This window comes from Selenomonas sp. oral taxon 149 str. 67H29BP (assembly GCF_000146365.1).
Lineage (GTDB): Bacteria > Bacillota > Negativicutes > Selenomonadales > Selenomonadaceae > Centipeda > Centipeda felix.
In genome coordinates, this window is the sequence record NZ_GL397087.1 from 1708002 (window position 1) to 1764298 (window position 56297).

Annotated in this window: 56 protein-coding genes and 1 tRNA gene (1 of these 57 only partly in view); 45 read left to right on the top strand and 12 right to left on the bottom strand. The window is 57.2% G+C overall.

Annotated features, from left to right (window positions below):
- Positions 1–24 precede the first annotated feature (24 nt).
- From HMPREF9166_RS08075 to glpT, 5 genes are all read left to right on the top strand, one after another.
- The gene (locus tag HMPREF9166_RS08075; protein WP_039981234.1) at positions 25–3192 is read left to right on the top strand and encodes a type I restriction endonuclease subunit R; all 3168 of its coding nucleotides are present in this window, start codon (positions 25–27) and stop codon (positions 3190–3192) included.
- A 205-nt stretch (positions 3193–3397) separates the two neighbouring features.
- Complete coding sequence (locus HMPREF9166_RS08080; RefSeq protein WP_009753511.1) at positions 3398–4300, top strand: PhnD/SsuA/transferrin family substrate-binding protein; 903 nt, start codon at positions 3398–3400, stop codon at positions 4298–4300.
- Positions 4300–5700 (top strand): histidine kinase, encoded by a 1401-nt coding sequence (locus HMPREF9166_RS08085; RefSeq protein WP_009753512.1) that lies wholly within the window; start codon positions 4300–4302, stop codon positions 5698–5700. Before HMPREF9166_RS08080 ends, HMPREF9166_RS08085 begins: the two co-directional genes overlap by 1 nt.
- Positions 5678–6316, top strand: coding sequence for a response regulator transcription factor (locus HMPREF9166_RS08090; protein WP_009753513.1), 639 nt, complete (start codon positions 5678–5680; stop codon positions 6314–6316). Before HMPREF9166_RS08085 ends, HMPREF9166_RS08090 begins: the two co-directional genes overlap by 23 nt.
- Positions 6317–6492: 176 nt before the next feature.
- Positions 6493–7821, top strand: a complete 1329-nt coding sequence (glpT, locus tag HMPREF9166_RS08095) for a glycerol-3-phosphate transporter (RefSeq protein ID WP_009753514.1) — start codon at positions 6493–6495, stop codon at positions 7819–7821.
- Positions 7822–8127: 306 nt separating this feature from the next.
- Here the strand turns inward: glpT and HMPREF9166_RS08100 are convergent, their stop codons facing one another.
- A complete protein-coding gene (locus HMPREF9166_RS08100) occupies positions 8128–9309 on the bottom strand; it encodes an MFS transporter (RefSeq protein ID WP_009753515.1) in 1182 nt (393 codons plus the stop codon).
- A gap of 424 nt (positions 9310–9733) precedes the next feature.
- On the opposite strand from HMPREF9166_RS08100, the gene HMPREF9166_RS08105 reads away from it, so the two are divergent.
- From HMPREF9166_RS08105 to HMPREF9166_RS08115, 4 genes are all read left to right on the top strand, one after another.
- A complete protein-coding gene (locus tag HMPREF9166_RS08105; RefSeq protein WP_009753516.1) occupies positions 9734–10606 on the top strand; it encodes an ADP-ribosylglycohydrolase family protein in 873 nt (290 codons plus the stop codon).
- A gap of 69 nt (positions 10607–10675) precedes the next feature.
- On the top strand, positions 10676–11194 hold the full coding sequence (locus HMPREF9166_RS08110) for a cysteine hydrolase family protein (protein ID WP_009753517.1): 519 nt from the start codon (positions 10676–10678) through the stop codon (positions 11192–11194).
- 111 nt (positions 11195–11305) lie between these two features.
- Complete coding sequence (locus tag HMPREF9166_RS13300) at positions 11306–11551, top strand: hypothetical protein (RefSeq protein ID WP_009753518.1); 246 nt, start codon at positions 11306–11308, stop codon at positions 11549–11551.
- Positions 11484–12113, top strand: coding sequence for an Rpn family recombination-promoting nuclease/putative transposase (locus HMPREF9166_RS08115; protein WP_009753519.1), 630 nt, complete (start codon positions 11484–11486; stop codon positions 12111–12113). The genes HMPREF9166_RS13300 and HMPREF9166_RS08115 overlap by 68 nt, the downstream gene beginning before the upstream one ends.
- A 58-nt stretch (positions 12114–12171) precedes the next feature.
- Here the strand turns inward: HMPREF9166_RS08115 and HMPREF9166_RS08120 are convergent.
- The 5 genes from HMPREF9166_RS08120 to HMPREF9166_RS08140 all read right to left on the bottom strand — a co-directional run bounded on the left by HMPREF9166_RS08120 (position 12172) and on the right by HMPREF9166_RS08140 (position 16991).
- Positions 12172–12245 (bottom strand) — tRNA-Gly (locus HMPREF9166_RS08120).
- A gap of 45 nt (positions 12246–12290) precedes the next feature.
- Positions 12291–12722, bottom strand: coding sequence for a hypothetical protein (locus tag HMPREF9166_RS08125; RefSeq protein ID WP_039981238.1), 432 nt, complete (start codon positions 12720–12722; stop codon positions 12291–12293).
- A gap of 20 nt (positions 12723–12742) precedes the next feature.
- On the bottom strand, positions 12743–13378 hold the full coding sequence (locus HMPREF9166_RS08130) for a hypothetical protein (RefSeq protein ID WP_009753521.1): 636 nt from the start codon (positions 13376–13378) through the stop codon (positions 12743–12745).
- Between the two features lie 188 nt (positions 13379–13566).
- A complete protein-coding gene (locus HMPREF9166_RS08135; RefSeq protein ID WP_009753522.1) occupies positions 13567–15597 on the bottom strand; it encodes a TonB-dependent copper receptor in 2031 nt (676 codons plus the stop codon).
- Positions 15598–15818: 221 nt separating this feature from the next.
- Positions 15819–16991 (bottom strand): phosphoribosylaminoimidazolecarboxamide formyltransferase, encoded by a 1173-nt coding sequence (locus HMPREF9166_RS08140; RefSeq protein ID WP_009753523.1) that lies wholly within the window; start codon positions 16989–16991, stop codon positions 15819–15821.
- 206 nt (positions 16992–17197) lie between these two features.
- Here HMPREF9166_RS08140 and HMPREF9166_RS13085 point away from each other — a divergent pair, with 206 nt between their 5' ends.
- From HMPREF9166_RS13085 to dhaL, 8 genes are all read left to right on the top strand, one after another.
- A complete protein-coding gene (locus tag HMPREF9166_RS13085) occupies positions 17198–18205 on the top strand; it encodes an SEC-C metal-binding domain-containing protein (RefSeq protein WP_009753524.1) in 1008 nt (335 codons plus the stop codon).
- A gap of 35 nt (positions 18206–18240) precedes the next feature.
- Entirely contained in the window at positions 18241–18891 is a 651-nt protein-coding gene (deoC, locus tag HMPREF9166_RS08150; RefSeq protein WP_009753525.1) for a deoxyribose-phosphate aldolase, read from the top strand.
- A 361-nt stretch (positions 18892–19252) separates the two neighbouring features.
- The gene (locus HMPREF9166_RS08155) at positions 19253–19708 is read left to right on the top strand and encodes a PTS sugar transporter subunit IIA (protein WP_006690683.1); all 456 of its coding nucleotides are present in this window, start codon (positions 19253–19255) and stop codon (positions 19706–19708) included.
- Between the two features lie 101 nt (positions 19709–19809).
- A complete protein-coding gene (locus tag HMPREF9166_RS08160; RefSeq protein WP_006690682.1) occupies positions 19810–20091 on the top strand; it encodes a PTS sugar transporter subunit IIB in 282 nt (93 codons plus the stop codon).
- 29 nt (positions 20092–20120) lie between these two features.
- Complete coding sequence (locus HMPREF9166_RS08165) at positions 20121–21479, top strand: PTS galactitol transporter subunit IIC (RefSeq protein WP_006690681.1); 1359 nt, start codon at positions 20121–20123, stop codon at positions 21477–21479.
- A 41-nt stretch (positions 21480–21520) separates the two neighbouring features.
- Complete coding sequence (locus HMPREF9166_RS08170) at positions 21521–22189, top strand: class II aldolase/adducin family protein (RefSeq protein ID WP_006690680.1); 669 nt, start codon at positions 21521–21523, stop codon at positions 22187–22189.
- Between the two features lie 38 nt (positions 22190–22227).
- Entirely contained in the window at positions 22228–23232 is a 1005-nt protein-coding gene (locus HMPREF9166_RS08175) for a dihydroxyacetone kinase subunit DhaK (protein ID WP_009753526.1), read from the top strand.
- Positions 23233–23240: 8 nt separating this feature from the next.
- Positions 23241–23876 carry a dihydroxyacetone kinase subunit DhaL gene (gene dhaL / locus HMPREF9166_RS08180; protein WP_009753527.1) on the top strand — a complete coding sequence of 212 codons (636 nt, stop codon included), beginning with the start codon at positions 23241–23243 and terminating at the stop codon, positions 23874–23876.
- A 411-nt stretch (positions 23877–24287) separates the two neighbouring features.
- On the opposite strand, the gene HMPREF9166_RS13090 is transcribed toward dhaL, so the two are convergent.
- From HMPREF9166_RS13090 to HMPREF9166_RS13100, 3 genes are read right to left on the bottom strand one after another with little or no spacing between them, the layout of a single operon-like run.
- Positions 24288–24704 carry a hypothetical protein gene (locus HMPREF9166_RS13090; RefSeq protein ID WP_009753528.1) on the bottom strand — a complete coding sequence of 139 codons (417 nt, stop codon included), beginning with the start codon at positions 24702–24704 and terminating at the stop codon, positions 24288–24290.
- Positions 24705–24712: 8 nt separating this feature from the next.
- Positions 24713–25057 carry a hypothetical protein gene (locus tag HMPREF9166_RS13095; RefSeq protein WP_009753529.1) on the bottom strand — a complete coding sequence of 115 codons (345 nt, stop codon included), beginning with the start codon at positions 25055–25057 and terminating at the stop codon, positions 24713–24715.
- On the bottom strand, positions 25054–25785 hold the full coding sequence (locus tag HMPREF9166_RS13100; protein WP_254655022.1) for a serine hydrolase: 732 nt from the start codon (positions 25783–25785) through the stop codon (positions 25054–25056). The genes HMPREF9166_RS13095 and HMPREF9166_RS13100 overlap by 4 nt, the downstream gene beginning before the upstream one ends.
- 733 nt (positions 25786–26518) lie before the next feature.
- Here HMPREF9166_RS13100 and HMPREF9166_RS08190 point away from each other — a divergent pair.
- From HMPREF9166_RS08190 to HMPREF9166_RS08210, 5 genes are all read left to right on the top strand, one after another.
- A complete protein-coding gene (locus HMPREF9166_RS08190; protein WP_009753531.1) occupies positions 26519–27349 on the top strand; it encodes a menaquinone biosynthesis protein in 831 nt (276 codons plus the stop codon).
- Positions 27350–27503: 154 nt separating this feature from the next.
- The gene (locus HMPREF9166_RS08195) at positions 27504–28211 is read left to right on the top strand and encodes a peptidoglycan-binding protein (protein WP_039981239.1); all 708 of its coding nucleotides are present in this window, start codon (positions 27504–27506) and stop codon (positions 28209–28211) included.
- 11 nt (positions 28212–28222) lie between these two features.
- Positions 28223–30085 carry a phosphoethanolamine transferase gene (locus HMPREF9166_RS08200; RefSeq protein ID WP_039981240.1) on the top strand — a complete coding sequence of 621 codons (1863 nt, stop codon included), beginning with the start codon at positions 28223–28225 and terminating at the stop codon, positions 30083–30085.
- A 10-nt stretch (positions 30086–30095) separates the two neighbouring features.
- On the top strand, positions 30096–31085 hold the full coding sequence (locus tag HMPREF9166_RS08205) for a pyridoxal-phosphate dependent enzyme (protein ID WP_039981242.1): 990 nt from the start codon (positions 30096–30098) through the stop codon (positions 31083–31085).
- Between the two features lie 4 nt (positions 31086–31089).
- Complete coding sequence (locus HMPREF9166_RS08210) at positions 31090–31989, top strand: phosphatase (protein WP_009753535.1); 900 nt, start codon at positions 31090–31092, stop codon at positions 31987–31989.
- A gap of 156 nt (positions 31990–32145) precedes the next feature.
- On the opposite strand, the gene HMPREF9166_RS08215 is transcribed toward HMPREF9166_RS08210, so the two are convergent.
- The 3 genes from HMPREF9166_RS08215 to HMPREF9166_RS08225 form a co-directional block, all read right to left on the bottom strand.
- Positions 32146–33381, bottom strand: a complete 1236-nt coding sequence (locus HMPREF9166_RS08215; protein ID WP_006690659.1) for a serine hydroxymethyltransferase — start codon at positions 33379–33381, stop codon at positions 32146–32148.
- Positions 33382–33795: 414 nt separating this feature from the next.
- The gene (locus HMPREF9166_RS08220) at positions 33796–35055 is read right to left on the bottom strand and encodes an SLC13 family permease (RefSeq protein WP_009753537.1); all 1260 of its coding nucleotides are present in this window, start codon (positions 35053–35055) and stop codon (positions 33796–33798) included.
- 136 nt (positions 35056–35191) lie between these two features.
- Positions 35192–35440 carry a DUF1653 domain-containing protein gene (locus HMPREF9166_RS08225; RefSeq protein ID WP_009753538.1) on the bottom strand — a complete coding sequence of 83 codons (249 nt, stop codon included), beginning with the start codon at positions 35438–35440 and terminating at the stop codon, positions 35192–35194.
- A gap of 251 nt (positions 35441–35691) precedes the next feature.
- Here HMPREF9166_RS08225 and HMPREF9166_RS08230 point away from each other — a divergent pair, with 251 nt between their 5' ends.
- The 23 genes from HMPREF9166_RS08230 to HMPREF9166_RS08330 all read left to right on the top strand — a co-directional run.
- Entirely contained in the window at positions 35692–36183 is a 492-nt protein-coding gene (locus tag HMPREF9166_RS08230; RefSeq protein ID WP_254655023.1) for a PTS glucose transporter subunit IIA, read from the top strand.
- Positions 36184–36207: 24 nt separating this feature from the next.
- Positions 36208–37038, top strand: a complete 831-nt coding sequence (locus HMPREF9166_RS08235) for a PRD domain-containing protein (protein ID WP_039981247.1) — start codon at positions 36208–36210, stop codon at positions 37036–37038.
- A gap of 11 nt (positions 37039–37049) precedes the next feature.
- Positions 37050–37469: a PTS transporter subunit EIIB gene (locus HMPREF9166_RS13105; protein WP_009753541.1), complete on the top strand. Its 420-nt coding sequence runs from the start codon at positions 37050–37052 to the stop codon at positions 37467–37469.
- Positions 37420–38085 (top strand): PTS transporter subunit EIIC, encoded by a 666-nt coding sequence (locus HMPREF9166_RS13110; RefSeq protein WP_254655024.1) that lies wholly within the window; start codon positions 37420–37422, stop codon positions 38083–38085. The genes HMPREF9166_RS13105 and HMPREF9166_RS13110 overlap by 50 nt, the downstream gene beginning before the upstream one ends.
- Before the next feature lie 81 nt (positions 38086–38166).
- A complete protein-coding gene (locus HMPREF9166_RS13115) occupies positions 38167–38430 on the top strand; it encodes a hypothetical protein (protein WP_254655025.1) in 264 nt (87 codons plus the stop codon).
- Positions 38427–39062 (top strand): HAD family phosphatase, encoded by a 636-nt coding sequence (locus HMPREF9166_RS08245; protein ID WP_009753544.1) that lies wholly within the window; start codon positions 38427–38429, stop codon positions 39060–39062. Before HMPREF9166_RS13115 ends, HMPREF9166_RS08245 begins: the two co-directional genes overlap by 4 nt.
- 164 nt (positions 39063–39226) lie before the next feature.
- Positions 39227–41020 (top strand): sigma-54-dependent Fis family transcriptional regulator, encoded by a 1794-nt coding sequence (locus tag HMPREF9166_RS08250; protein ID WP_009753545.1) that lies wholly within the window; start codon positions 39227–39229, stop codon positions 41018–41020.
- 214 nt (positions 41021–41234) lie between these two features.
- Positions 41235–41684, top strand: a complete 450-nt coding sequence (locus tag HMPREF9166_RS08255; RefSeq protein ID WP_009753546.1) for a tripartite tricarboxylate transporter TctB family protein — start codon at positions 41235–41237, stop codon at positions 41682–41684.
- Positions 41685–41725: 41 nt separating this feature from the next.
- Positions 41726–43246 carry a tripartite tricarboxylate transporter permease gene (locus tag HMPREF9166_RS08260; RefSeq protein ID WP_009753547.1) on the top strand — a complete coding sequence of 507 codons (1521 nt, stop codon included), beginning with the start codon at positions 41726–41728 and terminating at the stop codon, positions 43244–43246.
- A 32-nt stretch (positions 43247–43278) separates the two neighbouring features.
- On the top strand, positions 43279–44277 hold the full coding sequence (locus HMPREF9166_RS08265; protein ID WP_009753548.1) for a tripartite tricarboxylate transporter substrate-binding protein: 999 nt from the start codon (positions 43279–43281) through the stop codon (positions 44275–44277).
- Positions 44278–44322: 45 nt separating this feature from the next.
- Positions 44323–45348 (top strand): PdxA family protein, encoded by a 1026-nt coding sequence (locus HMPREF9166_RS08270; RefSeq protein ID WP_039981250.1) that lies wholly within the window; start codon positions 44323–44325, stop codon positions 45346–45348.
- Between the two features lie 24 nt (positions 45349–45372).
- The gene (locus HMPREF9166_RS08275) at positions 45373–46653 is read left to right on the top strand and encodes a TRAP transporter large permease (protein ID WP_009753550.1); all 1281 of its coding nucleotides are present in this window, start codon (positions 45373–45375) and stop codon (positions 46651–46653) included.
- A 31-nt stretch (positions 46654–46684) separates the two neighbouring features.
- On the top strand, positions 46685–47767 hold the full coding sequence (locus HMPREF9166_RS08280; RefSeq protein ID WP_009753551.1) for a DctP family TRAP transporter solute-binding subunit: 1083 nt from the start codon (positions 46685–46687) through the stop codon (positions 47765–47767).
- 60 nt (positions 47768–47827) lie between these two features.
- Positions 47828–48508: a cyclase family protein gene (locus HMPREF9166_RS08285; protein ID WP_009753552.1), complete on the top strand. Its 681-nt coding sequence runs from the start codon at positions 47828–47830 to the stop codon at positions 48506–48508.
- Between the two features lie 25 nt (positions 48509–48533).
- The gene (locus tag HMPREF9166_RS08290) at positions 48534–49064 is read left to right on the top strand and encodes a TRAP transporter small permease (protein ID WP_039981252.1); all 531 of its coding nucleotides are present in this window, start codon (positions 48534–48536) and stop codon (positions 49062–49064) included.
- Positions 49061–49894, top strand: coding sequence for a sugar phosphate isomerase/epimerase (locus tag HMPREF9166_RS08295; protein ID WP_009753554.1), 834 nt, complete (start codon positions 49061–49063; stop codon positions 49892–49894). Before HMPREF9166_RS08290 ends, HMPREF9166_RS08295 begins: the two co-directional genes overlap by 4 nt.
- The gene (locus tag HMPREF9166_RS12545) at positions 49894–50556 is read left to right on the top strand and encodes an aspartate/glutamate racemase family protein (protein WP_009753555.1); all 663 of its coding nucleotides are present in this window, start codon (positions 49894–49896) and stop codon (positions 50554–50556) included. The genes HMPREF9166_RS08295 and HMPREF9166_RS12545 overlap by 1 nt, the downstream gene beginning before the upstream one ends.
- 14 nt (positions 50557–50570) lie before the next feature.
- Positions 50571–51398: a transketolase gene (locus HMPREF9166_RS08305; RefSeq protein ID WP_009753556.1), complete on the top strand. Its 828-nt coding sequence runs from the start codon at positions 50571–50573 to the stop codon at positions 51396–51398.
- Positions 51395–52333: a transketolase family protein gene (locus HMPREF9166_RS08310; RefSeq protein WP_009753557.1), complete on the top strand. Its 939-nt coding sequence runs from the start codon at positions 51395–51397 to the stop codon at positions 52331–52333. The genes HMPREF9166_RS08305 and HMPREF9166_RS08310 overlap by 4 nt, the downstream gene beginning before the upstream one ends.
- 28 nt (positions 52334–52361) lie before the next feature.
- Positions 52362–53258, top strand: coding sequence for a sugar phosphate isomerase/epimerase (locus HMPREF9166_RS08315; RefSeq protein ID WP_009753558.1), 897 nt, complete (start codon positions 52362–52364; stop codon positions 53256–53258).
- Between the two features lie 61 nt (positions 53259–53319).
- A complete protein-coding gene (locus tag HMPREF9166_RS08320; RefSeq protein WP_009753559.1) occupies positions 53320–54174 on the top strand; it encodes an aldo/keto reductase in 855 nt (284 codons plus the stop codon).
- A 12-nt stretch (positions 54175–54186) separates the two neighbouring features.
- A complete protein-coding gene (locus HMPREF9166_RS08325) occupies positions 54187–55149 on the top strand; it encodes a D-2-hydroxyacid dehydrogenase (protein ID WP_009753560.1) in 963 nt (320 codons plus the stop codon).
- A gap of 407 nt (positions 55150–55556) precedes the next feature.
- On the top strand, positions 55557–56297 hold the 5' portion of the coding sequence (locus tag HMPREF9166_RS08330) for a glycerate kinase (protein WP_009753561.1). The gene runs 495 nt beyond the window's last position; 741 of the gene's 1236 nt are visible here — the first part of the coding sequence; the start codon lies at positions 55557–55559; the stop codon falls past the right edge of the window.

The following is a 56297-nucleotide window of genomic DNA, read 5'->3' on the forward strand; positions in this document are numbered from 1 at the left end:
TCCACCCACAAGGGAGTGAATCAAATGTCTACATTCTACACAGAGGCGGACTATGAGAAGTCTGTGATGGAACTCTTTGCGGAGCTTGGTTATACGCCTCTCTATGGTCCTGAGGTGGAGCGCGATATCCGAAGCCCTCTCTATGATGCGGTACTCGCGGAGCAGATACGGCGGCTCAATCCCTCCCTTCCTGATGAGGCACTGGTGGATGCCCTTGATCAGCTGAGGAACATTGAAAACGGGGAGCTCGTTCAGCGCAATAGAGTCTTTATGGACTACCTTCAGAATGGCATTTCCGTGCGTTATTTTGCCGATGGTGAGGAGCGTTCTGCGCTCGTCTATCTCGTGGACTATCAAAATCCTGCGACCAATTCATTCATTGCGGCGAATCAGTGGACGGTAGTTGAAAACAGTGAGAAACGCCCCGACATTATCCTCTTCCTCAACGGGCTTCCCGTTGTCGTGATTGAGCTGAAATCTCCTGCGCGTGAGGAGACGAATGCGAGCGAGGCATATCTCCAGCTTCGTAACTATATGCAGGAGATTCCATCACTATTCGTCTATAATGCGATCTGTGTCATGAGCGACATGGGCACGTCAAAAGCCGGCACGATTACCTCGAATGAGGAGCGCTTCATGGCATGGAAGACGGTGGATGGCAGCTATGAAAATACGGCATACGCCCAGTTTGATACATTTTTCGAAGGGATCTTTGCGCGGGCGCGTCTGCTCGACATCATCAAGAACTTTATCTGCTTCTCGAATGAGGGGCAGAAGTCAGTCAAGATTCTGGCGGGCTATCATCAGTATTTTGCCGTGCGCAGTGCGATTGCCTCGACCGTTCGTGCCGCTGACGGCGATGGAAAGGGCGGTGTTTTCTGGCATACGCAGGGGAGCGGCAAGTCTCTCTCGATGGTCTTTTATGCACATTTACTGCAAACGGTGCTTGAGAGCCCGACGATTGTTGTGCTGACAGATCGCAATGATCTGGACGATCAGCTCTATGGGCAGTTTGCAAAATGCAAGGCGTTCTTGCGGCAAGACCCTGTGCATGCGACGAGCCGCGCACATTTGCGAGAGCTTCTGGCGGGGCGGCAGGCGAACGGCATCATCTTTACGACGATGCAGAAGTTCGAGGAGTTGGATGATGCACTCTCGGAGCGGCGCAATATCGTCGTGATGGCGGATGAGGCGCATCGCGGGCAGTACGGGCTGACGGAGCGGATCCGCCTGACACATAACGAGGCGGGTGAGGAGATTGCAAAGCGCGTGGTTGGGATCGCTCGCATTATTCGCAGCAGTCTGCCGAATGCGACGTATATCGGTTTTACAGGAACGCCGATTGCAGCAAAGGATCGCAGTACGCGCGAGGTATTCGGCGACTATATCGATATCTATGATATGACGCAGGCGGTGGAAGATGGCGCGACGCGTCCCGTGTACTATGAGAGCCGTGTAATGCAGCTGAAGCTGGATGCAGAGACGCTTGCGCTGATTGATGCCGAGTATGACCGCATGGCGCAGGAAGCGGATGCGGAGGTCATCGAAAAGAGCAAGCACACTCTCGGTCAGATGGAGGCGGTACTTGGGAATGACACGACGATTGACTCGCTCGTGCAGGATATTCTCTATCACTACGAGAACTACCGCGCCGACCTCCTCACGGGCAAGGCGATGATTGTGGCGTATTCCCGCGCGATTGCGATGAAGATTTATGAGCGGATTTTGGAGCTGCGTCCCGGATGGGGGGAGAAGGTCGCCGTTGTGATGACAGAGAGCAACAAGGATCCCGAGGAATGGCGGAAGATCATCGGGAACAAGCATCGGCGCGATGAGCTGGCGAAGATTTTCAAGGACAATGAGAGTCCGATGAAGATCGCGATTGTTGTGGATATGTGGCTGACGGGCTTCGATGTGCCGTCACTCGCGACGATGTACGTCTACAAGCCGATGAGTGGGCATAATCTGATGCAGGCGATTGCGCGTGTGAACCGCGTGTTCCGCGATAAGGAGGGCGGTCTTGTCATCGACTATGTGGGGATTGCCTCCGCACTTAAACAGGCGATGAATGACTATACGGTACGTGACCGCAAGCACTATGGCGATACGGATGTTGCAAAGGTCGCCTATCCGAAGTTCGTCGAAAAACTGGAGGTTGTGCGCGATCTTTTCCATGGGTATGATTATGCTGCATTCCGGACGGGCAGTGATCTCGCACGTGCAAAAACAATCAGCGGGGCAGTGAACTTTATCCTTGCTCCGTCGAAGGAGGAGAAGAAGAAACGTTTTGTAAAGGAGGCACTTCTCCTGCGTCAGGCGCTCTCGCTCTGTGCCTCGCTTGCACCTGAGAATCTGCGCTTTGAGGCGGCGTTTTTTGAGGCGGTTCGTGTCCTCCTCGCGCGCCTGATGAATGCGGGTGGTGAACAGCGACTCTCTTTGCCGGATATGAACGCGCGCATCAACGAGCTGTTAAAGCAGAGTATCAAGAGTGAGGGGGTTATCAATCTCTTTTCAGATGTGGATCGAGAGTTCTCGCTGTTCGATCCGAAGTTCCTCGAGGAGATCGCGAAGATGAAGGAGAAGAATCTCGCGATTGAGCTTTTAAAACGCCTGATTGCAGAGCAGGTACAAGTCTACCGACGGACGAATATTGTGAAGTCGGAGAAATTCAGTGAGATTATCCAACGCGCGATGAATGCCTATTTGAATGGAATGCTGACGAATGAGCAGGTGATTGAGGAGCTGCTGAATCTGGCAAAGCAGATTTCGGAGGCCAATGCGGAAGGTGCAGCGCTTGGGCTGACGGCAGACGAGCTTGCCTTTTATGATGCGCTGACGAAGCCACAGGCAATCAAGGATTTTTATGAGAATGAGGAATTGATCGCTATCACAAAGGAGCTGGCAGATACGCTGCGGAAGAATCGGACGATCAATTGGCAGCTGCGCCAGAGTGCACGTGCAAAGATGCGAATGTTGATCAAGCGACTTCTCAAAAAGCATAAATACCCGCCAGAGGGTATGGATGATGCCGTTCAGACAGTAATGCAACAGTGCGAACTCTGGACGGACAATACGGATGTGGCTGCTCCCTCGTTCTCATCGATGCAGGGCTATGGATATGTGCCCGCTGCAGATTTGATGGCAGCCGAGGAGATTCATGAAATGTATGGGAAAGGGCATTCAGTGAAATAAAATAACCATTACACGTAAAATAGGGCTGATGGATGAAATGTACTTTGTTCATTATCCTTATTTTGTTTCTGAGTCGATGGTTATGCTGTTCTAAAATGCCTGTCCCTCTGTGGGGCAGGTTTTTTCTCTTGCTGCGGAATATGCTATAATAGGAGAAAAGCAAAGAGAGTGTTTCTCAGACTGTACGCGGCAAAGGAGGTGCATCATGCAGCGGCGATACATTTTTGCGGGACTGGTGCTTGCTTTGTTGGTCGGTTTATTCTTCTCCCTCCGCGCCGAGCAGCGGACACAGATCGATTTCGAGCAGGTGGAGCCGATCCCGGGGTACAAGATGGAGATGCGGGAGCCGCCGCTGCGGGTGGCGATGATCTCGGTGCTGAACCACGCGCGTACGGAGGGCTATCAGAGCCAGATGGTGCGCAGCCTCGGGCGGCTGCTCGGGCGGCCGGTGCTGCTCCTGCACCGCCGCAGCTACGCCGAGATCAATCAGCTGCTGGCGAAGGGGGATGCGGATGTGGCGTTCCTGTCGAGCGGTGCATATATGGTGTATGGGAAAAAGGAGGATGTGCGCCTCTTGGCGATGCCGGAGCGGAGCGGGGCGAACTACTATTTCTCGTATGTGATTGTCCCGCGTGCGAGCAGCGTCACCTCGCTTGCGGAGCTGCGCGGGCGGCGGTTCGTCTATGTGGACCCGATGAGCTACTCGGGCTATCTTGAGCTGCGTACATATCTGCGGAAAATGGGCGAGGATCCCGAGCGGTTCTTCCGCTCCTCCTACTTTACCTACAGCCACGATGACTCGCTGCGCGCGGTGGCGGACGGTCTGGTGGACGGCGGCGTGATCGCGAGCCTGACGTATGACTACTACCGGGAGTATGCGCCCGCGATGCTCGAGCAGGTGCGGATTGTACAGGTGCTGCCGGGAAGCGGGATGGGGCCTGTGGTGGCGCGGCGCGATCTGAGGGAGGCGGATGCGGTACAGGAGATCCTGCTGCATCTGGACGAAGATGCGGAGGCAAAGGAGGCGATGGAGCAGCTGCTCATCGACCGTTTCGTGCCGCCGCAGCCGGAACTCTATCCGCGGTTCTCGCCGGAAGAGGGGATCTGATGCAGTATTTTGCGAAACTCCGCATTGCGGGCAAGCTGACGGTGATCGTGATGGGGATTGTGCTGCTCTTCGCCATTCTCTCGGGTGCGCTTATGCTCGTTACGCTGTCCGACATCATGCGCGCGTCACTGGAGCGGCGCGGGCTGAGTGTGGCGGCAGAGGTGGCGGAGCTCAGCAGCGACGCGCTGCAGACAGGAAATCTCTTTGCGCTCGAGGAGCTGATCCACACAGAGAAACGCAACAATGACTTTGTATCGTATATCTTTCTGCTGGACACGGACGGACGTGTGATGGCACATACCTTTACCAAAGGGATGCCGCTGCATCTGCGCGAGCTGCACGGGGTGGGCGGCACAGAGCCGGAGGTGCTGCGCGTGGACACGAGCCTCGGGCAGATCCAGGACATCCGCTGGCCGATCGAGGGCGGTGCGCTCGGCGCGGTTCGCGTCGGTGTGAGCGAGGATACACTGCGGGAGCTGTTGGTCTCCAATGTACTGAAAATGCTCGGGATAACGCTGGTCATCCTGCTCCTCGCGGCGGTGCTGATCTTTCGCCTGTCGGAGATCCTGACGCGTCCGCTCCATCATCTGATGGAACGTGCGGAGCATATCTCCAAGGGTCATTTCTCGGGGCGTGCGATCACGTTCCCTGTGACGGATGAGATCGGGCGTCTGGCGAATGCGATGAACGATATGGAGCGGCATCTGCGCGAGGGGGCGCAGGAGCGCAGCCGTCTTCTGCGGCACATCATCACGGCGCAGGAGGAGGAGCGCAAGCGGATTGCAATGGAGCTGCACGACGAGAGCGGGCAGACGCTGACGGCACTGCTCTTTTCCCTGCGTGCGCTGGCGAACGAGACGGACGATGAAAATATGCAGAAGGCGCTGCTCGCGATCCGTGACGAGACGGCGGATACGCTCGCGCGGCTGCGGAATCTCGCGGTGGAGCTGCGCCCGCCGGCACTGGATGAGCTGGGGATCGAGGCGGCACTTGAGAAGCTGGTCGCTGACTATCGGCGCAAGCACGCGGTGGACATCGAGCTCGTCTGCGCGGTCGAGGCGGTGCCCGGCGACGTGGAGAGTCTGGCGGTCTATCGGATTGTGCAGGAGTGCCTGACGAACATCGTGCGGCATTCCCACGCGACGCGGGCACAGATTCGCCTGAGCGCAGAGGAGCGCATCGTGCTCTATGTGAAGGACAACGGCGACGGCATCACAAAGGAGCGCATCCGTGCGGCGCGGCGGGAGAATCACATGGGGATCTATGGGATCGCGGAGCGCGTGCGCCTGCTCGCGGGGCGCATGGAGCTCTCCGCAGAGCTGCCGGAGTGGACAACGGTCTATCGCATTGAGCTGCGTGGAAGGGGAGAGCTGACGGATGAATCTGATGATTGTGGATGATCATTTGCTGATCCGCGCGGGGATGAAGCTGCTGCTCAAAAACACGTCCGCCTATACGGTGACGGCGGAGGCGGAGAGCGGCGAGGAGGCACTGCGGCTGCTGGCACAGCAGCCGATCGACCTCGTGATCATGGACATCTCGATGCCGGGGATGGGCGGGCTCGCCTGCATTCGCGAGATCCGCGCACGCTTCCCCGTGGTGAAGATTCTCGTGCTGAGTATGCACGAGGATGAGGAGTATATCTACAAGGCGATGCAGTACGGGGCGATGGGCTATCTGCCCAAGACCTCGGCAGACAATGAGCTGTTCGATGCGCTGCAGGCACTTTCGCAGGGACGTCGTTACCTCAGTCCGAATGCACAGCAGTCACTCATGGACATCATGTTCCGCCCCGCAGAGGAGGCGGCGGATGATCCGCGCAGCGTGCTCACGGCGCGGGAGCGGGAGGTCTTTGACGAGCTGATCCACGGGTATACGATCACGGAGATTGCCGAGCGGCTGCATCTCAGTGTAAAGACAGTGGACACACATAAGAAACATATCTACGAGAAACTCCACTGCAGTCGGCGCAGCGATCTTGTCACGCTCGCCCTGCGGAACGGGCTTTTGCAGTAGCGTGCCGAGACATATCAAAAGAACCCACATCGGAATTTTTCTGATGTGGGTTCTTGTATTTCTGATGGAAAAATGGGGGGAAATCCGAGGGAAAAACAGAACTTTGCCGATGGTCGGGAAATGCTGCATTCGCTATACTGCAGACAGCATAAAATTTTCAAGGGGGATGGATTTATATGTCAATTTTTTCACCGGCACCGCACATCGAGCGGCTGCCCGCCGACCAGATTGACGAGCGGTACAAGTCACTCCGACGGCAGGTCTTTCTCGGGACGTTCATCGGGTACGCGACGTTCTATCTGATTCGCAAGAACTTCAGTCTCGCGATGCCCTACATGATTCAGGACTACGGCTACTCCAAGGCGGATCTTGGCATCGTCCTGACCATGCTTTCGGTTGCATACGGCGTGAGCAAGTTCGTCATGGGCAACATCTCGGACCGCTCGAATCCGAAGTATTTTGCCACGCTGGGCCTCCTGCTCAGTGTGCTCGTGACGCTCGCGTTCGGCGTTGTGCCCGGGGTCATGACGAGCATTCCGATCATGTGCGCCCTGAGCTTCATGAACGGATGGTTCCAGGGGATGGGCTACCCGCCGTATGCAAAGTCGATGGTGACGTGGTTCTCCCAGACCGAGCGCGGCGCGTGGTGGTCGTGGTGGAACGTCTCGCACAACCTCGGCGGCGGGCTGATCGCACCGCTGGCGACGGCAGGTATCGCCCTCTTTGGCACATGGAACAGTATTTTCTTCTTCCCTGCGCTGATCTCCATCGTCCTCGCCTTCATCACCTTCTTCCTCCTGCGTGACACGCCGCAGTCCTGCGGTCTGCCGCCGATCGAGGAGTACAAGCACGACTACCCGAAGGAGCACGGTGCCGTCATGGAAAAGCAGATGACGGCAAAGGAAGTTCTGATGAAGTACATCATCAAGAACAAGCTGCTCTGGTACCTCGCGATCGCGAACATCTTCGTCTACTTCATCCGCTACGGCGTTGTCGACTGGGCACCGACGTATCTCGCGGCGGTCAAGGGCTTCTCCAAGGAGAGCTCGCGCTGGGCGTACTTCCTCTACGAGTGGGCGGGCATCCCGGGCATGCTCGTGAGCGGCTACCTCAGTGACCGCGTATTCCGCGGACGGCGTGCGCCCGCAACGATGATCTTTATGACGTTCGTCATCGTCGCGATCCTTGTCTACTGGTTCAACCCGCCCGGCAATGTCCTCGTGGACAACCTCGCGCTGATCGCAATCGGCTTCCTCATCTACGGGCCGGTCATGATGATCGGTCTGCAGGCGGCGGACATGGTGCCGCGTGTCGCAACGGGCGGCGCGACCGGCCTCACGGGTCTCATGGGCTACATCGTCGGCTCTGCGTTCGCGGGTGTCTACATGGGCTTCGTTGTCGACCACTTCGGCTGGACGGGCGGCTTCATCAGCCTCCTCGCCTCCTGCGTCCTCTCAATCTTCTTCCTCTTCATGACCATGGGCGGGAAGAAAAGAGCGGAATAAAGAAATCGTTACATTCCCACATAAAAATCCCGTCGCGTTCGGGATGCTCCGAATGCGGCGGGATTTTGTGTGCATTTAGGAACCGCTGATAAAATGAAGTTGGTCAGCTTGGTGCAGATTTTTGTCCTGTCAGGGAAGCTGCTGCCGGTGCAGCGGCAGCGATGAGAGTGACTGACTTGTCGAGACGCTGCTCAATGATAAGAGATTACATTTCCATGAATAAGATGATGGGAAAAAAAGGGATACCGCGTCGCTCAAGCTGCTGCGTCATGTCCCTTATGTATGCTTTATCAGTGCTTCCCCATGTCACCGCAGATTCCTGTGATGCACATTTACCGCCGGCAGGTAGACCTTTCGGCAGAGCAGGGCGGCGACGAGTGCGATGGCCGCGCCGATGTAGCCGATGTGGGCGATGTGGTCAGCCCCCGCTGCCAGCCCGCCGATGTACGTTCCGCTGCCGATGCCGAGGTTGAAGATCCCCGAGTAAATCGCCGTCGCGACCGTCGATGCGTCGCGCGGAACCGTGGCGAGCACCTCCGCCTGGAACATCGTATTGTAGAGCGTTGCGAGCACGCCGAGCACCATCGTGAGTACGATCATCGTGCCGACGGATATGGATGCCGCCTGCCAGAGAAAGAGCATGGCGGCAACCCCGACCAGACACCAGCGCAGCAGGGAGAAACGGCACCTGCCGTACATGCGCGAGAACACCAGGCTCGCGATGATGCCGCTCACCCCGAGCAGCATGAGTGCCGCCGTAATGAGATCGGGCGAGAACGACGCGACCGTGTGCAGGAACGGCTCGATGTAGCTGTACATCGTGAAATACGCCGTCGCAAAGAGCGCCGTCATGACGTAGATGCACGCGAGCGCAGGCTGACGCACGAGCGAGGGCAGCTCGCGGACACTGACCCCCGCCCCCGGCGTGCGCTGCGGCAGGAGAATCGCGAGATAGACGAATGCGGCAGCAGCGACCACGGCGAGCAGGAGGAACGTCATGCGCCACCCTGCGGCGAGACCGATCACGCGGCCGAGCGGGAGCCCGACAATCGTCGCGACCGAGCTGCCCGTCACGATCATACCGAGTGCCGTCGGCTGATGCTCGCGTGTCACGAGACGTGTTGCGAGCGGCGCGGCGATCGACCAGAAAATCGAGTGCGCGCAGGCGACAACGATACGCGCCCCGAGCAGCATATCATAGCTCGTCGCTACCCCAGAGATCATCTGCCCGATGCCGAAGAGTGCCACCATCAGGAGCAGCAGCTTCTTCAGCTCCATGCGGCAGGTCAGCAGCATCAGCGGCAGCGACAGCAGGGCCACCACCCACGCGTAGATCGTGATCATCTGACCCGTCGCCGCCTCCGTCATGGAGAACGACTCGGAGATATCGATGAGCAGTGCGATCGGCATGAACTCCGACGTGTTGAAGACAAAGGCCGTAATCGTGATTCCAAACAGCATCATGTACTGGCGCGGCAGCATCGTCATAAAACATCCCTCCCTATCTGTGTTTTCCTTGTGTGACAGTATCCATATTGTAGAGAAAAATAAAAAAAATGCAAGGGGGGAAACGCCCTTTTTTACGGAAATTCCGCGATCTGTATAAAGCTGTAAAATTGTGATAATGGCGCGCGTATTTTACTTGTGTTATAATTAGAAGCAATGAAGTAAAATACGCACAGAATAAGAAGAGAGCGCGATGGAGTATAGGGAGGTGCACACGGCAGAGGCGGTGTGGTGATTGTGCCGGCTTTGTTCGTACGGTAAGAGCGCTGTGCTGAACGCTTTCTCAGCAGGGGGCTGTGCCTTCCTGCCGAGCATCGCACACAGGAGATGGCACAACGAGATTGCTCCTGTGAGAAAAGGAAAAGAAATAGAATAACCTGTGTGATTCCTTAAAGGAGGCCATACGATGCTGGGGGCAGTCATTGGCGATATTGTCGGTTCGCGGTTTGAGTTCGACAATCACCGCAGCAAGGACTTTGAGCTTTTTGCGGAGGGATGTTTTGCGACGGATGACAGCATGATGACGCTGTCCGTGGCGAAGGCGATCATGGAGACGCAGAGGGAGGCAGCGGACGCACCGGCGGCGGATGCCGCGGGGCTCTCGGATACGGCAGAGGCGGAGGAGGCGTTTTATGCGCGTCTGCGCGCGAATGCGGTGCACTGGATGCGGAGCATCGGGCGGCACTATCCTGACTGCGGCTATGGCGGGCGCTTCTACTGGTGGATGTTCATCACCGATAACCCTGCGCCCTACGACAGCTTCGGCAACGGTGCGGCGATGCGCGTCAGTCCCGCGGGATTTGCCGCGCGCAGCATGGAGGAGGCCATCGCCCTCGCCAAGGCGGTGACGGAGGTCACGCACAACCACCCGGAGGGGATCAAGGGCGCGGAGGCGACGACCGTCGCTGTCTATATGGCGCGGACGGGATGCACGCAGCAGGAGATCGCCGCCCATATCGTGGCGCACTACTACGCGCTCGACTTTACCATTGACGGGATTCGGGAGGACTATATTTTTAATGAGACCTGCCAGCATACTGTGCCGCAGGCGATTGAGTGTTTCCTTGAGTCATGCTCCTTTGAGGATGCCATCCGCACGGCGATTTCGCTCGGCGGTGACAGTGACACCATTGCTGCGATCACGGGCGCGATCGCTGAGGCGTACTACGGCATCCCCGGCGCGATCCGCACGCAGGCACTCTCCTATCTCGACGACCGCCTCCGTCCCATCTATGATGAATGGGAGGCGCGCTATGGGACGGGGCAGAGAGCGCACTGAGAGCTGAGAGAACAGAAAAGCTCCCGCGCGCCGACAGCGGCGGGAGCATCAGAAGATGGAGGGCATACAATGAAGAAGGCAATCGTCGTTGTGGATATGCAGAACGACTTCGTGGACGGCGCACTCGGTACGGCGGAGGCGCAGGCGATGCTGCCGCGCATGGTGGAGAAGCTGACGGCGGCGCGTGCAGCGGGGACGGCACTCGTCTTTACCATGGATACGCATGGCGCAGACTATCTCACGACGCAGGAGGGAGAGCATCTGCCCGTTCCACACTGCATTCGTGGCACGGCGGGCTGGGCGATCGTGGAGGAACTCCGCTCCTTCGCCGATGCGGCGGCCGCCGTGATCGAAAAGCCCACGTTCGGCGCGACGGCACTCCCCGCCGCCCTCGCAGACTACGACGAGATCGAGTTCGTCGGGCTCTGCACGGATATCTGCGTCATCTCGAACGCCCTCCTCGTGAAGGCGTTCTATCCCGAAAAGCGCATCAGCGTCGACGCCGCCTGCTGTGCGGGCGTCACGCCCGAGAGTCACACGACCGCACTCAACGCGATGCGGGCATGCCAGATCGAGGTGCGCGGGTAGGATGAAGCGTGTGTTTTGGAAAATGATGGCGAGCCGACAGGAAGAAATTTGTTTTGCCGGCGTTGATTTACAGCGTTTGGTCGGTTAAAATACGGGAAAGGAGGCGCTTGGATGAAGGACTGGAAAGACCTGACGATCAGTGACGACTATATGTTCAAGTTGATTATCAAACGGAAACGCATCTGCAAGCAAATGCTTGAGCGCATCCTGCACATCGAGATTGAAGATCTGTCCTATGTCGGCACGGAGAAGGTACTCATTCCCGTTTATGGGAGCAAGGGCGTCCCGCATGGATGTCTACGTGAAGGACGGAAAGGGCACAGTCTACAACATCGAGATGCAGGTGAGAAAGCCTGAGGGGGACGGTCTCGCAAAGCGTACGCGCTACTATCAGACGATGATGGACGCTGACCTGCTTGCTGCAGGGGCGGACTACGATCGTCTGAACCCGACGATTATTATTTTTATCTGTTCCTTCGATCCATTTGATGCCGGTCGGTACATCTATACATTTGAGAATCAATGCCTGGAGGATAATCACATCCAGCTGAAGGACGGCACGCGAAAGATCTTTCTCAACACCAAGGGAGAGACGGGTGAAATCGACGCATCCATCAAGGCGTTTCTCCGCTACGTCGACGGCGCGGTGACGACAGATCACTTTGTGCAGGAGATCGACAGGGAGATTCATGCGATCAAATCTACCGCAGAAGAGGAGGCGAGTTATATGTGCTACGCGATTAGTCTTGCAGAGGAGAGAAAAGAAGGACGAAGAGAGGGGCAGAGGGAAGAGCGCCTCGCCATCCTCCGTCGACTCGTCTTTATGTCGGGGATGTCGACCGATGAGGCACTCTCGTTGATTGGTGTCCCTGCCGATGAATGGGCGCAGTATCGGCAGGAACTGGAAGAGATAAGATAAAGGAAAAACGTATATTACACAAAAAAGCACCATCTTTTGGATGGTGCTATATTTTCGCTGGAGCGGGCGATGGGAGTCGAACCCACCTCTAAAGCTTGGGAAGCTTTCATTCTACCGATGAACTACGCCCGCAGTGATTGCTATGATAGCAGATTCTCCCGCGTTTGTCAAACGCGCTCACTCCTCGGGCAGGAGCATGGCGAGGTCGGGCATGAGCTTCGTGATGTCGCGGATGAAGACGCGCAGGACGCTCGTCATGACCTCGGGGTCAAACGCCGCGGGGTTATGCGGGACGACGACGTCGGCGTGGATGGCGGTATCGGAGGTGAGGTAGAACTTGATGAGGCGGCTGTCCTGGTTCTGCCGCATGAGCCAGCCCGTGAGCAGCATAGCGTTCGTGTCGTCGACGGCGTTTTGCGCGAGACGGACGCGGATGGTTGCATAGGCGGTGCTGTCGATGACGACGGCGATGGGCAGCCGCCGCTCGCCTGCCTCGATCTCGCTCTCAAAGACGGTGGTGTCGCGGTCGTCGCCCACCTCGCGGATGGCAAAACCGGTGATGTTTTCCTTTTCAATATACTCCTCGAATGTTTTGGCCGCCTCGATCACGACCAACCACCTCCTCGTGCTTATTCCTCTTCGTATGTAAACTGATCTGTGTCCGCATGATAGTCGAGCCGATATCGCACGGCAGGCCTGGCCGTGTCGGTATAGAGCTCGCGTCCGAATGCGAGCGCGATGTACGGATGGTCTGCGCTGTGCTGCACGGATCCGATGTAGACCTGAAAATCGTCAGGCACCGGATTGTAGTAGTCGCTGCTGTCGACGTAGATACGCCATGCACCGTCCACCGGCGATTTTCCGACGATGACCGCACGTCCTGTGGCGGGCGGAGCACCCGGCGGACGCCAGCCGGCACGTGTGTTGATGCTGCAGTAAAAGAACAGATGCCCGTCGCTCATAAACGCTCCGGAAGAGCCGAGCCCCAGACGCGATGCCGGTGCACTAAAGTGAAAGACGTTCTGCTTGCCCTCCCACAGGGTGAAATGGATCTGCGTGCCCATCTGTGCGAGCGTTGCCTTGATCTCCGTACCGCCGACCTGATAGTAGGCGCGGCGGACGTCGCTGCCCTGCTCCATGCGCACGGGCTTTAGGATGAGCTGGGCGCCGGAGACGGGCGGCCGCACCGCAGACACGGATGTGCTGACGCCGAGGATCGCCACGAGGACGAGCAGAAATAGGAGGGGAATGCGTTTGTTTTCCATCGCTGTTCTCCGCAATTTTTTAACTTCTTTTTATTATAGCATAGCGCGCGAAAAAGGGGAAGAGGAAAGAAAACGCCGCGTGCGTTGCGGCGTTTTCGGTAGATGTAGGTAGGTGTAAGTCAATGTAGGTAAGCATATTCGTGCCAATCGGTGGACTTTACCTGACCGGTAATCCTATGAGATTTTCCTTAGAATTTGTAGTTGCTCTTAAACCAGATGGTGCGTCCCGGCTCAGTGATGTGACCTCCAGCAGAGATGCCGAGCGCGGGGATGGCGGCCTCGCTGTAGTTGACGAACTCAGCGTAGGTCTTGTTGAGAAGGTTGTCAACGCCAAGAGAGAGCGTCAGGTTCTCGTCGGGACGGTAGGCGAGGCTGAGCGAGAGAATGCCAAACCCGCCCGTTGGGCCGTAGTCCGTGCCCGTGACGCTGCCGTAGCCCTTATGATAGCGGTTCTGCCTGCTGACGAGGCGCCAGACGGCGTTTGCCTCCATTTTCCTGTGGCTGTACTTCGCTGTGAGATTCGCCTCGAGCGGGGCGATCTGTGGGAGAGGTGCATCGTTCGTGCGGTCATCGCCACGCGTGTAGGCGAGCGATGCGCCGAGCGTCCAGCGCGGGGAGACGGTGCGCGTAACCTCCGCCTCGAGTCCGTAGAGACGCGCATCCACATTGCCGTATCCACCGACGGGCTTGCGCAGGATAAAGTCGTCAACGTGTGCATAGTAGAGGGAGAGGCTCGCATTTGTCTTTTTTCCCGCATAGACCCAACCAAGGTCGAGCTGTGTGTTTTTTTCCTTTGCGGGGCGCGTTGCACCAGGATAGAGCGCCCCATGCATACGCCATGTATGGTAGGACTCCCAATAGTCGGCGGGCCGCTCTGCGTGCCCGAGGCCAACGTAGAATGTCAGCGGGCGATTTTTGGACGTACGCTCCCAGCGGACAAATCCGCTGACGGCATTGTCTGTTGTGTTGCCGGGGGTGAATGTCAAGTAGCGGTGGTAGTGGTTCGTGATACGATCCCAGCGCAGACCGCTGAGGAGGCGGCTGCGCTCCGTAAGGTTGTGGTTGTACTCCATGAATAGGCCGAGATTCCCGATGGTCATGTCGGTATTTTCTCGTCCGCGCGGCACCCCCTTCATCGCGGGGGTAAACGTGTGCTCCTCGTGACCGACGTCGATACCAACCGCACCTGTATCGCGCGGAGAGAACGTCATGTCGAGGACGCTGCGGATGTTGTACTGCGTGCGTTTTACCTCCATTCCACGCGTGCCGCCGGGACGGAAGGTGTAGTTGTCCATGATGTGGTCGATGGTATTGTAGTTGAAATTCAGTGTGAGTTTTTTCACGACGGGCGAGAGATGCGCCCGCTCGAACTTCACGGCGTAACTGTCGCGGTCGAACTGGCTGCCGTCCATCATGCCGTGTGCGTATTTTGCCCAGCCGCGACTGCGGTCGTAGGAGACCTCGAATAGGGTGTCGGTGTCCGGGGTAAGACCGACGATGCCTGTGAGACTATGGCGGCCGTAACCCGAGTGGATGCGGCGCCCCTCGCCGTCGACGTAGTCACGTGAATAGTTCCGCGTCTGGATAAAGCGGGCGTAGCCTTCCTTATCGCCCGCCGTGATGTCGATGAGATCATCAAAGCGATGATTCGATGCGCCGAGGATGGAGACGTTCCCGCGCACGCCGGCACGCTCGAAGCGCTTCGTCCTGCGCTCAAAGACGACGTTGCCCGCGACGCTCGCACCGTAGCGGACGCTCTGCGGTCCCTTATTCACGATGATGTGGCTGAACGTCTCGGGGAATGCGTATGTCGCTGTGGGATCCATGCGGTTCGGACAGCCGCCAGACATCATACCGCCGTTCATATTCATCACAATGCGTGAGCCGCCCATACCGCGCAGCATCGGGTCTCCGCCGACCCCGCCCTTGCGGACGACGGAGAATCCGGGGATGGCCTTGAGATAGCCTGCGCCGTCGGATGCAGGGATCGGCTGGCGCGGACGCTGCGGGTTCGTGGAGAGGGTGAGCGGACGCCTCGTCCGGTAGCCCGTGACGACGGTCTCTCCGAGAGTGGCTTCATACGCACTGCTCTCCGTGGATGTGGAGGCTGCGTTGTGCGTGTCCTCCGGTAAGGGGTCTGCTGCATATACATGTGTGCTAAAGCACGCTGTACCGAACACCATGCTGAGCATGGCAAGGCGGTGCATCGATTGGCTCATTCCATGTACCTCCTAGGATAAGAAAATGAAAATCGTTATCTAAAACATAGAAATAATAACATCGTTTCGACAACGAATCAAATAGGGAGGCTTAATAATAGTCCAATATACATGAATATAGAGCGGGAGAGTTCAACACGGCGATAACATATACATGAAAAACGCCCCATGTCCTTTCACATGGAGCGTTTTTCTCGTTCTCCCATAAGAGAATGTCGTCCTCAGTGATGGAAGAGGCGGATGTGGGTCATTGCCATGGCAATGCCGTATTTGTCGCAGGTCGCGATGACGTTGTCGTCGCGGATCGAGCCGCCGCTCTGCGCGATGTAGGAGACGCCGCTCTGATGGGCACGCTCGACGTTGTCGCCGAACGGGAAGAACGCGTCCGAGCCGAGTGCGACGCCTGTGACCGTGCGGAGGTAGGCGCGCTTCTCTTCGCGCGTAAAGGGGGTGGGTTTTTCGGTAAAGAGCCGCTGCCAGTCCGCCGCGAGCAGGGCGTAGTCGTCCTCATCGCCCGCGGCATAGACATCGATCGCGTTGTCGCGGTCGGGGCGACGCACATCGTCACGGAACGGGAGCGCGAGCACCTGCGGGCTCTGGCGCAGCTGCCAGATGTCCGCCTTGTTGCCCGCGAGGCGCGTGCAGTGGACGCGCGACTGCTGTCCCGCGCCGACGCCGATCGCCTGTCCGTCCATCGTGTAGCAGACGGAGTTCGACTGCGTGTATTTCAGCGTGATGAGTGCGAGCAGGAGGTCGCGGCGGGCGGCAGCGGGGATGTCCTTGTTCGCCGTCGGGCGATCCGTGAGACAGTCCTCCGTGATCTTCACATCGTTGCGCTGCTGCTCGAACGTGACGCCGTACACGTCCTTGCGCTCGATTGCGGGCGGCGTATAGTTTTCATCCATCTGAAGAACGAGATAGCTGCCCTTGCGCTTGGATTTTATGATCTCTAGGGCCCTCTCCGTGTAGCCCGGCGCAATGATGCCGTCGGAGACCTCGCCGCGCAGGAACTCTGCGAGACTCTCGTCGCAGACATCGGAGACGGCGGCAAAGTCGCCGTAGGAGCTCATGCGGTCCGCGCCGCGCGCCCGCACATAGGCGCAGGCAACGGGCGAGAGCGCGCGCTCCGCCGCATGCGTCGCGCGCGCCAATGTCTCGCTGAGCGGCAGACCGAGTGCCGCGCCTGCCGGGCTGACGTGCTTGAAGGACGCCGCTGCGGGGAGCCCCGACATCGCCTTCAGCTCGCGCACGAGCTGCCAGCTGTTCAGCGCGTCGAGCAGATTGATGTAGCCCGGCCGTCCGTTCAGTACGGTAAAGGGCAGTCCGCCGTCGGCAAAGACACGTGCGGGCACCTGGTTCGGATTGCAGCCGTATTTGAGGGTGAGTTCTTCCATGTGAGCACTCCTTTTTGCTGATGAATTCTCCTTTTATTATAGCGGGAGGGGGGCATTTTTTCAACTGAAGAACAGCGGTGACAGGAACGCGGTGCGGCGGATCGCTTGCCTGTAAATTTTCTTTGACAGTGCTGCAAAAGCAACGTAATATGTAGGTGAAAGAAGTTGTAAAAACACTATATTCTGCCATCCGCGAGGGAGGTACCATGGAAAACGAAAACAAACAGCGGTTCATTCAGTTCCCCGAGACGTATGACCGAAGACGCCTGAACAAGATGTACCGTGCGGCAGGTCTGCCCGACCGCAAGTCGTACCTGCTCCGCAACTATTTCTGCGCGATGGCGAATCTCTATGGTACGATTTCGCTGGCGGCGGCATGGAAGCTGATTCATGCGTATCATCCGCGTGGCGCGATTACGGAGGAGCAGTTCTGGACGTTTGCCGAGCTGGCACGCCATGAGGATGAGGGCTATGACATCATGGGGCTGGACGAGTGCTTTGCGGATGAACCGCCGCACACGCCGCAGGAGCGCAGCATCATCAGCGGTATCCTGTTCGATACGGACGAGGGGTATGCCGATATGCTCAACTGGCAGCGGGGAAAGCCGCTCTATGTGCCTGCGACACAGGAAGAGATGCTGTACTATGCGGATTGGCGGTACGTCGAGGCGACGCCGTGGCAGAAAAAGCTCGCGGCCTTTCTGATGAAACGGATGCCGAAGAACTGGTACCTAGGCGAGCGAGAGCGCGCACTCTGGGAGGTCTTTTTCGACGTGCGCGTCGATGGCGATGTTCACCTCCTCCTCGGCGCGGCGGAGGAGTGGGGGCTTGTCATGAAGCGTGACAGCGAGGTCGAGGAATTTGTCGCGCTTTGCGTGGACTACACCAACCACGCGCGTCTGTTTTCCAATCGCGGCCATACGCCGGCCGAGCTTTCCGCCTTGATGCCGCATGACTTCACGCAGCGGCAGACGGCGAGCATCGGCCCGCGGATGCGCGAAGCACTCGCGCGCGGGACGATGACAGTGGAGGAGCTGCGCGAGCAGTTCCGGACGCAGGAATTCCCCCATGAGAGCGTGCGCACGGCATTTTTGGAGGAGCTGGAGCGCGTCGCGGCAGAGCTTGGACTCGCCGCAGGGAAGGAGAAGGTCGGCCGCAACGATCCCTGCCCCTGTGGGAGCGGGAAAAAATATAAGAAGTGCTGCGGACGGTGAGCTGAAAAAACTTTTCATATCGACAGGAGGAACACATGGACGTTGCAACAATGATCGATCATACGCTGCTGAAAACGGATGCGACGAGAGCCGGTATCGACCAGCTGCTCAGCGAGGCAAAACAGTATCGTTTTGCCTCCGTCTGTGTCAGCCCGATTTGGGTGGCCTACGCGGCGGCGCAGCTGCGCGGTACGGGCGTCAAGACCTGCACGGTCATCGGCTTTCCGCAGGGCGCGACGCCAACAGCGGTGAAGGTATTCGAGACGCAGCAGGCGATCGCGGACGGCGCGGAGGAGGTGGACATGGTGATCCCCGTCGGCCGCTTGAAGGACGGGGACTGCGACTATGTGCGTGCGGATATTGCGGGCGTCGTCGCTGCGGCAAAAGGAAAAGCCCTGACGAAGGTCATCATCGAGACGTGCCTTCTGACCGACGCGGAGAAGCGCACGGCCTGCCGTCTCGCGCAGGAGGCGGGGGCAGACTTCGTCAAGACCTCGACGGGGTTCTCCACGGGCGGTGCGACGGCGGCAGATGTCGCACTGATGCGCGAGACCGTGGGGCCCGCGATGGGGGTCAAGGCGTCGGGCGGCGTCCGCAGCCGCGCAGATGCCGAGGCAATGATCGCCGCAGGGGCAACGCGCCTCGGGACGAGCAGCGGCGTCAAGATCGTCAGCGGAGAGGGCTGAGTGCCATGAAAATCGCTGTTGTCGAAGTCGATCTGACCAATCTGATCACGCATATTTCTCATATACATACACCGGCGGCGTGTTCTCCCAATTGGGCATGAAAGCGTGGTCAAGCGCAGGAAAACGATTTCCTGCGCTTTTTATGTACCTATGAGGGGCACCGCCTTTGCGTTATGGCTGGTGTTTCAGTTCAATCATACAAAAGGACTGTATCCATCTGGTGAATTCTATTTTATTGATGATTTCCTAACGCACCATATATTTTGTATTCTTGCACGAATCTGCAGATGGCCTTGTGTTTTTCTTTGTTAATGATATAATAAACGCCGTAAACAATATGGTTTGATTGGGAGTGGTATGAATGGCATTGCTGCACGAGGATCTTGTCTTATTTGATGTGGAGGCGGCTGATCGGGAAGAGCTTTTAACGAAGCTGGCCAATGTACTGCGGGAGAAAGGGTATGTAAAAGATTCCTATCCGCAGGCGATTTTGGAACGTGAAGCTGCCTATCCGACGGGGCTTAATACCAAGGGGGTTGCAATAGCGATGCCGCATGCTGCGGCGGCGCATGCCGTTGAGGCGGCGATTCTGGTTGCACGGCTAAAGCATCCTGTTACGTTTAAGGAGATGGGCGGCACTGGAAAAGATGTGCCGGCACGTCTTGTGTTCATGCTCTCCATTGATGATCCCGAGGGACATGTCATTATGCTTGGGAAGTTTATGTCCATTTTCTGTGACGAGGGAAAACTTGTCGATCTTTATGAGACAAATAATCCAAAGGCCGTTGTCGAAAAACTTTCGAAGGTCGTTGCCTGAGGATATTGTCATATTATTTCGTATTCCTTAAAGAGGTACGAAATGGAGTGCTTTTTGCTTCCTGATTTGTGGGGAGCTCGTATGCCGAAAGGGGCGATAACATGAAGAAGATTTTTGTTGCGTGTGGATCCGGTGTGGCAACCAGCCAGACAGTTGCATCCAAGATCGGAAATATGATCGAGGATGAGGGGCTGGATGCCTCTGTTGAGGCAGTTGATATCAAATCCCTCGAGAGTATCATTGACCAGTGTGATATCTATGTTTCCATTGTATCCAGCGATGCAGAGAGTTATGGCAAGCCGACAGTGAGCGGGATTCCGTTCCTGACCGGTGTTGGCATGGATGAAACATGGGAGCAGCTGAAGTCTTATATCGAGGCATGATTCTTACGCTGTAATGGGGGAGTTTATCTATGTTGGATGTAGTCAATTATATCCTTGGATTGGGAGCGGCGATCTTCTTGCCGCTTGTTATGATTATCCTGGGACTCGCCATGGGGATGAAGCTGAAAAAGGCGATTGCCGCGGGTTTGACGCTCGGTATCGCATTCACCGGCATGAATGTCATCCTCGGATTTATGTTTGATGCGATCGGACCAGCGGCGACGGCTCTGGTGGAACATACAGGCCTTCATCTGACGGCGATTGACGTTGGCTGGTCGCCGATTGCGGCGATCGCATGGGCGTGGCCGTATGCATTGATTCTGTTCCCTGTGCAGATCGGCATCAATCTCTTGATGCTTGCGCTGAAATGGACGAATTGCCTTAACGTCGACCTCTGGAACGTCTGGGGGAAGATTTTTGTCGCAGCAATGGTCATGGGGCTGACGGGCAGTCTGGTGTTTGGCCTGATTGCCGCAGGCATCCAGATTGTCTTTGAGCTGATCAATGGTGATCTGATACAGAAGCAGCTGTATCGCATCTGCAAGATCCCGGGAGTTACCTGTACACATCCGATGATGCTGCAGGCTCCGCTGCTGGCACTCATCAATCGTGCTCTGGATTTTGTTCCCGGACTGAATGCAATCAATATGAATGCTGCGGATATGCGTAAGAAACTCGGCCTCTTTGGTGAGAACAGTGTGATGGGATTCCTCATCGGTGCACTGATCGCTGTCATGGGCGGATATGATCTCAAGGGCGTTCTGACGACAGCGATGCAGGTTGCGACCTCGCTCGTTCTCTTCCCGATGGTGGCAAAGCTTTTCATGCAGGCTCTCGCACCGATCGCTGACGCAGCGGGTGCATTTATGAAGGCTCGCTTTAAGGGACGTGAGTTTTATGTCGGACTTGACTGGCCGTTCCTTGCCGGTTCGTCCGAACTTTGGGTGACTGCCATTATCTTGGTTCCGTTTGAACTCCTGTGGGCAGTCGGTCTCAGCTACTTTGATATGAACAATGTTATTCCTCTGGCTTCCGTTATCAATGTGGTAGTTGCGGTTCCGGCACTGATTGTCACGGGCGGGAACCTCATTCGTATGATTATCATCTGCATTATTGCAACACCTACGTATCTCTGGGTTGCAACGAGTTTTGCCGGTATGCTGACCGATATGGCGGCGCAGACAGGAACACTGCAGGTGAATGCAGGACAGTATATTACGTGGATTCAGCTGGAAGCACCCGAATTCCGCTGGGCTCTGGCACATGCGTTTAACGGAGAGGCTGCAGGCGTTGGTGTACTGATTGCATTTTGTGCACTGTTCGTTTGGTATTTCAAGCGGATGAAGGCGCGCGATGCTGAGCTTGAGACGGCAGACAATAAGGCATAATTTCAGTGAAAAATTGCTGTGCGCGAAAGGAAGGCACTGTTATGTTAGAGGATTTGAAGAAACAGGTTGCAGAGTATGCACTTCAGGCAGACCGCATGGGACTCTGCAAGCATCGTTCGGGGAATTTCAGCATACGTGACGAAAAGACGCAGCTGGTTTGCATCACACCGACCGGCATGGATCGTGAAGAGATGTCCTATCATGATGTTGTTGTCATGAATATGAATGCCGAGGTGGTGGAGGCGGAAACCGGACAGCGCCCGACCAGTGAATCGCTGATGCATCTCATGGCATATAAGACGCGCCCGGAGATCCATGCGATTGCGCATACGCATTCGAAGATCGCGACGGCTTTTGCTGTGCTGAATAAGCCCATTCCTGCGGTCGTCTATGAGATTGCTACGCTTGGCTGCAAGGAGGGGTATATCCCGGTTGCACCATACGGCAGACCCGGGACGCCGGAGCTTGCCTCGTCCATTGTCGAGCCGCTGAAGATCTCGGATGTTGCGCTCATGGAGAAGCATGGCGTTATTGCTGTGGACAGCAGCGAGCTTAAGGAGGCACTGCTAAAGGCTTCCTATGTCGAGGAGATGGCTGAGATCTATCTGACGACATTGACGGTTCTTGGCGGCAAGGAGCCGCCTGCCGTTCCGAAGAATGAACTGCAGAAATGGGAGTATCCGAAAGAGATCAAGCTCCTTCAGAAATAAACCGTATCGATCTCGGAAGGAAAAGGGAGGGGTCATTGATGAAAAAATTGATCAATAAGCCGGAGGACTTCGCACGGGAAACGGTGGAAGGGATCATTGCGGCGCATTCAGATCAGCTGAAGATTCTGGACGGCAGCTGGCACCGTATGGTACGTGCCGATGCAAAGAAGAAAGGCAAGGTTGCTATAGCGACGGGCGGCGGTTCCGGTCATTTGCCCGTGTTTCTCGGCTATGTCGGTTATGGACTCTGCGATGGCGTGACAATCGGCAATGTTTTTGCCTCACCGAGTGCAGAGGATATGTATGAGGTGGACAAGGCAATTCACAGTGGTGCCGGTATTCTCCATCTTTATGGCCGTTATGGCGGCGACATTATGAATTTCGGTATGGCGAAGGATTTCTGTGAGATGGACGACATTGAGGTTCGTGAGGTTCTCGTCACGGACGATGTTGCCTCTGCGCCAAAGGGCAGTGAGGATAAACGCCGCGGTGTGGCAGGACTTGTCTTCGCGTACAAGGTTGCCGGTGCTGCGGCAGAGAAGATGCTTTCGCTGGATGAGGTCTCACGTATCGCCCAGAAAACAGTAGACAATACGCGGACGATGGGGGTGGCACTGACGCCGTGCATTGTCCCAGAGGCGGGAAAGGCAACCTTCTCGATTCATGACGACGAGATGGAGATCGGCATGGGCATTCATGGTGAACCAGGCATTGAGCGGACGAAACTGCAAACAATCGATGCGACGGTGGAGACGATGCTCTCCCGTATTTTGGAGGATCTGCCGTTTGTGTCCAGAGATACAGTCGCCATTCTCATCAATGGCCTTGGGGCTACGCCGAAGGAGGAGCTCTACATCGCATATCGCAAAGCGGCGGAGATTCTGAAGGGAAAAGGAATTTCCATTCACCGCAACTATGTGGGTGAATTCGCCACCTCGCTTGAGATGGCCGGGATGTCCATTTCGCTGCTGCGTCTGGATGATGAGCTGAAGGAGCTGCTTGATGCTCCGTGTCATTCTCCGTTTTTTGCACAGACAAAGTAAGGAGGCACATGGTGGATATTGTTCGAAAGGAAGAACTGACGCAAATCCTTGATTCGATTGTTGCCGTCATGGAGGGCGCGAAGGAAGAGCTGATCGAACTTGACGGCGCCATGGGCGACGGCGATCTCGGCCTTACGATGGTCAACGGGTTTACTGCCGTGGCAGAGGAGATTCGCACCCTTGATGAGACGGATATGGGCAAGATCATGATGAAGCTCGGCATGAAGATGAATGCGACGGTGCCGTCGACAATGGGGACGCTCATTTCGGTGTGCTTCATCAAGGCGGCGCCTGCAGCAAAGGGGAAGACAGAGCTCACGCTGCAGGATATGGTCAAGATGGGGCAGGGTGCCGTTGCCGGCGTGATGGAGCGTGGGAAATCGAAACCCGGTGACAAGACGATGCTCGATGCACTCCATCCTGCTGTAGAAGCACTTGGTGCAGCGGCTGCTTCTGGTGACACTCTTTCCGATGCATGGCAGAAAGCCTATGAAGCGGCGAAGGATGGTGCAGAGAAGACGAAGACCATGCAGTCTGTTCATGGGCGAGCTGCATATTACCAGGAGAAATCTGTCGGGCGGCAGGATCCCGGTGCCACCGCGATGATGTATATTGTGAGCGGAATTGCAAAGGCCGTTCGCTGACATTGCTGAACGGAAGATAGTCAAATGTTGTTAAAATGCCCGCGTTGTATTCATCCAGCGTGAATGCAGAGTGGGTATTTTAGGAAATTCTGCCAAAGGCGCTGGTGCACGCAATAAACGTGCACCAGCGCCTTTTTTTGTAAAAAAATAGTTCCCAATGTTTGATGACACCGGGAACTGGCATAAAAAGCATGTCAAAGCAGATTTTACACAAGGATTATGCATCCTGCAGAGACGTTCAATCCAGCTTTCTCAAATTTAAGAAATCACTAATACATTCAAGATTTTTTGGCACAACGTTTCGTACTTCGATGAAACAACTGCCACGGGCTCGTATACGGTGTCCGGTTTTCCATCTCGTTTGGGTGAAAAATCTACGCCGATTCGAGGAGGTGGTTTATCGGAGGGACTTTAATCTTTCGAGAGCAGAGCCTCGGTCAGGGCATCCATGATCTCCTCTTCCCAGATGTAGTTGCCGCTGAATGTGCCTGCGCTGCGCGGGTCGTCGTCCTCGGCGACGGCTTCGCCGTTCATGATGTAGACGAAGCCGTCCTTCGTTCCGGGGCGGAAGAATACGCCGGAGAGCAGACCAAACGCCTCGCCGTTGTGCCCGACAAGATCGACCACATGGCTGCGGTTCACACGCGCCGTGCTGTCGCCTGCGATCTGCAGTTCGCCAAGCCCATAGGACAACAGTGTGCCGCCGGCGGTGTTCCCGTTTTTCTGCGCTGCATCATACTGCCACTGGGGGCGCAGCATCTCTTGGATGGATGCAGGAGAGAGAATCTGTTTCCCGCGATAGGTTCCGCCGTTCATCAGCAGTTCCAAACCGTGTGTCAGCTCTTCATAGCAGATGCGCAGACCGCCCCCTGCGGGGAGAGCATCGTTGCATTCGTGCCGGGCACATAGCCTGTGAGGGAGAACCATCCTTGAATGTCCTCTGCATACGGATTTTGCAGGTAGATGGACTCCGCTTTCGGCTGACGGCCGTTATAGTTATCCGCCTCGCCGTACCAGGGGCCATTTTCATTCCAGGTGCCGTTTTCGTCCTTCTTTTGATAGATCGTGCCGAGCTTTGCAAAGCCGCGCTTCGTAAGATTGCCGGGCACATAGTCTGCTGCCGTATCCAGCTGCTTTAGAATGTGCTCCTTTTGGTAACGGTCAAAGCGCTCGCCTGTCACTTTCTCAATGATGGGCCGAGCAGTCCGTAGTTGATATTGGCATAACAGAAATATTGCCCGGGAGCTTCATTTGCAGGGGCAAAGTGGTCGCCGTTTTCGTAGTAACGTCCCTCGGGGGTGAAGAACTCACGTACGCTGACCGATGGCAGGATGCTGTAGACTTTCCCGTCCCGCAGCGATGAGGTGTGGCTCGCGAGCATCCGCACCGTGATGGGGGTGTTGGGGTGGGCGGGATTTCTCAGCGAAAAGCCGAGATAGCGGCTCACATCGTCGTCAAGGCCAAGCCTTCCTTCCTCGACGAGCTGCATCAGGGTAAATACCGTAAACTGTTTGGAGACGGAGGCGATGCGAAACCGTGTATCTCGTGTGATTGGCTCCGCTGCGATTGGGTTCTGGCGGAGAAAACGACGATTGCCGGCAAAGTGACTGTACACTTCCTGTCCGTTGCGGTAGAGAATAACACCAAGCCCGGGCACCTTTGTGCCCGTATCTCCAATCATTGCATCGAGGCGCTTTGTCAGTTGTGCTGTTGCCGCAGGAGAGAGAGCGGCACCCTGTGGGAGTGCGGCAGGGTCGCCGACGACGGGGGATGCCGCTGTCTTGTGTGCAGCGGCGGCGATGGAGGCAGGAGCGTTGTTTGAGGCCGCGTATGCCGCAGGCATTCCGCAGAGGAACGCCGCGCCGATGACAAGGGAGAAGCGGCGCAGGGAGGTGATTCTTTTCCGCATGAGAAGCTCCTTTCGTAAGATGAAAACGAGACAGAAGAATACAACGACAATTATATAGTAAGCTATCAGATAAAGCACGCCAATATGAGAAAGAATATTGTATATTTCCAGTAAAGCCATCATCTTCGGAGAAAGAGACCACGTCTCGCTCCAGTCGAGCACAGAACTTGCCTCGTTAAAGAAACGCATGAGTTTCTGAAATCTTGCGGAAAGACGGGGATATGGTATGGAAGAAGTAAATAAGACAAGAAGTCCTATCGACGACAGACCGTTCACGCCGGAGGAGTGCAGGAAACTCCTGCACGGTGAGAGCATCTGGGGAGACTTGGTGAAACCAAGCCGGCGGGAGGATGCTCGACCGGAGGTTCGGAGGCCTGTCGCAGTATAAGAACGAAAAGGGCTGTTGTACGAAGTTTATAGCTTCGCGCAATAGCCTATTTTTATGCCTAAGAGAAATGCGCATGAGGGAAGGCATGCAAAAAGAACATCCAGTGTCAACGGTGAGTGTAACGGCTCATCCGCTACTACTGCCACCGCGCCTATGCGTACTCGTCGCGGTGGAGAGGATGTTCTTTTTGCCCTCACTATACCATAGGGGCGCATGGAAGGCAACCGAGTACCAATGTTATCGCTAATTCCCTAGAGACGACCAAACAAACGGAAAAGATATATTTTCATTTTGGCGCATTGGGATTATAATAGAGGTGTAACTCAGAAAAAGGGAGGGCTGCGCATGGTGCCACGCGTGGGTCATATAGCGTTTCTCAATGTGCTGCCGCTGACGTATGCGCTTGCGCATGGAGCGGCGGAGGGGCTGGATATCCTGCGTGCGGTGCCCGCACAGCTGAACGACCGTCTTGAGGCGAAGCATCTCGATGTGTCGGGGGTCTCGTCGATTACATACGCGCATCATGCCGATGATTTGCTTATTCTGCCCGATGTGTGCATCGCCTCGGACGGCGATGTGCGGAGCGTGCTTCTCGTCAGTCGTGTGCCGGCAGAAGAGATCGGGACGCAGCGCGTCCTGCTCTCGGATAAGTCCGCCTCGTCCCATGTGCTGCTAAAGATCATTCTGCACCGCCGCTATGATGCCGCGCCGACGTATGAGGTGCGGCCACTCACGCTCGCTGACCCCGTGCCGGGCGGTGCGGCGGCGTCGATGTTCATCGGTGATGATGCGCTGGAGCTCTACCATCATCCGCCCGAGGGGATCTATATCTACGACCTCGCACGTGAGTGGAAGCTGCTGACGGGGCTGCGCATGGTGTTCGGGATCTGGGCGGCGGCGCGCTCGTTCGCGGCGGCGCACCCCGCGGCACTCCGCATGGTGCACGGGCGCATCGCAGGGGGGTTCCGCCACTGGGCGCGCGTAAAGGACGCGGCGATCGGCGAGGTGCTCGCAGATGGGCGCTTTACGCGCGCGGAGCTGACGGCGTATCTCGGTCACGCCGTGGTCTGGCAGCTGGACGCGGAGACGCTGGAGGGGCTGCGCTGCTTCTATCGGTACGCGGCGGAGGACGGGCTGATCGCGCGTGCTCCTGCGATTGAGTTGGCGCAGGTTTGACGGATTTCCTTCTTTATAGTAAAATATTTCCATCAAAAGAAATGGATGCGCTGCGTGGAGGGCACGGATTCCATACAGCCAATCGAAGCGTATGAGGCGTGCCGCCGATGGGGGAATGACTTGCAGCGCGTTGAGAAATGAAGGGAGCATCCGAATGACACAGATACGAAAACTCCTTTTCGCGGTGAAACATATCTTTGGCCGTCGACGCGTGATGCGCCGGACACAGCGGACGCTGCGCCGCAGTCTCGCGGCGGGAACGGCGCTGGCGGTCTGTGCACCGCTGGTGGTGCAGATGCCCGCCGAGGCAGCACATATCCTCGTCAAGGAGGGGATGCGCGGCGGTGCGGTAAAGCACGTGCAGGAGCTTTTGATTCAGGGCGGTTATCTTGCAGGGGCAGCGGACGGGATCGCGGGCCCCATGACACGCGAGGCAATCGAGCGCTGTCAGGCGGCGCATCAGCTCACCGTGGATGGGATCTGCGGCGAGGCGACCTACCACGCGCTGTCGGGCGGGGCAGACTATGACCCCGCGGCGCTCGGCATCGTCGAGGAGCGCCCCCCACAGGTGAGCCGCGGCGGTGGACGCTCAGTCTATGTGTCGGCGACGGCGTACAGTGCGTACGATCCCGGCAACGGCAGCCATACGGCGACGGGGACGCTTGTGCGCCACGGCGTGATCGCCGTTGACCCGTCCGTGATCCCTCTCGGGACACACGTCTTTATCCCCGGCTACGGCGAGGCTGTGGCAGAGGACATCGGCTATGCAATCAACGGCTATCGTATCGACGTTGCCTTTGATACGCACGCGGAGGCACTGTCCTTCGGTCGGCAGGATCTAGAGATCTTTATTATGGAGTAGTGGATTCGTTTATGAAGCTAAGTGTGGAGCGGACCAATGAGTGGATCCGCTATGCGGCGGCGGCGGGCATCTATTTTCTGGTCATGGTCGCCGCCTATATCAATATGGGACAGGACATGGGCGCGGAGTATTTTCTCCCCGGGCTCATTCCTGTCCTTGTCGTCCTTATGCTGCTGCAGTATGGGACGGGCGTCTCACTCTTTTCGCGCGGGATGCTCGGGGCGATGGTGCCGGGGCTGTTCTGGTGTCTGACGTTCCCGCTGCTTTATGCGTGGACGTACCATCAGGACTGGTACAAGTCACTGATCTACTTTGACTTTCTTATCGGGACGGCGCAGATGATTGCGCTCGCCGCACTCGGCGGGGCGTTCCTGCGGCTCGGCCATCGGCGCGTGACGGCGGCACTGCTCGCTGTGCTCGGCTTTCTCATGTCACTCATCCCGCTGACGCAGATCGCGTACTATATGACGGTCTGGCACGCGCTCAGTCCCGCCTCACTGATGGCGCTCTATCTGACGAACTGGCACGAGGCGGGTGACTACATCGAGTCGACGGTGGGGACGCTGCCCGCGCTTGGCATCGGGGTGCTGCTGCTCCTCTTTGTCTATCTCCTCTACCGCAGCTACCTCGTGCTCGCGCGCCATATCTATCCGAGCGCGGAGGGCTCGCGCATGGGCGCGCTCGTCGCGGTTATGGTAGTCGCGGCAGGCGTTCTCTTTGCCCTCGTGCCCGAGTGCTCGATTGCAGGGGTATACAAGGACGTGACCTCGTATGTCGAGGAGACGCAGTCGTATGGACTAAATCAGGGCGAGCGCTATGAGTCGCTCATCATTGATCTGGAGAATACGCTTGCCGCACGTGCGCCGGGGACGGTGATCTTTATCATTGGTGAGTCGGCGTCGCGCGACTATATGCACGCCTATACGCCGGGCTTCCCGTACGAGGATACGCCGTGGCTGGAGAGTATGGCGAGCCGGGACGGATTCCTGATCTATCAGAATGTCTACTCCTCGTGGACGCAGACCGTTCCCGTGCTGGAGCGCGCGCTGACAGAGAAGAGCCAGTACAACGACAAGGAGTTCTATGAGTCGGCGTCGATTCTCGATGTGGCGAAGAAGATCGGCTACAAGACGTATTGGTTCAGCAATCAGGGGCGCTATGGGCAGTTCGACAGTGCGATCACGATGGTCGCCAAGACGGCGGACGTGGCGGAGTGGACAGATGACTCCTACAATTTCACGACAAAGTATGACGAGAGCCTGCTCCCGTACCTGACACGTATTGATCCAAAGGCAAACAACTTCGTCGTCCTGCATCTGATGGGCAGTCATATCTACTACAACAACCGCTACCCCGATACGTGGGCGAAATTTGTCTCGGCGGCGGGTGACTCGACGGCGACGAGTGCGCCGTCCTATGCGAACAGCATTCTCTATACGGATCATATCCTCGCGGAGATCTTTGCCTATGCGGAGAAGAATCTGAACCTGCGCGCGATGGTCTATTTCTCCGATCATGGAGAGAATCTGCAGATCTCGCACAATCCCGATGTGTTTAAGTTCGATATGGTGCGCATTCCCATGTTCATCTATCTCTCGCCCGAATACCGCGCCGCGATGCCGCGCCGCACGGCGACACTGACGGGGCGGCGGGATGCGTACTTTACGAACGATATGATGTACGATACGGTCTGTGGCCTCCTCGGTGCGCCGAACAACCGCTACGATCCACGGCAGGATTTCTCGGCGTCCACGTACGGGTTTACGCGTGAGACGCTGACGACGATGTTTGGGACGCATGCGCTGACCGAGGATGTCGATCCGCCGATATATGCGGCGGGCGTACCTGCTGCGCCTGTGGATGGGAAGGAATAGGAGGATTACGATGCACTTTTTCTGTGAACAATGCAAAAAGGAGTATCCCGTTGCGACGCATTCTTTTCAATGTGAGTGCGGCGGCCTGTTCCGTCTGTACCAGAGTGCGATGGATGCAAAGGATGTCCATGATGGGGTGACGCTCGGCGAGATGCCGACGCCCCTCCTGCCGCGCATGATGGACGGTCAGCGGTTCTATTTCAAGATGGAGGATCGTCAGCCGACCGGCTCGTTCAAGGATCGCGGGGCAAAGCGGCTCATCGGGGAGCTGGCGCATATCGGTATCGACAAGGTGGCACTGGACACAGCGGGCAACGCGGGCGCGGCAGTGGCGGCGGCGGGGATCGCGTGCCGCGTCTACGTCCCCGACGATGTGGCGGCGGAGCGCGTCAAGCAGATTGCAGCGTATGGGGCGGACATTGTCCGTGTGCCGAATGGCCGTGCACATACCATGGCGATGGCGCAGGAGGAGCTCGGGGATGCCTACTACGCCTCCCATATCTATAACCCGCTCTTTATCGACGGGGTCAAGAGCATGGCGTATGAGATCTATGACCAGCTCGGAGGCACCGTGCCCGACTATATCTTCGTCCCCATCGGAAACGGGACGATGCTGCTCGGGCTCTATCAGGGGTTCGAGGAGATCGGACGCCTGCCGCATTTCGTCGGTGTGCAGAGCACGAAGTGCGCGCCCGTCGTCGATGCGTTTCACGGGTTCCCGCGCACGCCGTATCGGCATACGATCGCCGAGACCATCCGCGTGGAGGAGCCGCCGCGCATGGAGGCGATTCTCTGGGCGCTGCGCAGCAGTCAGGGAGACGCGATCGCCGTGGAGGACGGCGCGATCCTGACGGCGGCAAAGGCGCTCGGGGAGCGCGGTATCTATGCGGAGCTGACGGCCGCGGCGGCGCTCGCGGGGGCGCGGGCGTTCTTTGCCGAGGGGATGCCCGACAACTATCGCGTGATTGTGCCGATTCCGGGCAGCGGGCTCAAGAGGTAGCACGATGCTGCATGCGATCATCGACATCGGCTCGAACACCATCCGCATGGCGGTCTATCAGATCGAGGACGATGCGTTTACGATGCTCATGAAGCGCAAGCACACGGCGGGACTCGCGGGCTGCCTCGCCGATGGGCGGCTCACGCGCGAGGGCGTTGATCTGACGGTGAGGATCCTCGGCGGATTCGTGGATCTCATCGACGCCCTCGGCATTGGCCGCGTCCATGCCTTCGCGACGGCGGCGCTGCGCACGGCGACGAACCGCGCTGCCGTGCGCGCGGAGATCGAGCGGCGCACGGGCGTCCGCATCCGCGTGCTCTCGGGCGCGGAGGAGGCGGCGTACGCCTTTCGCGGGGCGGCGGCGAGCATCCCCTATGCGGATGGCATCATGGCGGACATCGGCGGCGGCAGCACGGAGATCGTCTCCTTTGCGGGGGGCACGATGCAGGAACGGTGGAGTCTGCCGCTCGGCTCGCTCGCCCTGCGGCGCGCCCATGTGACGGGGCTCTTTCCGACGCCCGCGGAGTGTGCGGCGATCGAGGCGGATGTGCGGGAGATCCTCGTGGAGATGCCTGCGGTGTGCGCCCTGCGCGCCCAGCATCTCGTCGGGCTCGGCGGAGTGCTCAGCAGCACGAGCCGCCTCCATGCACTCCTCTATCCGATGGAGCCACAGCGATGTATCGCTGCGGCAGCACTGGCACCGATGATTGCCATGCTCGGCAGCGGCCGTCCGCTCGCGGAGCGCGACACCGCCCTTCTCCTGCGCGCCGCGCCCGACCGCCTCCACAACATCGTCTCCGGCATGATCATCGCCCGCGTCCTCGCGGAGACCTTTGCCGCCGAGGACATCACGTGCAGCGACGGCGGCGTGCGCGAGGGCTATATCCGCGCGGAGATTCTTTGAGACCATACATTCTGTGCCAACCTACGCCGATGGCAGGGGAGATCCGTGCGGTATCGGCAGCGGCACATCGGATAAAGAATCGTTCCACAAAAAAGACGCCTATGTGGGCGTCTTTTTTGATCTCTTTGCCAAATGTTACGGATAAGGCTGTTATACTCAGTTCTCAGAATCCCCCATCCACTCATCGTCGAAGAGGGGGGCATCCTTGACGAGGGCAACGATTTCCTTGCGCGTTGCCTCGATCTGTTCGGAAGTGAGAACCGTGGTGAGCGGCTTTGCAAGCAGAGAGCCGATGTAAGCGATATCTTCCTCAAGCAGGCCGCGTGTTGTCGGATTCGAGGTCGAGAGGCGCAGGGCGTGCAGGAAGAGCCCGGAGTTCATGGTGGGGACGGTGTCGAGCTTGACACGCATGCCCATCTGAGAGATTGCTTTCACTGCTGCATTGATGTCGATGCCGGCGGCAGCGGAGGCAAGGACAAGGTGAGTATCCGTGCCGCCGCAGAGGACGGATGCACCGTGGTCGGCGAGGGTGCGCGCGAGCACCTGAGCGTTCTGCACGACCTGTGCAGCGTAGCTGGCGTAGCGCTCACTGCCCGCCTCGCGCAGGACGACGCCGAGCGCGGCAAGGTGGTTCATGTGCAGCGCTTCATGCCCCGTGTTGATGACGGCGGCATCCATACGTGCGGCGAGGTCTGTCTTCGTAAGGACGATGGCGCCGTCGGGGCCGCGCAGGGAGTCGCGCGTGGAGAAGGTGACGACATCGGCGAGCGGGACGGGGGAAGGGACGAGCTTTGACGCGACCAGCCCGACGCTCTGGCTGATGTCGACCCAGAGGTACGCATCGACGGTCTGTGCGATCTCGTAAAGAATCTGATAGTCGATTGTCCGCGGGAAGCTGACCGGGGAGAAGATGATGAGGCGCGGCTTTACGCGCTCTGCCTGTTCCCGTACGGCACCCCAGTCGATCTCCTGCGTGCCCGGCTCGATGCCGTAGTTTTCAAACCGGTAGGAGAGCCCTGCGACGTGATCCTTTTTGCGCAGATTGAGCGAGAGCACCATGTCGCCCTCTGCAAGCAGTGCCTGAAAGACGACGCGCGAGGCGGCGACGATGTTGCCGAGACGGACGATGGCATGGTCGCTGTGAAAGAGCTGCTTCGCACGTTCCCGTACGATCGCGTCGAGATGGAGACCGCCGGTCGGTGTCTCGTCGCTGCGGTCAAAGAAGCTGTTGGTCAGAATACTGCCCTCAAGGTACTTCGCGAACGGCGACATGGCGTTCATGTTCGGCATCAGCGAGAGTGTGTAGCGCTGACGCTGGCGCTCTTCCTCCAAAAGGTTGTAGATCTCGGGGTCAAAGGTTTCGAGATGGTGGGCGACTTCTTCGCGTTTCATGGGCAATTCTCCTTAAAAATCGACAACGAAAGAACACGGTCGGCACTTTGCTTTGCTCACAGTATACCACAATATTTTCGTCTGGTCATCCATTTTTGACGTTTCTGAATATTATAGGAAGAAAGCAGCGCTGTTCATGTTTCCCTACGGATAAGTTTGAGGCACTCTATCGGCTGGCAGGCACGATTTTTGGCAAGGAGACGGACGTTTTTATCAAGTATTTCCAGGGAAAACTGGACTATGTTCGGGAACGCCTTGCGGGAGTGCAGCGCAAGACCGTCTATTACGAGTATAAAAAACCGGGCTGGACGACAGTTGACCTGACCCCCAGAAGCAGACTTGAGAAATCTAACTTTTGGGGGTCAGGTCAAGGAGATCGTTCATGCGGCAGCTTTTTTATGCAATTTTGGCGTGTCAGAACGGCCAGACGAGGGGGATGATGAGGACGCAGACGATGAGGGAGAGGAGGACGAGCGGGAGGCCGATTTTGACGTAGTCCATGAAGCGGAACTGTCCCGCAGCAAGGACAAGCGTGTTCGGCGGGGTCGCGACCGGTGTGGTGAACGCGCAGGAGGCGGCGATGCCGATGGCCATAACGATCGGGTACGGCTCCGCGCCGATGGTCTGCGCGATGGAGATGGCGATGGGGGCGAGGAGTGCCGCCGCCGCCGTGTTGGACATGAACTGGGTCAGCCCGCATGAGAGGATGAACATCGCCGTGATGATGAGCATCGGCGAGGGAGCATCGCCCATGAGCCCGACGACAACATTCGCGATGAGCTGCCCCGCGCCGCTGCTCTCCATGGCATTGGCGAGCGGGAGCATCCCTGCAAAGAGGAAGATCGTTGTCCAGTCGATGCCGCGATACGCCTGCTTTTCTGTCAGGCAGCCCGTCAGGACACAGGCGAGTGCGCCGATGATGGCGATGGTCTCCATGTCGACGCCGATGCTCTTTTCGAGCACCATGGCGAGGACGACGACGATGAGGATGACGGCGCAGATGACCATTTTGCGCGGATCGCTTTTCTCCGCCTCCGACTCCTCGGAGGCACTCTCCAGTGCGAGGTGACGTGGACAGAGATGGCGGCCGATCGTGAGCATGTAGATCATGCCCATAAGGGAGAGCGGGATGCCGATCCATGCGAATTCAAAGAAGCCAAAGGGGCGCAGATGCGCCGTCTCAAGGGTCGCACTCATGAGGATGTTTGGCGGCGTGCCGATCATCGTGATCGTGCCGCCGACGTTCGCGGCGATGGCGAGCGCCATAAGCTGCGGCGAGACGGGGATCTGTGCCGTGCGGCAAATCTGGATGACGACGGGCATCAGACACGCAACGGTCGCCGTGTTCGAGGAGACCGACGAGAGGATGATTGTGATGAGCATGAGGGCGGCCATCAGCGCGCGCTCGTTCGTGCCCGAGCGCCTGACGACGGCGATGCCGATCTGCTGTGCGAGTCCCGTCTGGAACATCGCTGCGCCGATGATGAACATGCCCGCAAAGAGGACGACGGTGGGGTTCGACAGCCCGGCAAAGACTTGTGTCGGCGTCAGCACACCGAGGAGCCCGAGGACGATTGCCGCACTCATCGCTGTGACGGCGAGCGGAATGACCTCGGTCGCAAAGAGCACCGCCGCAGCGGCGAGGACGATGAGCGTCAGTGTTGCCTGATCCATAGATTTTTCTCCATTCTCAATCAGTTCAGTTCTTCCTTGGCATGATTCCTGTCATGCTCGTATCTGTATGATTTGGTGTAATTCGCGATAAAGTGGCGCATACCTGCTGTCGGGCGCGGGTAAAATACACACGGCGTTATGTGTCGTGCGCCGTATTGATTCGCTCAAACCGATACCTCTGTGCGGCACCGGGGTATTTTATGCGGTCCACCTCGCTCAGGAACATCGCGAGCGGGCGCGCGTAGATGCCGTATGTCCCGTAGAGTGCCTGATAGATGACGAGCATTTCGCCCGTTTCCGTGTGCTCAGCCACAGTCTCAATGCGGTAGAGCTTCCCTTTGAAGTGGCGCCAGATCTCGCCGTGTTTTGGTGGTTCGCGCGTCATGCTGCTGCTCTCCCTTCTGTCATGTCCGATTATAGGGCGGTGCACATCGGATGTCAAAGCATCGGCACGAATCTCTGCCGATGCGGCAGCTTCATATTGACAAAACACAGAAAGTCGTTATAATAAATGTAAGATTCAAAGGTGTTACTGTTCGGCAGGCATTACCGCGATCTCTGCGCAGAGCGCAGGCGTATGGTGATGTCTGTTTTTTGTTGCACAGAAAGGCCGTGTTTCGGATGTCTTTTCTTCAGATGTTCAAAAGGGGACCGCAGGCAAAGCACCCCAAAGAGGTGCTGGAAAATGTGGTCTATGCGCCTGTGGAGGGAGAGTTGATCCCTCTGGGACAGGTGGATGATGAGGCGTTTGCATCGGGCAGCCTCGGGGACGGCTGTGCCATTCGCCCTGCGGATGGCACAGTCTATGCACCCGTGAGCGGAACGGTGAAGATGGTGTTTCCCACGGGACATGCCGTCGGGATTGTCAGTACTGTGGGGATGGAACTGCTCATCCACGTGGGGCTCAATACGGTCGAGATGAACGGGGCAGGCTTCCATGCGCTCATATCTGCCGGACAGACAGTGCAGGCGGGGGACCCGCTCCTGACGTTCGACCGTGCGAAGATACGCGAGGCGGGATACAATTCGACCGTCATCATGGTTGCAGGAAACGGTAAGGATTTTCCGCCGTTTCAGATGCGGCCGCCGCGAACGGTCACGGCGATGGCGGAGGCGTTTTCTTTTTGAATGCGCGAAGGAAGGAGGCTTCCTTTGAAGATTTTGCGTGTATACAGCAACAATGTGGTCTTGGCCAGCGACGAGGGCGGCGCAGAGGTTGTGGCCATCGGCAAGGGCCTCGGCTTCGGGGCGCATGTCGGCGACACGGTCGCGGAAACGGCCGTGGAGAAACTCTTCGTGCTGAAAGACAAGCAGGTGCAGAACAGGCTCGGTGAGATCATCGGTGATCTGCCCAGTGTCTATCTGGAGATCGCAGGGGACATTCTGAAGGCGATTCAGGATGAGGCGGGACGGCCGCTTGACGAGGCGATCTACCTCACACTGACGGACCATATCAGCGTATCGCTTGCACGCGAGAAAGCGGGCGTGCGCTGTGTCAATCCGCTGCTGCCCGAGATTCGTCTGCTCTATCCCAAGGAATTTCGTCTTGCGCAGCTTGCGGTGCCGATCATTCAGCGCTTCCTTGATGTCACAATCTCGGAGGATGAGATTGGGTTTATCACACTTCATATTGTCAATGCATATATGAATCATCGCATGGTTGACACAATGAAGGTGATGCGCATGATACGGGACATCCTCGCGATTATTGAGGCAGCTTTTCCGGAGGCCTATCGAAAGAAGGGCCTTCCCTACGATCGCCTTTTGCGGCACCTGCAGCTCTTTCTCTGGACGCTGGTGACGGCCGAGACGGTGGTGCAGGAGAAGAGCTACTTTTACACATGGGGGAAGAGTGAGCATAAGGACGCCTACGCATGTGTGCAGCAGATTGCTACCTATCTCGAGGAGGAGACGGGCAAGAAGATCACAAACGGTGAGCAGGGCTATCTCCTGCTGCATCTGGTCAATTTGATTCATTCATAGGAGGTAATCATATGCGGGAAAATTTGACTGCGGAGATTCTGGCTGCCGTCGGCGGACCGGAAAATGTCGTGTCGCTTGTACACTGCGCGACACGGCTGCGGTTTTCGCTGAAGGATGAGGCGAAGGCGGATGATGCGAAGGCACAGGCGATTCCGGAGGTGCTCAGCCTCGTGAAGAAGGGCGGACAGTACCAGCTTGTCATCGGCAACGATGTGGATCGTGTCTATGCCGCACTGATCGCCGCTGCACCTGCACTGCAGCAGGAGAAGGCACCCCAGGCGGAGACGAAGGCTGTCGAGGAGAAAACGCTCATCAACAGGATCCTCGGAACGATCACAGGCTCTATCGCACCTGTTTGTGCCGCTCCTTGCCGGTTGTGGTATGGGCAAGGTGCTGCTGCTCGTTCTAGTGATGACAGGCTTGCTCGATAAATCGTCCTCTTCCTACGCGTTTCTCAACATGATCTTTGATACGGGCTTCTACTTCATGCCTGTCTTTATCGGCTTCTCCTCGACAAAGATGTTCGGCTGCAATCAGTATATGGGCGCATTCATCGATCTCGCCATGGTCCATCCGACATGGGTGGCGATGGTGTCGAAGGGGACCCCCGTGGACTTCTTCGGCATCCCCATCATGCTGGCGAAGTACTCATCGACGATTGTGCCGGTGCTGCTCTCTGTCTGGATCATGTCCTACATTGAACGTGTTGTGAAACGTATTACGCCTGCAATAGTAAAGATCTTTGTCGAGCCAATGCTCGTCGCGCTCATCAGTGTGCCGCTCGCACTCATCTGCATCGGTCCGGTGGGCAACGTTATCTCGCAGGCGATCGCGGACGGCAGCATGTTTGTCTACGGTCTGCTTGGCAGCTTTGCACTCGCGGTACTCGCGGCACTCTATCCGTGGCTCGTATCCATTGGCATGCACAAGGCACTGAGCCCGATCAGCATCATGCTCGTCGCGCAGCAGGGCTTTGACCCTGTCATCCGCGTGGTGGCGCTCTGCTCGAACATGGCGCAGGCGGCTGCGGCGATGGCAGTCGCATGAAAAACGAAGAATCAGAAGCTCCGCTCGCTTGCCCTCTCGTCCGGTATGACCGCCTACCTCGGCGGCATCACGGAGCCTGCCATGTACGGTGTCAACCTGAAGCTGAAGCGTCCCATGTACGCCTGTATGCTTGGCAGTGGTGCGGCGGCACTCTTTGCGGGGATCGTAAAGCTCAAGGCGTTCATCTACGTCACGTCGGGCCTGCTCAGCATGGCAATGTGGGTCAGCGAGGATGAGAACTACATCGTATATGCACTCATCACCCTGCTCATCTCGTCCGTCGTCACCTTTGCAGCGGCGCTTGTGATCGGCTTTGAGGATCCGAAGGAGGAGGAAGAGGCATGAAGCGTGCGTTTATCTTCGATATGGACGGCGTCATCGTCGACAGCGAGCCGCTTCACACGGCGACGAAGATGGAGACCTTTCACCATTTTGGCATCCCGTTTGAGGAGCGCCGCCTCGAACAGTATGCGGGGCGCACGAGCAAGGAGCTGTTCTCTGATGCGCTTGAGGACTGCCCGACAGCGTTGACGTGGAAGGATCTCGCAGACTACAAGCATCGGCTCTACATCGACCGATTGACACATGCTGCCGACATCGTGCCGATCCCCGGCGTCGTACAGCTCATTGCGCGCCTCCACGCGAAAGGCAATCTGCTCGCCGTTGCCTCCTCCACGGGGCGGAACATTATCGAGATGGTGTTGCGGCGCTTCGGTGTACGTCCGTACTTCACAGCCGTCATTAGCGGGGCGGAACTCCCGCGGAGCAAGCCGGACCCTGCGATCTACCGCAAAGCCGCGGATTCCCTCGGCATCGTGCCTGCGCACTGTACCGTGATCGAGGACGCGGCCACCGGAATTGCGGCGGCAAAGGCCGCCGGCATGACCTGCATCGCCTATCACAACCCAAACTCCGGCAATCAGGACCTCTCCCACGCCGATTGGATTGCCGAGCGTTTTGATATGATTGAACCGTAACTGCATACTGAGCTATAGCCTGTTCTTTTACCGTCTTGCGGAAGAGGAATGGGCGTTTTTGTATTGTAAAAGAAAATCATTTAGGGCTTTCATCAGGTGGAAGATTCGTGTAAAATTACAGATAGAATGTCAGGGGGAAGACCATTGGAAGAGGGAGAGGCTGCATGGTCAGGAAAGGTGAACGAATTCGGATTCTTGCGATTGCGCCCTATGCAGGGATGCGGCGATTGCTGGAGGAGGCGAAAGCAGTACGCGCGGATGAGATCGAGTTGACGATCTGCGTAGGAGACTGGGAGGAAGGGCTCAGGCTTGCGCGGGAAATGATGGAACATCAGGAATTTGATGTCATTCTCTCGCGCGGCGGCACGGCAAAACTTCTGCGCAAGCGGCTCGGATTGCCTGTCGTTGCGATTCCGTTTTCGATCTCGGATATGCTGCGTGACATCAAGATGTTCGATCACTACGTCGGCAAATTTGCGATCGTTGGTGTGGGTGATGTGACGAAGAATGCACGAATCGTATGTGATATTCTGCAAAAGGATATTCAGATCCGGACGATTGAGCAGCCGGAGGAAACGGAGGCGGTTATTTCCGGACTGAAGGCGGAGGGCGTTTCTCTTGTGATCTGCGACCGTGTGCGCTATCAGGCGGCACAGAAGGTTGGGCTGAACGCAATCTTCTCAATGGCGAGTATGGAGAGTATCTTTGCGGGCATTGATGAGGCAGTGCGTGTCGTTCGTGCAAATGTTGCGGTCTACCGGCAAAATGAACTGCTGCGGGAGGCGCTGACGCATGACGATGAGGCGGTTATTCTCTACGGTCCGGACCGCAGCGTCATTGTATCTTCTATTTCAAAGGAGAAGAACGGCGATCTCCTCCTCGAGGCACTGAGCACGTCGCGCGTGACAGGCGGCGGACGGCAGGAATTTTTGAAGAAGTTTCGCGGCAAACTTTACAGTATCAAGACGCGTATACTTGTACACGATGGTGAGGAGTACACTCTTTTGCGCATCTCGGGACGGCCGAATGCCTTTTCTTCGAAGGAGTATATCTCTATCTATCAGGCAATTGAGGATGAGACAGAGAGTACCGATGACCGAAACAGTGCAAACATGACAGGAAGGACGTTCGAACTGATTCAAAAATATGCGGTATCTCCTGTTCCCCTGCTGATTTTGGGGGAGCCGGGAACGGGGAAGGATAAGACAGCGAAGCTTCTCTACCGCATGGGAGATTATCGTGAAAAGCCGCTCTTCATTGTGGACTGCTCAGCCGTGCGGTCACCGGAATGGGAGCAGCTGCTCCTTGCGGATGATTCGCCGTTTGCGGTCATCGACACCGCGATCCATTTCAAGGATCTGGATACACTTGGAGCACAGGACGTCCAGCTCTTTTTCCAGTATGCAAAGACGACAGGGTTCCTGCGGCGCAACCGCGTAACGATTTCAATGACACTCGGCAGTCCCCGGGAGGCAGAGATTCGCCCGATCCTTCTCAATGAACATCGCTGTATTGCTTTTCCTCTTCCGCCGTTGCGTGAGCGTATAGAGGAACTGCCGAACATCCTTGCACTCTATACGAATCAGATGAATATGAAGTTTGGCAAGCAGATTGTCGGATTTTCGCAGGAGGCGTTGGCACACATGACGGCGTACCCGTGGCCGCGCAATCTCGATCAACTGCACTGGGTCATGCGTGAAATCGCACTCCTTACGGAGAACGCCTATGTTACAGCGGAGACGGTGAAAGTGGTGCTGGCGAAGGAGGAAAAGCTGGAGTATGCAAATGTGCCGGCAGCAGGAAAGCTTCCTCTGAGCCCAGACCAGACACTTGAGGAGATGACCTATGAAATTGTCTGTACTGTTCTTGCAGAGGAGCATGGCAATAAGGAACGGACAGCAGCGCGTCTCGGCATCGGGCGTACGACACTCTGGCGAATTTTGAAAAATCACGAATAAAAATCAAACAAGATTAAAAATCTCTATATGGATGAATCGTATCTCGTCCATATAGAGATTTTTTGTGTGTCTTCATAATTTTTCGTAATGTTTCAATATGGAACTATACTGCGTTGATTTGAGGAATATTTTATGATAAATTCAAAAGAAATGATTCAAATTGAACCAATCATCTAAAAGGGATCTTTGAAAAAGAAAAAGGAGGGGCACACAAATGAAGTGTTTTGGTTCGCGGCAGATTGCAGCACTCGGGCTTGCAGTGTTTGCAGCGCTCTTTGCCATCATCGGATTTGGTGACCTTGGATTCTGGGATGCGGTGAACGGACCGGGACCAGGCTTCTTCCCCGGGATCATGGCAATCCTCATGCTTGTCATGTGCCTTGTGGTACTGTTTCAGAGTTTTCGTGAGACCGCAGCAGTTGTTTACACGCGGGACGAACTGCTGATCGTTGGCTGCGGAATCGGAGTGGCAGTTCTCGCCTTTGTCATAGGTCTGATCCCCGCCTGTGCGCTCTTTGTCCTCTGGTGGATGAAGATCCTCGAGAAGGAATCGTGGAAGAATACGCTCATTGTACTCGCTGTTTGCATGGCGATCGCGTTCGGGGTATTTCAGGAGTGGCTCGGAGTGGATTTTCCGCTCGGTATTTTTGAAGAACTTATATAAGGAACAGCATAATATTTCAAAAAGAAAGGACGTGAGTACGGATGGAAGGCAGTGTCATTACCTATCTAGCGAACGGTTTTGTCGTGTTTTTCACGCCAGAGCATGTCATTGCCGCAGTCATAGGTGCCGTTCTTGGCCTGATTGTCGGTGCGATGCCCGGCATTGGAAGTCTCGCGGGATGTGCGCTGCTCCTTCCGCTGACATATGCGTTTGACCCGACGACGGCGATCATTATGCTCGGTGCAGTTTACTACTCGAATATGTACGGTGGTTCATTCAGTGCGATTCTGCTGAATATCCCCGGTGATTCGCCTGCAATCTGTACGGCTCTTGACGGCTACCCAATGGCAACGAAGCGGCATCGCCCGGGACAGGCACTCTTTACGGCAAATATGGCATCCTTCATCGGCGGCACCATCGGCATCCTGATCTTGACGATGCTTGGTCCTGCGCTTGCACGCGTAGGCCTGGCCTTTGGTCCCTCGGAGATGACGGTGCTGCTCCTCATAGCTATGACCTCGATTACATGGCTAGTTGGGGAGAATCCAATCAAGGGGGTTGTTATCACAATTGTTGGCATCCTGGTTGCCTGCATCGGCATGGATACCCTCTCGGGAGTGCCTCGCTATGATTTCGACAATCTCCACCTGCTCGGCGGACTCCCGTTCACGGCGTTTATCATTGGTGCGATCGGCTTTGCGCAGGTGATCGAGATTGCAAACGATCGGCACAAGACGCAGACGGTGGATCCTTCGATGAAGTTGAGCATCCGTGGTTCGCTGCTGACGAAGCACGATCTGAGACGGCTCATCCCGCCATCTCTGCGTTCGGGAGCACTTGGCACCTTTGTTGGCGTTTTGCCTGGTGCGGGCGCAACGACAGGTGCATTCCTCGGCTATTCACTCAACAAACACTTTAAGAGTGAGGACGCGTTCGGGACAGGCGCCGTAGAGGGCATCGCGGCATCTGAGGCAGCGAACAACGCAGCAGCCGCAGGTGCGTTTGCACCACTGCTTGCACTTGGTATTCCCGGCTCCGGTACCGGAGCGGTACTCCTTGGCGGTCTCATGATGTGGGGGCTAAACCCGGGGCCTTTACTTTTTGTCAATGATCCGGACTTCACATGGGGGCTGATTGCCTCCCTCTTCTTCTCCAATATCTTTGCTCTCGTCGTTGCTGTATCTGTGATCCCATTTCTTATCAAGATTCTGACGGTGCCAATTCGGTTTCTCATTCCTGTGGTTATCACAATCTGTGTCGTCGGGGCGTACAGCTCGAGTTTCTCGATGTACGGCGTTCTCGTCATGCTGATCTCCGGCATCGTTTGCTATTTCCTTGCGAAAGCGGGGTACCCAACCGCACCAATGATTCTCTCCTTCGTGCTCGCCTCACTGCTTGAGTCGAATATGCGCAAAGCATTCATCGTGTCGGGCGGGAGCCTTGATATTTTCGTGCAGCGGCCGATTTCCTGTGCGCTGACAATCGTCTTTCTGATCTTTGTCGGGACGCCGATCATTCGGGCATTGATTCGGAGGTTCAGGAAGAAACCGGAGGCAGTCTAAGTTGTGTACTTATATTGAAGGAGGCTATTCCCATGAAAAAAATTTTGGCACTCTCGGCAGCGCTCGTGCTTGGCGCTGCAGTGCTTACAGGCTGCGGCGGAGGAAAGGAGACAAGCAGCACGGACGGCAAGTCGTTCACCCCAAAGGAGACGGTGAACTGGTGCTGCACATCAAGTCCGGGCGGCGGATCGGATATTTTCTCGCGCCAGATTTCAGACATCCTTACAAAGGATAATCTTGTGGGCGGGCAGACCATTGTCGTTGCGAACAAGACGGATGGTGCCGGTGAGGTCGGCCGCAACGATGTTGCGACGACAAAGGGTAAGAAGGCGGACTATACGCTCCTCACCTTCAATAGTGGTGACCTTATGCCGATGGTGAAGAATACGAAGAATCGTGCGGCGAACTTCAAGATCATTGCGATCATGGCGCTAGACAAGCAGCTTCTCTTCAAGGGGGCTGATACCAAGTTTGCGGCCTTCACTGATGCCATTGCAGCGGCGAAGGCCGGTACGCAGGTCATCATTGGCGGCAGCAAGGGCGACGACGTGGCGACCTATGAAGCTCTGATCGCAGCACTGGGACTGACGAAAGATCAGATGAACTACATTACGTACAACTCTACGAGTGAAGCGATCACCGCCCAGCTCGGCGGTCATGTGGACTTCGTTATGGCGAAGCCGGCGGCTGCCTCGGAGTATGTCACGTCAGGTGATCTAAAGCCCGTACTTGCACTCTCGAAGGAGCGGTTTGGCGGCAACCTCGCCGATGCTCCAAAGCTCAGCGAGATCGGCAGCTACCAGGATGTCGAGGTGCCTGTCTGGCGTGGTATTGCGGGTCCTGCGGCGATGAGTGATGAGGCGGTTGCCTACTGGTCCGATCAGATGAAGAAGGTTGCTGCGAGCGAGACTTGGAAGAAGGATTACATTGGCAAGTATATGCTGATTGATAATTTTATGGATCACGCTGCGGCGACGGAGTATGTGACGAAGTTCGAGGCGGACTACCTCGCCTCCATCGGCGCAAAATAAATGGCATTGTGTGGTGCAGAGACACAGCAGGATGGGAGGGCAGCAATGAAGGCGAAGCCGGTACTTGGAATTCTTCTCGGAGATGCGGCGGGAGTTGGCCCGGAGATTGTGGCAAAGCTCGTCGTCAACGGATTTTTGGCGGACCACTGCAGACCTCTTCTCATCGGAGACTATCGCGTACTGCAGCGTGCCTTTCAGATAATCGGCGCAGGTGATCCCACGGCCTTTGTAGAATGTGCGGAGGATGCAGAGGCACGCGGCAAGATCCCAATGATTGACCAAGGGAACTGTGATCCTGCACAGGTACCGTTTGCCACCGCGACTGTGATGGCGGGCACGGCTAATGTGGACGGAATGGATCTTGGTGTGGAACTCTATCGTGCGGGAAAAATCGCGGGCTTCTGCTTTGGCCCCTTCAATAAGGCAATGCTGAAGGAAGATCCGCGCATGGAAAAGGCGGACGGTTCGCACTATGAGAGCGAGCACCACTACATTGCGCATCTCCTCAGACACACGGCGCCCTTCGGCGAGATCAACGCCGTGGGCAAGGTGTGGACGACGCGCACGACGAGCCACATCCCGGTGAAGGATGTCAGTGAACATCTGACACCGACCTCCATCGGACGCGCGATCGAACTCATGTATACGACGCTGCGCCACGCGGGGGTTGTACAGCCGAAGATTGCTGTTGCTGCGCTCAACCCGCATGCGGGGGAGAACGGTACATGCGGTCGGGAGGAGATCGACGTGATCACACCAGCGATTGCTGCGGCGAACGAACGCTATCACACGGATCGCATCACGGGGCCGTACCCCTCGGACACACTTTTTATTAAGGCGTTTCGTGGCGACTTCGACGGCGTTGTGACGATGTACCACGATCAGGGGCAGATCGCACTGAAGGTCGTGGGGTTCGATGAGGGTATTACGATCGCGGGTGGATTTGCCCTGCCGATCGTGACGGGCGGTCATGGCACGGCGTATGATATCGCGGGCAAGAATATCGTGCATACGGCGGCGTTCGAGAATGCGGTGAAGATGTGCGCGCAGATGGCGCGTGCAGGTACATGATGGCATGGGGAGGAGCTGACTGACATGGAAATGATGCTGGTCATGGCAGTGTTCTTTGCACTCCTCTTCCTCGGTGTCCCGATCGCCTACGGGCTGATCGCCTCGTCCATGCTCTACATTGTCGCGTTCTCGAAGGTGCCCATGATCATTGTGGCACAGCAGATCCTAAAGGGTGTGGACTCGTTCACACTGCTCGCCGTGCCATTCTTCATCATCGCGGGCAGCCTCATGCAGGCGGGCGGCATCTCACAGAAGATCGTGGACTTCGCGAAAAAACTCGTGGGGCATCTGCCGGGCGGCCTCGCGGTCGTCACGACGCTCGCGAGCATGATCTTTGCGGCGATGACAGGCGCGGGCGCTGCCACAACGGCGGCGGTCGGCGGCATCATGATCCCCGAGATGAAGAAGGAGGGCTACGACGGCGGCTTCGCCTGTGCCCTGCAGGCGGTTGCCGGCATCTTCGGCCCCATCATTCCTCCGAGCATCCTCATGGTGCTCTATGCCGTTGCCTCGGGGGCATCCGTCGGCGATATGCTGATGGCGGGTATCCTGCCGGGTCTCGTCCTCGGCGCTGTGCTCCTTACGGCGCAGGTGATCCTATGCATCCGCAAGGGCTACCACGGGACACCAACACGCGCCTCCTTCGGGGAGATCGCGCGCAGCTTCTACAGCTCGGTGTGGGCGATGATCGCGCCGCTCATCATCCTCGGCGGCATCTACTCCGGCGTCTTCACGCCGACGGAGGCGTCCGCCGTCTGCTGCTTCTACTGCCTCATCATAGGCGTGTTCGTCTACAAGGGATTCCGCTTCCGCGAGATCCCGAGGGTCGTCTACGCCGGCGTCACGAGTGCGGCGAGCATCATGCTGATCGTTGCGGCGACGCAGATCTTCGGCTGGGTGCTCACGCGCGTGAGCATCCCGCAGCAGGTGGCGACATGGTTCGTATCGAATGTGGACAGCCCGCTCGTCTTCATGCTGGCGGTCGTCCTCATCCTCCTGATCGCGGGATGCTTCATCGACGCGGTGCCGAACATGCTGATCTTTGCGCCCATCTTCGTCCCAACAGCGATGGAGTACCACATCAACCTCGTCTACTTCGGCGTCATCATGGTGGTCGCACTCTGTATCGGACTCGTCACGCCGCCCGTCGGCATCAATCTGTTCGTCGCGAGCAACGTCGGCGGCGAGGGCATCCATCGCATCATCCCGCATGTCTGGGTACTGCTGGGCGCATCGCTCATAGGACTCCTCATCCTCTTATTCTTCCCTGTGATTTCGACCATATTGCCGGCGGTACTTCGGTAGCGCACTGCCTATTTGCAAAGGAGAGAATATCATGCTGAAAAAACGGATTCTGGGAGCGCTGGCGGCGCTCGCAATCGGAACGATGGCACTCACGGGCTGCGGCGACGTCGGCTCTGCGCCCGAAAAGAGCGCGGACAAGACCCCGGCAGCAGCCTCGCAGGTAGATAAGAGCATCCCGACCAGTGCGATCAAGGTCGAGGGCGGGCATGTAGAGATGTCCCTCTTCGCCGGTTCACTGCCGCAGAACACGCCGACGGGCGAGGCGCTCGGGCTGATGGCGGAGTACATCAACAAGAACGCGAACGGCACGATCAAGGCAGAGGCGTTCTACGACACGGCACTCGGCGATGCGACCTCGATGGTGCAGGGGCTCCAACAGGGCACGATCGACATTGGCGTCTGCGGCACGGCGTACTACTCGGGGCTGGTACCCGATGTGGAGGTCTATCAGCTGCCGTTCCTGTTCGAGGGGCTCGATGCGGCGCGCGCGGCGACAGCGCGTACCAGCCCATCCTGTCAGGCGGTATTTGCCAAGATGTCAGACAAGGGGCTCGTCGGCCTCTCCTTCTGGGAGAATGGATTCCGCGAGCTGACGAACAACGTGCGCGAGGTGAAGACCCCCGACGACCTCAAGGGCATCAAGATGCGTACACTCCCCGCACCCGTGCAGGTCGCGACGTGGGAGGCGATGGGCGCATCCGCGACGACGATCGACGCGGCAGAACTCTACACAGCGCTCCAGCAGGGCACGGTGCAGGCACAAGACAACCCGCTGCATGAGATCGTTGCGCGTAAATTCTACGAGGTGCAGCCCTATGTGACGATGACGGATGCAACCTATACGCCGCTCCTCCTCTCCATGTCGAAAGTGACCTTTGACAAACTGTCGCCCTCGCAGCAGCAGCTCATCATGGAGGCGGCGGACTGGGCGCGCGAGAAGCAGATTGCCATCACGAACGAGAAGCAGGCAACGGCACTCCAGACACTGAAGGATCACGGCTGCAAGATCGTGGAGAATCCGGACAAGAAGGCGTTCCAGGATAAGGCAATGGCATCGTGGGAGCTCTACACGAAGCCGAACGGAACGGCAATTCTCGATCTGATTCGCAAATAAAGGACGATGGGCAGTGAATGCTGCGGCACACGCCGCGGCATTCGGGGGAAGGAGGACCGTATGAGAAGAATTGTGGATCTGACCCTCCCAATTGAGGAGCACTGGCGCTACGGGATCAAGTTCGAGGAGATTATGTCCTTTGCGAAGGGCGACCCGTGGCAGGTGACATCGTACAATCTGGAATCCCATTGGTTCACGCACATCGACGCGCCCCTGCATTTCGTGGACGGCGGACGCTCGCTGAGTGACTATCCGATTGCCGACTGGTGTATGACGGACTGTCTTGTGCTCGACCTCTCCTATGTGGGGGACAACGACGGCATCACGGCTGAGATGCTCCAGCGTGCGGCAGAGAAGCATCAGGACAAGCACTATGAGAGTCTTCTCATTCGCTCTGATCGTGGACGTAAGATCAGCTGGAAAGAGCCGGAATACTGGGATAACTCCTGCTATCTGACAGAGGATGCAGCGGTCTGGATCAAGGATTACAAACCGAAGCTCGTCGGCTATGACTTCGCGCAGGACTATGAGATCCGCCTCATCAAAAACCGCAAGCCGGGGCAGGTGATCCACCAGCCCGTGCACGATCATGTGCTCGTTGCGGGCGAGATCCTGCAGGTGGAGTACATGACGAATCTCTGGGAGATCGGCAGTCCGACCTGTACCCTCGTATGCCTGCCTCTGCCAACGCAGAACGCGAACGGCAGTCAGGTGCGGGTTATCGCCGTAGTAGAAGAATGAGGCTGAAGAGAGGAGGGCACGCAGGATGGACACATTTTCGCGGCGCGTACACCGCGTCATGATGCCGATCTTTGGCTTGGTCGGGACGGCGATGATCCTCGTCTCCACCTACGGTGTATTTGCGCGAAATGTATTGCAGCTGTCTGCTCCGTGGACGGATGAGGCGCTGAAGCTGCTTGATATCTGCATGATCTTCATCGTGTCTGCCGTCGTCTTTCTGCGGGATGAGCACATCGCGCTTACACTGATCGAGGACAGCACGCGGGTGAAGTCACGACCGCGCGTCTACGGCTCCATGAAGATTTTCCAATACCTGCTCGCGCTCGTCATCCATGTGGAGCTCGTGCGCGAACTGTATGCGATCATTGCCAAGCAGATAACGACGAATGAGATCACGACCGTCATGGAGTACCCCCTGTATCTCCTCAACGTCGCTATTTTGATCGGTTGTGTGCTGACTGTCCTTTTCGCCGTGCTGAAGATCGTGGATCAGATGCAGAAGATGGGCACAGCACCGGAGGATGCTGCGCCTGCGGATGGAGGGGGGAGCATATGAGACTTTGCTATCAGGTGGCGACGCCGGATGTCGCTGTATCGGATGATGTCACGGCGTATCAGGGACCGCTCGCGGAGAGCTTTCGGGCTCTCGCAGAGCTCGGCTACGACGGCGTGGAGTTTATGACGCTGAATCCGTCCGTGTTGAACGTGGAGGAGATCAAACGTCTCGAAGAGGCATACGGACTCAAGGTTGTCCTCGTCTGTACGGGCGAGATCTTCGGGCAGCTCGGTCTGAGCTACACAGATCCCGACACCGAACGGCGCGCGGAGGCGCTGCGCCGCACGAAGGAGATCATCGACTTCGCGGCGGCGCTCAATGCGAAGATCAACATCGGACGCATCCGCGGGCAGTACCGCAGGGAGCTGACAAAGGAGGAAACGGAGACATACGCCGTGGAGGCGTTCCGTACGATCGCGGACTATGCGGCGCCAAAGGGCGTGGACATCGCACTCGAGTCCGTGACGATCATGCAGACGAACTTCATCAATACGCTCGCGGAGGCTGCGGCGATGGTGGATCGCGTCGATCGTTCGAACTTCCGCCTGATGATGGATGTGTTCCACCTGAATCTGGAGGAAAAGGATCTCTTTGCCGCGATCCGCAAGTACAGTGACTATAACATTCACGTTCATCTGGCGGACAATAATCGCCGCTATCCTGGACACTGCGGTTTGGATTTTGAGAAGATCCTGCGGACGTTCCATGAGACCGGCTACGACGGCGCATTCACAACGGAGATCTACCAGATCCCTGACATGAAGGGGGCCGCCAGAGGGGCGGCAGAGCACCTGCGCCCCATCCTGCGGCGCGTGTACGGAGAGACGTGATGAGAAAGATTGCACTGCTCCATACGGTGCTGCCGGTCGCCGCCTCGTTTGAGGGGGAACTGCGGGCGGCGCTCGCGGTGGAGGTCAAGGTCTACAATCTCTGGGATCAGTTCCTGTCGCTCGACCCGAACGATGTCGGCGCATTTACACGCGCGCACCAGCGGCGGCTGCTGCATGACCTCGAGCGCTGCGCCGAGACGGGCGCGGAGCTCGTCGTCGTGACCTGCTCGACGCTCACGCCGCATCTGCCGCTCCTGCGCCCCCTCATCGGCGTACCCGTACTCGCTATGGATGAGGCGATGCTCGAGAAAGCGTTGATCTATGGCGATCGTGTCCTCGTCGTGGCGACAGCGGGCAGCACGATTGCGGCGTCCGCAGAGAAGATCGCGGAGAATGCGGCGGCGCTTGGCCGTTTGGTTACGGTAGAGCGCATGGTCGTCGAGCCCGCCTTTCGAGCGATGCAGGCGAACGATCCAGCGGAGCATGACCGTCTCCTCACGGAGGCACTTGCAGACGTGCGGGACTATGACTGCATTGTGCTGGCGCAGGGATCGATGGCACGATGCAGCGCAGCGATCGAGGCGGCGACGGGCATCCCCACGCTCGCGAGCCCTGCGCTGTGCATCGCGCAGGTGAAGGAACGACTGGAAGTCGGAGAATAGATCGGGAGGAAATTATGACAAATACGCGCAAGGCAGAACTGGAGGCGCTGTGCCGGAGATTTCGCGTCGAGCTGATCGACGTACTGCACGCGATTCAGACCGGACATCCGGGCGGCTCGCTCTCCTGCTGCGAAATCGTTACGACACTCTATCAGGACATTATAAACATCGATCCGAAGAATCCGGATATGAATGGACGTGATCACTTCGTTCTCTCGAAGGGACATGCAGCGCCCATGCTCTACATCAATCTTGCGGAGAAGGGCTATTTCCCAAAGGAGGAGGTGAAAACACTTCGCCAGCTCGGAAGCCGCCTGCAGGGGCATCCTTGTGCCCACAAACTTCCCGGGGTCGAATTCTCGACAGGACCACTTGGACTTGGTCTTGGTGCAGGACTCGGTATCTCACTCGCTGATCGGTTGCAGGGGCATAATTCCTACACGTACGTCCTGCTCGGCGACGGCGAGATCGAGGAGGGTGCGATCTGGGAGGCGGCGATGGCAGCCGCGAAGTTCAAGGCAGATCACCTCATCGCCATCCTTGACTACAACGGCGTCCAGCTCGACGGCACGGTCGAGGAGATCATGCCGCTCGGCGACGTGGCGGCGAAATGGCGGGCGTTCGGCTGGGAGGTCTTTACCTGCGACGGACATTCGGTCACGGACTTCGAGGAGACGGTACGCCGCGTGCAGGCGCATAAAGGATCGCCCTCCATCATCCTTGCAAAGACGGTCAAGGGCAAGGGCATCTCCTTTATGGAGGGTAAGAACACTTGGCACGGCAAGGCGATCAGCGACACGGATTATGTCGCCGCGAAGGGGGAACTGGAGGGGAAAGCATGAAGAAGATTGCAATTCGGGATGCCTACGGCGATGCCCTGAAGAGCCTCGGCGCTGAGAATGAGCGCGTTGTCGCGCTTGAGGCGGATGTGGGCGGCTCGACCAAAAGTGCTGTCTTTGGCAAGGAGTTTCCAAACCGCTATTTTCAGGTCGGAATCAGTGAGCTGAACATGGTCAATATGGCTGTTGGTATGGCACGTGCAGGGCTCATTCCGTTTGTCAACACCTTTTCGGCGTTCCTTTCGACACGTGCATCCGATCCAATTCTTTCGATGGTTGGCTACGATCATATGAACGTCAAACTTGCAGGTACCTATGTGGGGCTTTCGGACTCCTATGATGGCGCGAGTCATCATGCAATCACGGACATCTCCTTTACCCGTGCGATTCCAGGCATGGTTGTTTTGACACCGTCCGATGCCGTGATGACGGGAAAGGCGGTACGTGCGGCGGCGGCATATGAGGGGCCCGTCTATATGCGGCTCAGCCGCGCAGCGGCACCCGTGATCTATGAGGAGGCGCTGGACTTCGGCATTGGAAAGGGCATTCGCGTGCATGAAGGTTCGGATGTCACGATTGTTGTCACAGGAACACTGCTTGGCAAGGCTCTTGCGGCGGCAGATTTACTTGCTGGTGCAGGTGTGTCAGCGGAGGTCATTGATATGCATACGGTTAAGCCGCTCGATGAGGAGCTGCTTGCGGCAAGTGCGAAGAAAACAGGGGCTGTCGTCACCTTTGAGGAGCACAGCATCTGTGGGGGCCTCTACGGTGCTGTGACGGAAGCACTTGCGCGCCTTTGCCCCGTGCCTGCAGACGGCATCGGTGCGACTAGCTACGCGGAGTCGGGTGACTACGAGGCGTTGCTTGCAAAATATGGCTATACACCAGAGGCTCTTGCGGCGAAGGCAAATATCGTCATCGCACGTAAAACGAAGTAGAAGAAGACGGAATAAGGAGGATATAACCATGAGAGAATCCATTCATAGATATTTCAAGGTAGGCACGATTCGTTGGATGAGTTTCCCGCGCCTTAATGCGCTCGAGGCAGCAAAGAAGATCGCATGCGACGATTTTTTTGATGCGATCGAGATCAAGAGCTGTGATAGTGAGGAAGAGCGTGTCGCACTGAAACAAATCCTTGAAACCTCGCATCTGAAGGTCTGCTATGGTGCGCAGCCGCGTCTCCTTGGTCCCAAGCTGAATCCCAATGATCTTGATGAGGCAGGACGCTCCAAGGCGGAGGCTACCCTCATTGAAGCGGTGGATGATGCAGAGTACTTTGGCGCTGGCGGCATCGCATTCCTCGCAGGAAAATGGAGCGAGAAAACGAAGGAGGAAGCATACGCACAGCTTCTCAAAACGACGGTGAATGTCTGCCGTTACGCTGCGAAGAAAAACATGAATGTCGAGCTTGAGATCTTTGACTATGACGTAGACAAGGCAGCACTCATCGGGCCTGCACCGCTTGCGGCAAGATTTGCGGCCGATGTGCGCACGCACTGTCCGAACTTCGGCCTTTTGATCGATCTCTCTCATTTCCCGATCTGCCATGAGACCTCGGCAGATGTCATTCGCACCTGTCGCCCCTACATCACGCATCTCCACTTCGGCAACGCCGTAGCCGATCCCGCGGCAAAGGGCTATGGCGATCTGCATCAGCGCTTCGGTTATCCAGGGAGTGCGAATGATGTTGAGGAGCTCTATGACTATCTCAGAGTGCTCAAGGAGGAGGGGTTCTTCCGTGCGGATGATCCTCTTGTCCTTTCGATGGAAGTTCAGCCGACCCCGGAGGAGGATGAAGACATCGTTTTGGCGAATACTAAAAGATGTCTGAATCGTGCGTGGGCGATGCTGGAGGACTGAGCAAAGCCCTGCATGAACAGCGGAGGTTTTAAAACGGTCAATCAGCAAGGATGGTGACTGGATGAAACACATGGTCAAGCTGTCAAGCGGGGCATCTGTCCCCGCGCTCGGGCAGGGGACATGGTATCTTGGGGACTCCGCCGAAACGCGTGCACGAGAGATTGAGGCCCTGCGCGCAGGGATCGAGGCGGGCATGATTCTTATTGATACGGCAGAGATGTATGGAAACGGGCGCTCAGAGAAATTGGTCGGGGAGGCGATTCAGCCCTACGACCGAAGTTCACTCTTCCTCGTGTCGAAAGTTGTTCCCTCGAACGCGTACGGCACACGGCTCATAGAGTCGCTCGACCGAAGTCTCTCTCATCTCGGGACGGACTATCTCGATCTCTACCTCTACCATTGGCGCGGCAGTCACCCTCTCGCGGACATGGTCGCGGTGATGGAGAAAGCACGCGCGGCGGGCAAGATCCGTGCGTGGGGCGTGTCCAACCTCGACACGGCGGATATGGAGGAACTGTGGCGCATCCCAGGCGGTATGAACTGCGCCGTGAATCAGGTGCTCTACCACATGGACTCACGCGGCATAGACTACAGTCTTCTGCCGTGGATGCGGGAGCACAATGTTGCTCTCATGGCATACTGCCCGCTCGCACAGGCGGGGCGGCTCGGCTGTGATCTCCTCGGGAGCAGTGTGCTCAGAGAGGTTGCGGCACGGCACGGAGCGACTCCTGCGCAGATCGCACTCGCATGGGCGATTCGCGACGGGAATACCATTGCCATTCCGCGTACGGGACGCAAGGAGCACGCTGTCAGCAACGCGGGAGCGGATGTGTTCGATCTTACGGCAGAGGATTGCGCTGCACTCGACCGCGCCTTCCCGCCGCCGACACGCAAAGAACCGCTGCATATTGAGTAAGGAGGAAATACGATGAAGATTGTTGTACTCGATGGATATACGGAGAATCCGGGGGATATCAGCTGGGCGCCGCTGGAGGCGCTTGGCACGGTGACGGTCTATGACCGCACGGCATACGAGGAGTCGCCGCTGATCGCGGAGCGCATCGGCGATGCGGAGGTCATCGTTATCAACAAGACCCCGATCTCGAAGGCGACAATGGACAAATGCCCGAACCTGAAGGCAATTGCGGTCCTTGCGACGGGCTATAATGTTGTGGACTACGAATACGCGCGCACGAAGAATATCCCTGTCATGAATGTGCCTGTGTATGGCACGGACAATGTCAGTCAGTTCGCGATCGGGCTTCTGCTTGAGGCGTGCTCGCACATCGGCGATCATGACCGCTCTGTCCATGCGGGTGAATGGGCATCGAATCCGGACTGGTGCTACTGGCACCATCCGATGATCGAGGTCAGCGGAAAGACGGCGGGCATCATCGGGCTTGGGCGCATCGGTGTGAATACGGCAAAGGTACTGCGTGCACTCAACGTTCACGTCCTTGCCAGTGATGCACACGAGTCAGATGCAGGGCGCACAGTTGCCGAATACGTCAGTCTCGACGAATTGCTGGCACAGTCAGACTTTATCTTCCTGCATTGTCCGCTCTTCCCCGCGACACAGGGAATCATCAACGCGGCAAACATAGCAAAGATGAAGGACGGCGTCATCCTCATCAACAATAGCCGTGGACCTCTTGTAGTGGAGGCGGATCTCGCCGCGGCGCTCGCGAGCGGCAAGGTTGCGTGTGCTGCGCTCGATGTGGTGTCGACCGAGCCGATCAAGGCGGACAATCCGCTCCTCAATGCGCCGAACTGCATCATCACACCGCATATCTCATGGGCGACGAAGGAGGCGCGTGAGCGCATCATGAAGACGACGGCGGACAATGTGAGGTCGTTTATCGAAGGGAAGCCCGAGAACGTCGTGAACTGAGGGATTCCAATATTATAAAAGCCTGTTTGGAGTGTGTGCTCCGAACAGGCTTTTCGATAATATGTTTGACTTTTCGCGTGGGCGTCCACTATAATGGATGCGGAACGTCCCCGGACTTGTGGCGGCTTCTTTCCCCCGAAAGGGGGTGCGTGAGTATGACCGAATTTGACGCGATTGTATTGCTTGTCGTGGCAACTGGGTATTTACTTGCAATAACCCAAAAGAAATAACCGCCCAGCTTTGACCGGTCGAGCGGTTATTCTCTATGAATATAACACTTGACTCTGGAAAGATGCCGCCAGGGACGTTCTTTCCATGTTCATTATAACAGGTGATATACAGATTGACAAGAGGCAGGGCGCCTCTTGAATCGTGTGTTATAATAGGAAGAAAGAAGAAAAGGAGCGATGATTATGAATCTGCGCAGCGATGCGGATGGCATCATACAGGAATCATTGGCGGCGATTTTGCCGGATGCGGCGGTGGAGAAGGCTCTACGCGGGCATACGTTCGGCACGGGGCGCATTGTGTTGGTCGCGGTCGGCAAGGCGGCGTGGCAGATGGCGCATGCGGCATCGGATGAGCTTGGCAGTCGTATTGACCGCGGCATTGTCATTACAAAGTATGGACATATCAAGGGCGATATACCAAACATTGCCTGTCATGAGGCGGGACATCCCGTGCCGGATGCGAATTCGTTTGCGGCGACGCAGGAGGCGCTTGACCTGACCGAGGGGCTCACGGCGGAGGATACGGTGCTCTTCCTCCTCTCGGGCGGCGGGAGTGCGCTCTTTGAAAAGCCGCTGATCCCGGCGGAGGAGCTGAAGGATCTGACGGAGCAGCTGCTCGCCTCGGGCGCGGACATCGTGGCGGTGAATACGCTGCGCAAGCGGATGAGTGCTGTGAAGGGCGGGCGGTTTGCAGAGCACTGTGCGCCCGCACAGGTCTTTACGATTGTACTGAGCGACATTCTCGGCGATCCGCTCGATATGATCGCATCGGGCCCCGCATATCCCGATACATCGACGGCAGAGGATGCACACGCTGTCGTGAAGAAGTATGGCATCCGTCTATCTGACGCTGCAACAAAGCTGCTCGATACGCCGCTGCCGTCGGAGCTGCCGAATGTGACGACGCACATCACGGGC

What these genes read in the sequence shown, in the direction of transcription:
- HMPREF9166_RS08075 (WP_039981234.1), top strand. Translation starts at nt 25, where the DNA reads ATGTCTACATTCTACACAGAGGCGGACTATGAGAAGTCTGTGATGGAA.
- HMPREF9166_RS08080 (WP_009753511.1), top strand. Translation starts at nt 3,398, where the DNA reads ATGCAGCGGCGATACATTTTTGCGGGACTGGTGCTTGCTTTGTTGGTC.
- HMPREF9166_RS08085 (WP_009753512.1), top strand. Translation starts at nt 4,300, where the DNA reads ATGCAGTATTTTGCGAAACTCCGCATTGCGGGCAAGCTGACGGTGATC.
- HMPREF9166_RS08090 (WP_009753513.1), top strand. Translation starts at nt 5,678, where the DNA reads ATGAATCTGATGATTGTGGATGATCATTTGCTGATCCGCGCGGGGATG.
- glpT (WP_009753514.1), top strand. Translation starts at nt 6,493, where the DNA reads ATGTCAATTTTTTCACCGGCACCGCACATCGAGCGGCTGCCCGCCGAC.
- HMPREF9166_RS08100 (WP_009753515.1), bottom strand. Translation starts at nt 9,309, where the DNA reads ATGACGATGCTGCCGCGCCAGTACATGATGCTGTTTGGAATCACGATT.
- HMPREF9166_RS08105 (WP_009753516.1), top strand. Translation starts at nt 9,734, where the DNA reads ATGCTGGGGGCAGTCATTGGCGATATTGTCGGTTCGCGGTTTGAGTTC.
- HMPREF9166_RS08110 (WP_009753517.1), top strand. Translation starts at nt 10,676, where the DNA reads ATGAAGAAGGCAATCGTCGTTGTGGATATGCAGAACGACTTCGTGGAC.
- HMPREF9166_RS13300 (WP_009753518.1), top strand. Translation starts at nt 11,306, where the DNA reads ATGAAGGACTGGAAAGACCTGACGATCAGTGACGACTATATGTTCAAG.
- HMPREF9166_RS08115 (WP_009753519.1), top strand. Translation starts at nt 11,484, where the DNA reads ATGGATGTCTACGTGAAGGACGGAAAGGGCACAGTCTACAACATCGAG.
- HMPREF9166_RS08130 (WP_009753521.1), bottom strand. Translation starts at nt 13,378, where the DNA reads ATGGAAAACAAACGCATTCCCCTCCTATTTCTGCTCGTCCTCGTGGCG.
- HMPREF9166_RS08135 (WP_009753522.1), bottom strand. Translation starts at nt 15,597, where the DNA reads ATGAGCCAATCGATGCACCGCCTTGCCATGCTCAGCATGGTGTTCGGT.
- HMPREF9166_RS08140 (WP_009753523.1), bottom strand. Translation starts at nt 16,991, where the DNA reads ATGGAAGAACTCACCCTCAAATACGGCTGCAATCCGAACCAGGTGCCC.
- HMPREF9166_RS13085 (WP_009753524.1), top strand. Translation starts at nt 17,198, where the DNA reads ATGGAAAACGAAAACAAACAGCGGTTCATTCAGTTCCCCGAGACGTAT.
- deoC (WP_009753525.1), top strand. Translation starts at nt 18,241, where the DNA reads ATGGACGTTGCAACAATGATCGATCATACGCTGCTGAAAACGGATGCG.
- HMPREF9166_RS08155 (WP_006690683.1), top strand. Translation starts at nt 19,253, where the DNA reads ATGGCATTGCTGCACGAGGATCTTGTCTTATTTGATGTGGAGGCGGCT.
- HMPREF9166_RS08160 (WP_006690682.1), top strand. Translation starts at nt 19,810, where the DNA reads ATGAAGAAGATTTTTGTTGCGTGTGGATCCGGTGTGGCAACCAGCCAG.
- HMPREF9166_RS08165 (WP_006690681.1), top strand. Translation starts at nt 20,121, where the DNA reads ATGTTGGATGTAGTCAATTATATCCTTGGATTGGGAGCGGCGATCTTC.
- HMPREF9166_RS08170 (WP_006690680.1), top strand. Translation starts at nt 21,521, where the DNA reads ATGTTAGAGGATTTGAAGAAACAGGTTGCAGAGTATGCACTTCAGGCA.
- HMPREF9166_RS08175 (WP_009753526.1), top strand. Translation starts at nt 22,228, where the DNA reads ATGAAAAAATTGATCAATAAGCCGGAGGACTTCGCACGGGAAACGGTG.
- dhaL (WP_009753527.1), top strand. Translation starts at nt 23,241, where the DNA reads ATGGTGGATATTGTTCGAAAGGAAGAACTGACGCAAATCCTTGATTCG.
- HMPREF9166_RS13100 (WP_254655022.1), bottom strand. Translation starts at nt 25,785, where the DNA reads ATGCGGAAAAGAATCACCTCCCTGCGCCGCTTCTCCCTTGTCATCGGC.
- HMPREF9166_RS08190 (WP_009753531.1), top strand. Translation starts at nt 26,519, where the DNA reads ATGGTGCCACGCGTGGGTCATATAGCGTTTCTCAATGTGCTGCCGCTG.
- HMPREF9166_RS08195 (WP_039981239.1), top strand. Translation starts at nt 27,504, where the DNA reads ATGACACAGATACGAAAACTCCTTTTCGCGGTGAAACATATCTTTGGC.
- HMPREF9166_RS08200 (WP_039981240.1), top strand. Translation starts at nt 28,223, where the DNA reads ATGAAGCTAAGTGTGGAGCGGACCAATGAGTGGATCCGCTATGCGGCG.
- HMPREF9166_RS08205 (WP_039981242.1), top strand. Translation starts at nt 30,096, where the DNA reads ATGCACTTTTTCTGTGAACAATGCAAAAAGGAGTATCCCGTTGCGACG.
- HMPREF9166_RS08210 (WP_009753535.1), top strand. Translation starts at nt 31,090, where the DNA reads ATGCTGCATGCGATCATCGACATCGGCTCGAACACCATCCGCATGGCG.
- HMPREF9166_RS08215 (WP_006690659.1), bottom strand. Translation starts at nt 33,381, where the DNA reads ATGAAACGCGAAGAAGTCGCCCACCATCTCGAAACCTTTGACCCCGAG.
- HMPREF9166_RS08220 (WP_009753537.1), bottom strand. Translation starts at nt 35,055, where the DNA reads ATGGATCAGGCAACACTGACGCTCATCGTCCTCGCCGCTGCGGCGGTG.
- HMPREF9166_RS08225 (WP_009753538.1), bottom strand. Translation starts at nt 35,440, where the DNA reads ATGACGCGCGAACCACCAAAACACGGCGAGATCTGGCGCCACTTCAAA.
- HMPREF9166_RS08230 (WP_254655023.1), top strand. Translation starts at nt 35,692, where the DNA reads ATGTTCAAAAGGGGACCGCAGGCAAAGCACCCCAAAGAGGTGCTGGAA.
- HMPREF9166_RS13105 (WP_009753541.1), top strand. Translation starts at nt 37,050, where the DNA reads ATGCGGGAAAATTTGACTGCGGAGATTCTGGCTGCCGTCGGCGGACCG.
- HMPREF9166_RS13110 (WP_254655024.1), top strand. Translation starts at nt 37,420, where the DNA reads ATGGGCAAGGTGCTGCTGCTCGTTCTAGTGATGACAGGCTTGCTCGAT.
- HMPREF9166_RS13115 (WP_254655025.1), top strand. Translation starts at nt 38,167, where the DNA reads ATGTACGGTGTCAACCTGAAGCTGAAGCGTCCCATGTACGCCTGTATG.
- HMPREF9166_RS08245 (WP_009753544.1), top strand. Translation starts at nt 38,427, where the DNA reads ATGAAGCGTGCGTTTATCTTCGATATGGACGGCGTCATCGTCGACAGC.
- HMPREF9166_RS08250 (WP_009753545.1), top strand. Translation starts at nt 39,227, where the DNA reads ATGGTCAGGAAAGGTGAACGAATTCGGATTCTTGCGATTGCGCCCTAT.
- HMPREF9166_RS08255 (WP_009753546.1), top strand. Translation starts at nt 41,235, where the DNA reads ATGAAGTGTTTTGGTTCGCGGCAGATTGCAGCACTCGGGCTTGCAGTG.
- HMPREF9166_RS08260 (WP_009753547.1), top strand. Translation starts at nt 41,726, where the DNA reads ATGGAAGGCAGTGTCATTACCTATCTAGCGAACGGTTTTGTCGTGTTT.
- HMPREF9166_RS08265 (WP_009753548.1), top strand. Translation starts at nt 43,279, where the DNA reads ATGAAAAAAATTTTGGCACTCTCGGCAGCGCTCGTGCTTGGCGCTGCA.
- HMPREF9166_RS08270 (WP_039981250.1), top strand. Translation starts at nt 44,323, where the DNA reads ATGAAGGCGAAGCCGGTACTTGGAATTCTTCTCGGAGATGCGGCGGGA.
- HMPREF9166_RS08275 (WP_009753550.1), top strand. Translation starts at nt 45,373, where the DNA reads ATGGAAATGATGCTGGTCATGGCAGTGTTCTTTGCACTCCTCTTCCTC.
- HMPREF9166_RS08280 (WP_009753551.1), top strand. Translation starts at nt 46,685, where the DNA reads ATGCTGAAAAAACGGATTCTGGGAGCGCTGGCGGCGCTCGCAATCGGA.
- HMPREF9166_RS08285 (WP_009753552.1), top strand. Translation starts at nt 47,828, where the DNA reads ATGAGAAGAATTGTGGATCTGACCCTCCCAATTGAGGAGCACTGGCGC.
- HMPREF9166_RS08290 (WP_039981252.1), top strand. Translation starts at nt 48,534, where the DNA reads ATGGACACATTTTCGCGGCGCGTACACCGCGTCATGATGCCGATCTTT.
- HMPREF9166_RS08295 (WP_009753554.1), top strand. Translation starts at nt 49,061, where the DNA reads ATGAGACTTTGCTATCAGGTGGCGACGCCGGATGTCGCTGTATCGGAT.
- HMPREF9166_RS12545 (WP_009753555.1), top strand. Translation starts at nt 49,894, where the DNA reads ATGAGAAAGATTGCACTGCTCCATACGGTGCTGCCGGTCGCCGCCTCG.
- HMPREF9166_RS08305 (WP_009753556.1), top strand. Translation starts at nt 50,571, where the DNA reads ATGACAAATACGCGCAAGGCAGAACTGGAGGCGCTGTGCCGGAGATTT.
- HMPREF9166_RS08310 (WP_009753557.1), top strand. Translation starts at nt 51,395, where the DNA reads ATGAAGAAGATTGCAATTCGGGATGCCTACGGCGATGCCCTGAAGAGC.
- HMPREF9166_RS08315 (WP_009753558.1), top strand. Translation starts at nt 52,362, where the DNA reads ATGAGAGAATCCATTCATAGATATTTCAAGGTAGGCACGATTCGTTGG.
- HMPREF9166_RS08320 (WP_009753559.1), top strand. Translation starts at nt 53,320, where the DNA reads ATGAAACACATGGTCAAGCTGTCAAGCGGGGCATCTGTCCCCGCGCTC.
- HMPREF9166_RS08325 (WP_009753560.1), top strand. Translation starts at nt 54,187, where the DNA reads ATGAAGATTGTTGTACTCGATGGATATACGGAGAATCCGGGGGATATC.